Annotated in this window: 52 protein-coding genes and 2 pseudogenes (2 of these 54 running past the window's edge); 36 read left to right on the top strand and 18 right to left on the bottom strand. The window is 50.5% G+C overall.

Annotated elements, in window-relative coordinates; translation table 11 throughout:
• The 3 genes from hemL to gmk all read right to left on the bottom strand — a co-directional run.
• Nucleotides 1-507 carry the beginning of a glutamate-1-semialdehyde 2,1-aminomutase gene (hemL, locus tag ACH50O_RS18535; RefSeq protein WP_446809227.1) on the bottom strand. Its footprint begins 774 nt before the window's first position, so the window shows 507 of its 1,281 coding nt (coding positions 1-507); the start codon lies at nt 505-507; its stop codon lies beyond the left edge, outside the window.
• Between the two features lie 112 nt (nt 508-619).
• Nucleotides 620-1,057, bottom strand: coding sequence for a hypothetical protein (locus ACH50O_RS18530; RefSeq protein WP_446809226.1), 438 nt, complete (start codon nt 1,055-1,057; stop codon nt 620-622).
• 14 nt (nt 1,058-1,071) lie between these two features.
• Nucleotides 1,072-1,686 carry a guanylate kinase gene (gene gmk, locus ACH50O_RS18525; protein ID WP_446809225.1) on the bottom strand — a complete coding sequence of 205 codons (615 nt, stop codon included), beginning with the start codon at nt 1,684-1,686 and terminating at the stop codon, nt 1,072-1,074.
• Between the two features lie 121 nt (nt 1,687-1,807).
• On the opposite strand from gmk, the gene dnaA reads away from it, so the two are divergent.
• The 8 genes from dnaA (at nt 1,808) to ACH50O_RS18485 (ending at nt 11,493) form a co-directional block, all read left to right on the top strand.
• A complete protein-coding gene (gene dnaA, locus ACH50O_RS18520; RefSeq protein WP_446809224.1) occupies nt 1,808-3,124 on the top strand; it encodes a chromosomal replication initiator protein DnaA in 1,317 nt (438 codons plus the stop codon).
• 189 nt (nt 3,125-3,313) lie between these two features.
• Complete coding sequence (dnaN, locus tag ACH50O_RS18515) at nt 3,314-4,417, top strand: DNA polymerase III subunit beta (RefSeq protein WP_446809223.1); 1,104 nt, start codon at nt 3,314-3,316, stop codon at nt 4,415-4,417.
• Between the two features lie 14 nt (nt 4,418-4,431).
• Nucleotides 4,432-5,505, top strand: a complete 1,074-nt coding sequence (recF, locus tag ACH50O_RS18510; protein ID WP_446809222.1) for a DNA replication/repair protein RecF — start codon at nt 4,432-4,434, stop codon at nt 5,503-5,505.
• Between the two features lie 120 nt (nt 5,506-5,625).
• Nucleotides 5,626-8,031: a DNA topoisomerase (ATP-hydrolyzing) subunit B gene (gene gyrB, locus ACH50O_RS18505; protein WP_446809221.1), complete on the top strand. Its 2,406-nt coding sequence runs from the start codon at nt 5,626-5,628 to the stop codon at nt 8,029-8,031.
• Complete coding sequence (locus ACH50O_RS18500; RefSeq protein WP_446809220.1) at nt 8,009-8,914, top strand: SIR2 family protein; 906 nt, start codon at nt 8,009-8,011, stop codon at nt 8,912-8,914. The genes gyrB and ACH50O_RS18500 overlap by 23 nt, the downstream gene beginning before the upstream one ends.
• Before the next feature lie 60 nt (nt 8,915-8,974).
• Nucleotides 8,975-9,790 carry a hypothetical protein gene (locus tag ACH50O_RS18495; RefSeq protein WP_446809219.1) on the top strand — a complete coding sequence of 272 codons (816 nt, stop codon included), beginning with the start codon at nt 8,975-8,977 and terminating at the stop codon, nt 9,788-9,790.
• Nucleotides 9,790-11,238: an argonaute/piwi family protein gene (locus tag ACH50O_RS18490; protein WP_446809218.1), complete on the top strand. Its 1,449-nt coding sequence runs from the start codon at nt 9,790-9,792 to the stop codon at nt 11,236-11,238. Before ACH50O_RS18495 ends, ACH50O_RS18490 begins: the two co-directional genes overlap by 1 nt.
• Before the next feature lie 45 nt (nt 11,239-11,283).
• Complete coding sequence (locus ACH50O_RS18485; RefSeq protein ID WP_446809217.1) at nt 11,284-11,493, top strand: hypothetical protein; 210 nt, start codon at nt 11,284-11,286, stop codon at nt 11,491-11,493.
• A gap of 43 nt (nt 11,494-11,536) precedes the next feature.
• Here the strand turns inward: ACH50O_RS18485 and ACH50O_RS18480 are convergent, their stop codons facing one another.
• Together ACH50O_RS18480 and ACH50O_RS18475 are read right to left on the bottom strand one after the other, a co-directional pair.
• Nucleotides 11,537-11,842: a BrnA antitoxin family protein gene (locus tag ACH50O_RS18480; protein ID WP_446809216.1), complete on the bottom strand. Its 306-nt coding sequence runs from the start codon at nt 11,840-11,842 to the stop codon at nt 11,537-11,539.
• On the bottom strand, nt 11,826-12,095 hold the full coding sequence (locus ACH50O_RS18475) for a BrnT family toxin (RefSeq protein WP_446809215.1): 270 nt from the start codon (nt 12,093-12,095) through the stop codon (nt 11,826-11,828). The genes ACH50O_RS18480 and ACH50O_RS18475 overlap by 17 nt, the downstream gene beginning before the upstream one ends.
• A 973-nt stretch (nt 12,096-13,068) precedes the next feature.
• Between ACH50O_RS18475 and ACH50O_RS18470 the strand changes: the two genes are divergently transcribed.
• From ACH50O_RS18470 to yfbR, 3 genes are all read left to right on the top strand, one after another.
• Nucleotides 13,069-13,689, top strand: a complete 621-nt coding sequence (locus ACH50O_RS18470) for a hypothetical protein (RefSeq protein WP_446809214.1) — start codon at nt 13,069-13,071, stop codon at nt 13,687-13,689.
• Between the two features lie 163 nt (nt 13,690-13,852).
• Nucleotides 13,853-14,644 carry a retropepsin-like aspartic protease family protein gene (locus ACH50O_RS18465; protein WP_446809213.1) on the top strand — a complete coding sequence of 264 codons (792 nt, stop codon included), beginning with the start codon at nt 13,853-13,855 and terminating at the stop codon, nt 14,642-14,644.
• On the top strand, nt 14,631-15,239 hold the full coding sequence (yfbR, locus tag ACH50O_RS18460; protein WP_446809212.1) for a 5'-deoxynucleotidase: 609 nt from the start codon (nt 14,631-14,633) through the stop codon (nt 15,237-15,239). Before ACH50O_RS18465 ends, yfbR begins: the two co-directional genes overlap by 14 nt.
• Nucleotides 15,240-15,341: 102 nt before the next feature.
• Here yfbR and ACH50O_RS18455 read toward each other — a convergent pair whose 3' ends face one another.
• From ACH50O_RS18455 to ACH50O_RS18435, 5 genes are all read right to left on the bottom strand, one after another.
• Nucleotides 15,342-17,777, bottom strand: a complete 2,436-nt coding sequence (locus tag ACH50O_RS18455; protein WP_446809211.1) for a sensor domain-containing protein — start codon at nt 17,775-17,777, stop codon at nt 15,342-15,344.
• Nucleotides 17,778-17,815: 38 nt separating this feature from the next.
• On the bottom strand, nt 17,816-19,042 hold the full coding sequence (locus ACH50O_RS18450; RefSeq protein WP_446809210.1) for an IS256 family transposase: 1,227 nt from the start codon (nt 19,040-19,042) through the stop codon (nt 17,816-17,818).
• A gap of 57 nt (nt 19,043-19,099) precedes the next feature.
• Entirely contained in the window at nt 19,100-19,351 is a 252-nt protein-coding gene (locus tag ACH50O_RS18445; RefSeq protein ID WP_446809209.1) for a hypothetical protein, read from the bottom strand.
• Between the two features lie 389 nt (nt 19,352-19,740).
• Nucleotides 19,741-20,151, bottom strand: coding sequence for a hypothetical protein (locus ACH50O_RS18440; RefSeq protein WP_446809208.1), 411 nt, complete (start codon nt 20,149-20,151; stop codon nt 19,741-19,743).
• Nucleotides 20,152-20,295: 144 nt separating this feature from the next.
• Nucleotides 20,296-20,499, bottom strand: coding sequence for a DUF2934 domain-containing protein (locus tag ACH50O_RS18435; protein ID WP_446809207.1), 204 nt, complete (start codon nt 20,497-20,499; stop codon nt 20,296-20,298).
• Between the two features lie 422 nt (nt 20,500-20,921).
• Between ACH50O_RS18435 and ACH50O_RS18430 the strand changes: the two genes are divergently transcribed.
• From ACH50O_RS18430 to ACH50O_RS18395, 8 genes are all read left to right on the top strand, one after another.
• Nucleotides 20,922-21,551, top strand: coding sequence for a Crp/Fnr family transcriptional regulator (locus ACH50O_RS18430; RefSeq protein ID WP_446809206.1), 630 nt, complete (start codon nt 20,922-20,924; stop codon nt 21,549-21,551).
• A gap of 38 nt (nt 21,552-21,589) precedes the next feature.
• The gene (locus ACH50O_RS18425; RefSeq protein ID WP_446812171.1) at nt 21,590-21,667 is read left to right on the top strand and encodes a hypothetical protein; all 78 of its coding nucleotides are present in this window, start codon (nt 21,590-21,592) and stop codon (nt 21,665-21,667) included.
• A 388-nt stretch (nt 21,668-22,055) separates the two neighbouring features.
• The gene (locus ACH50O_RS18420; RefSeq protein WP_446809205.1) at nt 22,056-22,688 is read left to right on the top strand and encodes a PAS domain S-box protein; all 633 of its coding nucleotides are present in this window, start codon (nt 22,056-22,058) and stop codon (nt 22,686-22,688) included.
• Between the two features lie 93 nt (nt 22,689-22,781).
• The gene (locus ACH50O_RS18415) at nt 22,782-23,291 is read left to right on the top strand and encodes an aspartate carbamoyltransferase (RefSeq protein ID WP_446809204.1); all 510 of its coding nucleotides are present in this window, start codon (nt 22,782-22,784) and stop codon (nt 23,289-23,291) included.
• Nucleotides 23,292-23,376: 85 nt separating this feature from the next.
• A complete protein-coding gene (locus ACH50O_RS18410) occupies nt 23,377-24,789 on the top strand; it encodes a carbohydrate porin (RefSeq protein WP_446809203.1) in 1,413 nt (470 codons plus the stop codon).
• 28 nt (nt 24,790-24,817) lie between these two features.
• Entirely contained in the window at nt 24,818-26,215 is a 1,398-nt protein-coding gene (locus ACH50O_RS18405) for a sugar MFS transporter (RefSeq protein ID WP_446809202.1), read from the top strand.
• 4 nt (nt 26,216-26,219) lie between these two features.
• Nucleotides 26,220-26,795 carry a cupin domain-containing protein gene (locus ACH50O_RS18400; protein WP_446809201.1) on the top strand — a complete coding sequence of 192 codons (576 nt, stop codon included), beginning with the start codon at nt 26,220-26,222 and terminating at the stop codon, nt 26,793-26,795.
• Complete coding sequence (locus ACH50O_RS18395; protein WP_446809200.1) at nt 26,792-27,733, top strand: carbohydrate kinase family protein; 942 nt, start codon at nt 26,792-26,794, stop codon at nt 27,731-27,733. Before ACH50O_RS18400 ends, ACH50O_RS18395 begins: the two co-directional genes overlap by 4 nt.
• Nucleotides 27,734-27,807: 74 nt before the next feature.
• On the opposite strand, the gene ACH50O_RS18390 is transcribed toward ACH50O_RS18395, so the two are convergent.
• From ACH50O_RS18390 to ACH50O_RS18375, 4 genes and pseudogenes are all read right to left on the bottom strand, one after another.
• Nucleotides 27,808-30,489, bottom strand: a complete 2,682-nt coding sequence (locus ACH50O_RS18390; RefSeq protein WP_446809199.1) for an MGH1-like glycoside hydrolase domain-containing protein — start codon at nt 30,487-30,489, stop codon at nt 27,808-27,810.
• A gap of 54 nt (nt 30,490-30,543) precedes the next feature.
• A pseudogene (locus tag ACH50O_RS18385) lies at nt 30,544-31,279 on the bottom strand (IS5 family transposase).
• Between the two features lie 42 nt (nt 31,280-31,321).
• Nucleotides 31,322-31,864 carry a response regulator transcription factor gene (locus ACH50O_RS18380; protein ID WP_446809198.1) on the bottom strand — a complete coding sequence of 181 codons (543 nt, stop codon included), beginning with the start codon at nt 31,862-31,864 and terminating at the stop codon, nt 31,322-31,324.
• A 65-nt stretch (nt 31,865-31,929) separates the two neighbouring features.
• Entirely contained in the window at nt 31,930-35,631 is a 3,702-nt protein-coding gene (locus ACH50O_RS18375) for a PAS domain-containing protein (RefSeq protein WP_446809197.1), read from the bottom strand.
• 365 nt (nt 35,632-35,996) lie between these two features.
• On the opposite strand from ACH50O_RS18375, the gene ACH50O_RS18370 reads away from it, so the two are divergent.
• Nucleotides 35,997-36,539: a nucleoside triphosphate pyrophosphohydrolase family protein gene (locus ACH50O_RS18370; protein WP_446809196.1), complete on the top strand. Its 543-nt coding sequence runs from the start codon at nt 35,997-35,999 to the stop codon at nt 36,537-36,539.
• A 9-nt stretch (nt 36,540-36,548) separates the two neighbouring features.
• Here the strand turns inward: ACH50O_RS18370 and ACH50O_RS18365 are convergent, their stop codons facing one another.
• Genes ACH50O_RS18365 through ACH50O_RS18355 form a run of 3 tightly spaced genes read right to left on the bottom strand, consistent with a single transcriptional unit; the run spans nt 36,549 to nt 41,100 of the window.
• Complete coding sequence (locus tag ACH50O_RS18365; RefSeq protein WP_446809195.1) at nt 36,549-36,749, bottom strand: hypothetical protein; 201 nt, start codon at nt 36,747-36,749, stop codon at nt 36,549-36,551.
• 52 nt (nt 36,750-36,801) lie between these two features.
• Nucleotides 36,802-39,288 carry an EAL domain-containing protein gene (locus ACH50O_RS18360; RefSeq protein WP_446809194.1) on the bottom strand — a complete coding sequence of 829 codons (2,487 nt, stop codon included), beginning with the start codon at nt 39,286-39,288 and terminating at the stop codon, nt 36,802-36,804.
• 15 nt (nt 39,289-39,303) lie between these two features.
• Nucleotides 39,304-41,100, bottom strand: coding sequence for a PAS domain-containing sensor histidine kinase (locus ACH50O_RS18355; protein WP_446809193.1), 1,797 nt, complete (start codon nt 41,098-41,100; stop codon nt 39,304-39,306).
• A 474-nt stretch (nt 41,101-41,574) separates the two neighbouring features.
• Between ACH50O_RS18355 and ACH50O_RS18350 the strand changes: the two genes are divergently transcribed.
• Together ACH50O_RS18350 and ACH50O_RS18345 are read left to right on the top strand one after the other, a co-directional pair.
• A complete protein-coding gene (locus ACH50O_RS18350; RefSeq protein WP_446809192.1) occupies nt 41,575-43,092 on the top strand; it encodes a PAS domain S-box protein in 1,518 nt (505 codons plus the stop codon).
• A pseudogene (locus tag ACH50O_RS18345) lies at nt 43,061-43,258 on the top strand (IS1595 family transposase); the annotation flags it as partial. The gene ACH50O_RS18350 and the pseudogene ACH50O_RS18345, both read left to right, overlap by 32 nt.
• A gap of 49 nt (nt 43,259-43,307) precedes the next feature.
• On the opposite strand, the gene ACH50O_RS18340 reads toward ACH50O_RS18345, so the two are convergent.
• Nucleotides 43,308-44,672, bottom strand: coding sequence for a sigma-54 interaction domain-containing protein (locus ACH50O_RS18340; RefSeq protein ID WP_446809191.1), 1,365 nt, complete (start codon nt 44,670-44,672; stop codon nt 43,308-43,310).
• Nucleotides 44,673-44,868: 196 nt separating this feature from the next.
• Between ACH50O_RS18340 and ACH50O_RS18335 the strand changes: the two genes are divergently transcribed.
• From ACH50O_RS18335 to ACH50O_RS18270, 14 genes are all read left to right on the top strand, one after another.
• Entirely contained in the window at nt 44,869-45,561 is a 693-nt protein-coding gene (locus ACH50O_RS18335) for an MBL fold metallo-hydrolase (protein ID WP_446809190.1), read from the top strand.
• Nucleotides 45,562-45,575: 14 nt separating this feature from the next.
• On the top strand, nt 45,576-46,487 hold the full coding sequence (locus ACH50O_RS18330; protein WP_446809189.1) for a sulfite exporter TauE/SafE family protein: 912 nt from the start codon (nt 45,576-45,578) through the stop codon (nt 46,485-46,487).
• A 20-nt stretch (nt 46,488-46,507) separates the two neighbouring features.
• Complete coding sequence (locus ACH50O_RS18325) at nt 46,508-46,936, top strand: phosphate-starvation-inducible protein PsiE (protein WP_446809188.1); 429 nt, start codon at nt 46,508-46,510, stop codon at nt 46,934-46,936.
• 163 nt (nt 46,937-47,099) lie between these two features.
• Nucleotides 47,100-48,995 (top strand): multicopper oxidase family protein, encoded by a 1,896-nt coding sequence (locus ACH50O_RS18320; RefSeq protein WP_446809187.1) that lies wholly within the window; start codon nt 47,100-47,102, stop codon nt 48,993-48,995.
• 109 nt (nt 48,996-49,104) lie between these two features.
• On the top strand, nt 49,105-50,145 hold the full coding sequence (locus tag ACH50O_RS18315) for an urease accessory protein UreH domain-containing protein (RefSeq protein WP_446809186.1): 1,041 nt from the start codon (nt 49,105-49,107) through the stop codon (nt 50,143-50,145).
• 33 nt (nt 50,146-50,178) lie between these two features.
• Complete coding sequence (locus ACH50O_RS18310) at nt 50,179-50,421, top strand: hypothetical protein (protein WP_446809185.1); 243 nt, start codon at nt 50,179-50,181, stop codon at nt 50,419-50,421.
• Nucleotides 50,411-51,967 (top strand): cytochrome ubiquinol oxidase subunit I, encoded by a 1,557-nt coding sequence (locus ACH50O_RS18305; RefSeq protein ID WP_446809184.1) that lies wholly within the window; start codon nt 50,411-50,413, stop codon nt 51,965-51,967. The genes ACH50O_RS18310 and ACH50O_RS18305 overlap by 11 nt, the downstream gene beginning before the upstream one ends.
• A gap of 23 nt (nt 51,968-51,990) precedes the next feature.
• Nucleotides 51,991-53,130: a cytochrome d ubiquinol oxidase subunit II gene (gene cydB / locus ACH50O_RS18300; protein WP_446809183.1), complete on the top strand. Its 1,140-nt coding sequence runs from the start codon at nt 51,991-51,993 to the stop codon at nt 53,128-53,130.
• Between the two features lie 11 nt (nt 53,131-53,141).
• Nucleotides 53,142-53,297: a cytochrome bd-I oxidase subunit CydX gene (cydX, locus tag ACH50O_RS18295; protein ID WP_446809182.1), complete on the top strand. Its 156-nt coding sequence runs from the start codon at nt 53,142-53,144 to the stop codon at nt 53,295-53,297.
• The gene (locus tag ACH50O_RS18290; protein WP_446809181.1) at nt 53,294-53,506 is read left to right on the top strand and encodes a YgaP family membrane protein; all 213 of its coding nucleotides are present in this window, start codon (nt 53,294-53,296) and stop codon (nt 53,504-53,506) included. Before cydX ends, ACH50O_RS18290 begins: the two co-directional genes overlap by 4 nt.
• A 40-nt stretch (nt 53,507-53,546) precedes the next feature.
• Complete coding sequence (locus ACH50O_RS18285; protein WP_446809180.1) at nt 53,547-54,818, top strand: NAD(P)/FAD-dependent oxidoreductase; 1,272 nt, start codon at nt 53,547-53,549, stop codon at nt 54,816-54,818.
• A gap of 123 nt (nt 54,819-54,941) precedes the next feature.
• Complete coding sequence (locus ACH50O_RS18280; RefSeq protein ID WP_446809179.1) at nt 54,942-56,279, top strand: TolC family protein; 1,338 nt, start codon at nt 54,942-54,944, stop codon at nt 56,277-56,279.
• Nucleotides 56,280-56,289: 10 nt separating this feature from the next.
• Nucleotides 56,290-57,387, top strand: a complete 1,098-nt coding sequence (locus tag ACH50O_RS18275) for an efflux RND transporter periplasmic adaptor subunit (protein WP_446809178.1) — start codon at nt 56,290-56,292, stop codon at nt 57,385-57,387.
• Nucleotides 57,384-57,671, top strand: the start of a protein-coding gene (locus tag ACH50O_RS18270) for an efflux RND transporter permease subunit (protein WP_446809177.1). 2,985 nt of this gene lie beyond the right edge of the window; the window shows 288 of its 3,273 coding nt (coding positions 1-288); its start codon is at nt 57,384-57,386; the stop codon falls past the right edge of the window. The genes ACH50O_RS18275 and ACH50O_RS18270 overlap by 4 nt, the downstream gene beginning before the upstream one ends.

The raw sequence follows: 57,671 nt of genomic DNA, 5'->3' as shown, positions 1-57,671 counted from the left end.
GGGTACGCCGGGCGAGCTGGGGACACCGAAAGTCAAGGCGCCGGAACCGGCCTTGACCAGTAAGGAATCGGAATGGCCGTGGTAACAACCTTCGAATTTAACGATCTTGTCGCGGCTGGTGTAACCGCGCGCCAGACGTAGCGCGCTCATGGTAGCTTCGGTGCCCGAGCTGACCATGCGCACCATTTCTATCGACGGCAGCAGTTCGCAGACTGTTTGTGCCATCAATGTTTCGATCTCGGTGGGCGCACCAAAGCTCAAGCCTTTTTCGGCGCTGAGCTTAACCGCGTCGATCACGGCCGGATGCGCGTGGCCCAAAATCATCGGCCCCCAGGAGCCGACATAATCGATGTAGCGCTTGCCTTCGCTATCGTAAACGTAAGCGCCGGCTGCGCGGTCGAAATACACCGGCGTACCGCCGACGCCGCTAAAGGAACGTACCGGCGAATTGACGCCGCCGGGAATGTATTGCTTGGCTTGAGAAAATAATTCGGAAGATTGGGTCATGGGGGATGAAAGATTGGGTAAATCGGTAGGTTGGGTTAGGCGCTAGCCGTAACCCAACACGTCGGCTTTGAATGTTGGGTTGTACGTTATCGAGCTAACCCAACCTACGTTGTTATTGCGGTTTGCCGAACAAATGTGGTCCTTTCGGTTGCGGTTTGTTTTGCAAACAGAAAAAAGCAGCGGCATCGAATTTGATCTGTAAAGTGTGGGTATCTTCGTGATCTTCCAGATATTTCTCGGCATCGATTTCCGACAGATCTTTCATGATATGTTCAGCAATGCAGTCGCAAGTTTCTTCGAAGCGCTTTTGATCGACGTCTTTGTTATTCGAATTTTTCAGTTCCCGCGCTACGCATTTTGCGGAGAATTCTTTTTCGAACTGGCGTTTCTCGGGTTCGGTAGCTTCGCCGCTATCGACTCTGTGTACCGCTTTTTTGGGGGTGCCGGCGCTGGTTTTTGGGGTTTCCGCTTCGTCGCTGGAGCAGCCGACAATAGTCAACGTTGAAATAATCAACGTCGCCAGGAGATAAGAAGTTTTTCTGGTTTTCATAGGTGTTGTTAGTTTTAGTTAAGTAAATTCTGCAGCAATGGCGCCAAGGTGTTTTGCTGTTGACTTTGGGTTAAGCGGTTTGCGGTAACAATGCTTTTTAATTGGCGCAAAGCCAGACTGAAATCGTCGTTAACGATCAAATAATCGTACTCCGGGTAGTGGCTCATTTCCGTCACCGCATCGCGCATGCGCCGGGCAATCACCTCTGGATTATCCTGGCCGCGATTTTGCAAACGCTGGCTCAATACCTCGATAGACGGCGGCAGGATGAAGATGGACAGACTTTCCGGCAACATCCTTCTCACCTGCTGGGCGCCTTGCCAATCGATTTCCAAAATCACATCCAAGCCTTTGGCCAAATTGTCTTCCACGGTCTGTTGCGCGGTGCCATAGAAATTATCGAACACTTGCGCATGCTCTAAAAAGGCTTGCCGCTCGATCATGGCTTTAAAAGCCTCGACCGAGACGAAAAAATAATCGACGCCATCCTGTTCGCCGCTGCGCATTGCCCGCGTAGTGTGGGACACCGACACGGCCAGATCGTCCATCTCGACAATCAGTTGTTTAACCAAGCTGGTTTTGCCTGCCCCGGACGGTGCGGAAATAATATAAAGTTTGCCCGAAATCATGTGTATTAATGAGGGTGATCCATGCGGCCGTCATTCTTTTCTGATAACGTCCATAGAGTCAAGCCCTAAGCGGTCACTGTGGTATCATGCAAGGCCTTTCTAAGCCCCTTCTTGAATGCCGATGAGTGTGATTTGGAACAACTGCCTGGCCAAGCTTGAACATGAAATTCCCAGTACCGATTTCAGCACCTGGATTAGGCCGCTGCAAGCAGTGGAAACCGACAGCCAGTTAAAATTGCTCGCTCCCAACCGGTTTATTATCGACCATATTAAACAGCATTTTTTCGCGGTTATCGAAGACGCGGTCAACGAGTTTTCCAATGCAACCTTGGCGGTGCAGTTTGAAATCGGCAGTAAAAAGGCGCCGGCTATCAAAGCGCCAACGCTAAGTAAAAGCCCAACCCAAAAGAAGAATCAGCCCAACTTTTTAAACAAGGCTTTCACTTTCGAGAGCTTTGTCGAAGGTAAATCCAATCAACTGGCCAGAGCCGCCTCGATGACGGTGTCCGACAATATCGGCAAGGTCTACAATCCGCTTTTCATTTACGGCAGTTCCGGTCTGGGTAAAACCCATTTGATGCATGCTATCGGCAACGCGGTTTTGTTGAAAAAACCCGATGCCAATATCGTCTATCTGCATTCCGAGAAATTCGTACAGGACATGGTGAAGGCGCTGCAACAAAACAGTATCAACCAATTTAAAGAGTACTACCGCAGCATCGATATTTTATTGATGGACGACATCCAGTTTCTGGCGGGTAAGGAACGTTCCCAGGAAGAGTTTTTCCACACCTTTAACAATCTGCTGGATAACAAACATCAGGTGGTTTTAACCTGCGATAAATACCCCAAAGAAATCGATGGTCTGGAAGACCGTTTGAAATCGCGCTTTGGTTGGGGTTTGCCGGTGGCGATCGAGCCGCCGGATCTGGAAACCCGCGCCGCAATTTTAATCAAAAAGGCGCAACAGGTTGGCGTCGATCTGGATCAAGACATCGCATTCTTCATTGCCAAACGCATACCTTCAAACGTTAGAGATTTGGAAGGAGCGTTGCGGCGAGTAGTCGCCAACTCGCAATTTACCGGCCGCGACATCACCTTGGAATTTACCAAGGAAGCGCTGCACGATTTGATCAGCCTGCAAGACAAGTTGATCAGTATCGATAACATCCAGAAAACCGTGGCTGAATATTTCAAGATCCGAATAGCCGATTTGTCCTCAAAGAACCGCAAACAGTCTATTACCCGCCCCAGACAGGTAGCGATGTGTTTAGCCCGGGAATTGACTTCCCATAGCTATCCGGAAATTGGCGATGCTTTTGGCGGACGCGATCACACTACGGTGATCAATGCCTGCAAACGGATAGCCGAATTGAAGGAAGAAGACGTGAAAATGGCCGAGGACTATAAAAACCTGTTGAGAACTCTGTCGCATTAGAGGCTTATAAGCTGTGGATAAATTGTAGCGAAAGTTACTGACTCTAGTTATCCACAAATGCCAAACAACTTAAATTTGTATCGAACAACAATGTTTAATACATGCTAAGATTTTGATTTGAATTATATAAAACAACTTTTCCACAGCTTTTTGGTTACATAGTAGTAACAATATATAAAAAATATTTATATGAAATTTATTATTAGCAAAGATCAAATTTTGGCGCCGCTACAGCAAATCGTCAGCGTGATTGAAAAGCGCCAGACGATGCCGATTCTTTCCAATGTGTTGTTGCAAGCCAGCGACGATCAATTGGTCATGACCGGTACGGATACTGAAATTCAGATTGTTGCCAAATTAAATATCGAATCAATATCGCACTCCGGGGAAATCACGGTTCCTGCTAGAAAGTTTCTGGATATTTGCCGATTGTTGCCGAATGGCGCGGAAATTCATTTCGAGCTACAAGAAGATAAAGTCAAAATGGTGTCCGGTCGCAGCCGATTTTCCTTAAGTACTTTACCGGCCGAGCATTATCCGGAGTTCAATGAATCCGAATTTGAGCATAGCTTCTTGCTGAATGCCGGCAAATTCAAGAAGGCGCTGGATAAAACTGTGTTTTGCATGGCCAATCAGGATGTGCGCTATTACTTGAACGGTTTATTGCTGAACATCAGTAATTCCAAGCTGAAGTTGGTGGCTTCCGACGGCCATCGTTTATCGATTTATGAAGACGATATCGGTCAAGCAACCGGTTATGAATCCCGCATCATCATGCCGAGAAAAGCGGTGCAGGAACTTAGCCGCTTGTTGGATGATGCCGATGCGGAATTGAACATCCAGTTTTCCAGCAACAACATCAGAATTTATTACAAGGATGTGGTGTTTTCTTCCAAATTGATCGACGCCAAGTTTCCGGATTTCAGTAAAGTGTTCAATCAGAGCTTTATGAGTCCGTTGCTGATTCAAAAACAGCTATTGCGAGAAGCATTAACCCGGGTGGCTATTTTGTCGAACGAAAAGTACAAGGGTGTCACCTTCGATATTTCCGGCGATTTGCTGAGACTCAGTACGCACAATCCGGAACATGACGAGGCCGAGGAAGAATTGATCATCGATTATCAAGGCGAGCCGTTAAGCATTTCGTTTAATTCGCAATATATGTTGGATGCGGTATCCAATCTCGATTCTGAATTGGCGGTGTTGACCATAGCCGGTAATGCCAGCAGTTGTTTCATCGAAGAACCCGAGCAGCCTTTATTTAAGTTTATTGTTATGCCGATGCGGATGTAGGTTGTCCAGGGATTATGACCTTGTTGAAACTGGATGTGCTGTCTGTCAGAAACATCCATGCGGCGAGTATTTCACCATCGCCCGCCATTAATTTGATCACCGGTGCCAATGCCAGCGGCAAGAGTTCGCTACTGGAGGCTATTTTTATTTTGGGTAGATCGCGTTCCTTTAGAACTACCCACATTAAGCAGGCAATTTCTTTCGATCAACCGCAGTTGACCGTTTCCGCGCAAAACCGGCAACAGTCCGGTTCCGTCAGCACGCTTGGGATACAAATCGATAATAAGCAATCCCAGATCCGTATCGATCAGGAAGACAGGCAAAAAGCCGATCTGGCTTATGCCTTGCCGGTACAACTGATTCATCCCAAGAGTTATCGCTTGCTCGACTCCGGTCCGCAGAACCGGCGAGAGTATTTGGACTGGGGGATTTTTAATCAGAACAGAAATTTTCTGCCATGCTGGCGTAAATTTAATAAAGCCTTGCAGCAACGCAATGCCTTATTGAAAAGCCGGCAGATTAAACAAATCTCGGCTTGGGACAAGGAACTTGTCGAATACGGGCAGGTGATTAACGATTTGCGTTTGACCTACTTGGCGAGCTTGCAACCGGTGTTCTTGGAAATGGCTCGGCATTTCTTAAGTCAGGAAGAGGTCGATTTGCGCTTTTTAGCCGGTTGGGACGATAGGCAGGCGCTGGATTTGATTTTGAAGCACGATTTGGATCGAGACATGCGTTACGGGTTTACCCATAGCGGCCCGCACCGAGCCGATTTTCAAACTTATCTAAACAAAAGATCGGCGAAAGATTTTTTGTCGCGAGGGCAACAAAAACTGTTGGTATTGGCTTTGCTGTTAGCGCAAGTGACATTATTGAATCAGGAAAGCCCGAACGCTTGCTGTATTCTGATTGACGATCTGGCGTCCGAATTGGATGCAGAAAACAGGGCAAAATTGATAAAATACCTCGTTGGATTGAGTTGCCAGGTTTTTATCAGCAGTACGGATATAGCCGACTTTGGTGACTTAAGTGAAATAGAAAACTATAAATGGTTTCACGTGGAACAAGGCGACGTTAAACAGCTTTGAGGTTTCACGTGAAACAAATAATAAAAATTAACAACTCCCATCACACGCGATGCGACAGGTGCTTTAGTGAAATAAGGGCCAGCCATCGTTGCGGTAAAACACAACACAATGGATATACCCATGAGTGAACAATACGATAGTTCGAATATCACAGTACTAAAAGGATTGGATGCAGTCAGAAAACGCCCCGGTATGTATATCGGCGATACCGACGACGGTTCCGGCTTGCATCACATGGTATTCGAAGTCGTCGATAACTCGATTGACGAAGCTTTAGCAGGTTATTGCAAAGGCGTCGATGTCGTAATTCATGAAAATGGCTCCATATCCGTTTACGACGACGGACGCGGCATTCCTGTGGATATTCACAAAGAAGAAGGCCGTTCCGCCGCGGAAGTCATTATGACTATCCTGCATGCCGGCGGTAAGTTTGACGACAACGCTTACAAAGTCTCAGGCGGCTTGCACGGCGTCGGCGTCTCGGTGGTAAATGCCTTGTCCGAAGAGCTAACGCTGAAGATTCGCAAGAACGGCAAGCTGCACATGCAAAAATACATCCTGGGCGAGCCTGTAGCGCCATTAGCGGTGATCGGCGATTGCGAAGGCAGCGGCACCTACATAAACTTCAAGCCTAGCCCCACCATCTTCACCAATATCGAATTTCACTACGACATCCTCGCCAAGCGCTTACGCGAACTGTCGTTTTTAAATTCCGGCGTGCGAATCTCCCTGCGCGACGAAAGAACAGGCAAGGAAGACGTATTCGAGTTCGAAGGCGGCATCAGCGCTTTTGTGCAGCATCTGAACAAAAACAAAACTCCGCTGTTCGAAAAAGTCTTCCACTTTATCGCCGAAAAAGAAGGCGTAACGGTGGAAGTAGCGATGCAATGGAACGACTCCTACCAGGAGAACGTGTTCTGCTACACCAACAATATCCCGCAGCGTGACGGTGGTACCCATTTGGCCGGTTTTAGAGGCGCATTGACCAGGACCATCAACCAATACATCGAAACCAACGGTTTGGCTAAAAAAGAGAAAGTGGCTACCACCGGCGACGATGCCCGCGAAGGTTTAACCGCTGTGTTATCGGTAAAAGTCCCCGATCCTAAGTTCTCCTCGCAAACCAAAGACAAATTGGTTTCATCGGAAGTGAAGCCATTGGTCGAATCGACCATGAACGAAAAACTACAGGAATTTTTACTGGAACAGCCGCAAGTCGCCAAAGCCATTGCTGCCAAAATCATCGACGCCGCCAGAGCCCGCGAGGCCGCCAGAAAAGCCCGCGAAATGACCCGCCGCAAAACCACGCTGGATATCGCCGGCTTGCCCGGCAAACTCGCGGATTGCCAGGAAAAAGACCCGGCCTTGTCCGAACTGTTCATAGTGGAAGGGGACTCGGCGGGCGGCTCCGCCAAACAGGGCCGCGATCGCCGCACCCAAGCTATCCTGCCGTTGAAAGGTAAAATCCTTAACGTGGAACGCGCCCGCTTCGACAGAATGATTTCATCGGAAGAAGTCGGCACCCTGATTACCGCGCTGGGTTGCGGCATCGGTAAAGACGAATACAACATCGACAAACTGCGCTATCACCGCATCATCATCATGACCGACGCGGACGTCGACGGCTCGCACATTCGTACCCTGTTATTGACCTTCTTCTACCGGCAATTGCCGGAACTGGTCGAGCGCGGCCACATCTACATCGCGCAGCCGCCGTTGTACAAAGTCAAAAAAGGCAAACAAGAGCATTACGTCAAAGACGACAACGCCTTAAACCAATACTTGATCCAACTGGCCCTGGACAAGGCGCAATTGCAAACCGATGCCGACACCCCGGTGATACAAGGTCAGGGCCTGGAAAAGCTGGCGACCGAATTTGCCGACGTGATGAGCATCATCAACCGCCTGTCCAGACGCTACGACGACCTGTATTTGGAGCAAATGACCTATATGCAGGTGTTAAGCGAAGAAATCAAAGCCGATCAGCAAAAGCTGCAAGCTTGGTTGGATTTGCTGCAAAAAAATCTGAACGAGGGCGGCCATAAAGCCATATTCAGCACCCAGCTAAAATACCGCGGCAGCGACGACTTTGATGTAGAAGTCAGCAAACGCCTGCACGGCATTACCAAAAGTTTTGTCTTGCATGCGCCGTTCTTCGCCGGTAACGATTATCAAAAAATAGCCCGCTACGTGGAAAAAACTCTTAGCATGTTCGGCGAAACCTCCGTCATGCGCATGGGGGAGCGCGAACAGCAAGTGGATACCTTCAAACAAGCTTTCGAATGGATGATGAAAGAAGTCAAAAAAGGCCAGCATATCCAGCGCTACAAAGGTTTGGGCGAAATGAACCCGGAACAGCTCTGGGAAACCACCCTGGATGCCAACAGCCGCCGCATGCTGCAAGTGACTATCAACGACGTAGTCGCCGCCGACGAGATCTTCACCACCCTGATGGGCGACGTCGTGGAACCGCGCCGGGATTTCATAGTTAAGAACGCCTTGGATGTGGCGAATTTGGACGTATAGCTGTCGTGTTTTCAAGGCCCACATCTTCTGCCGCGAGAACAACCTCTCTAAGCGCGAAATCGACACCGGCGATCAGGTATGGATTGATCGGATCGATGCCTTTTTCAGGCATACCTCGCTCCTCCCGCCCGACGGAGACCCCACCGAGTACGCCGCGGCGTTCGAAGCGGTTTACCCCGAGCCCCGGCATCGGCGGCAGTACATCGACGACGCCATATCCAAAGGCACGCCCTGTTTTGGACACAGGGTCCTTGGAAGCCTGATTGCAGCCCGTAAGGTGGATTGCGTATTCACAACCAATTTCGACCCCCTAGTCGAGGAATCAGCAGGCAGTGCCAACGCGTTACTGCCCACAGCTAATCAAGCCCGGCCGACAGTTGCGGCCATCGACTCGGGGGAACGCGCGATGCGTTGCCTCAACGAATCGGACTGGCCCCTAGTGGCCAAGCTCCATGGCGATTACCAATCCATTGCCATCAAAAATACGGGGGCTGAGCTCGAGAGGCAAGACGAGCGCATGCGGCATGTGCTCGTCGAGGCCAGCAAACGCTTCGGAATGGTGTTCGTCGGCTACAGCGGGCGGGACGCTTCGGTCATGGAGGCGTTGACCGAAGTTTTGCGGGAACCCGCACCGTTTCCGAATGGCCTGTATTGGGTGACATCGTCTGCCTCCCGTCTCCTACCTGCGGTCACTGAGTTCCTGGAACACGCTCATCTTGCTGGCGTCGACGTTGCAGTGGTCGAGTGCAAGACGTTCGACGAACTGGCTGGGGATGTCATCAAGCAAGTCGACTTGCCGCAGGTGCTGATGGAGCATGTGATGCAAGGCAGGGCTGCTCCCCGTCTGGTGCCCGTCAATCTGCCGAACAGCGAGGCCCGGTAGTTTCCGGTGCTCCGGTACTCCGCGCTCCTCATCGAATCGTTGCCGCCCGTTGCACGGCGAATGACCCTGGCGCAGGCTACTACGTCGCCCACGGTCAGAGCACTGCTGAAAGAACAGCACTGCAGGGCAGTCGTCGCTGCAAACGTCCGCGAACTGGCGGTGTTCGGGAAAGACGAGGAAGTCTTGGCAGCGCTGGCGCCCCTTGGCGCGCAGATCGCAGGGACAGTGGACCTGGATGCGGCCAGGGACAGCTGGGCGCTGGGGCTTCTGTACGACGCACTGGTCAAAGCCCTGTCACGGTATCGCCCACTCATTCCTCGGTTCAAGCGTTCTGGGCATTCACTCGTCGTCGCCAGCCCGCGGGAAGGCGAGAACCAGGAATTCGCTCTCAAGCGTTCACAGGACCTCGCCCCGCTACGCACGGCGTATGAGAGCGCCCTCACGGGCAACGTCCCGAAGCTCAACTTCCCGTTCAATGAAGGCGTCTTCTTGAAGCTGGAACAGATAGAGGACCGTTGGTGGTGCGGCTTCGAACCGTACACGTTCGTGGACATTCCCCGGCCGGAGCAATCTGAGCAGGCCGTTCAGCCAGAGTCAGGCAGTACCGAAAACGACGCGTTGGGCATGCCGTTCGAACGCCGCGGCGGTGATCCGGCGGGAGACTGGCGAAGAGAGCGTTGGGCTCCGAAGTACAACAAGCAGTGGGCGGCAATCATCCACGCGTGGGCAACGCTGCTCACGTCGGCCAAAGATGGCAAGGTGCTCGCTTTCGGCCTGGAGGATGGAGCAGGCGTCGACGCCGTGTTCACCGTCTCGCGGTTCACCGGCTGGAGCCGGCCAGGCCACCATCACGCCTACTTCGATAGGACCAAGTGATGGCCAGCTCTTCCCAAGCATCGAAGCTGCCGCCATTTACGCTCCTGGACGAGCCGCTGCTCTCTTTCTCACCGTCGGACGATGCGCAGGTGGACGTCCATCCCCTGAGAGGACTCCTCAATTTCGGGCCGTATTCCAAGGGCTCATTTGGTGGATACACGTCGCAGATTCGAATCGCCACCGTGGGTCCCGAGAGTGCGTTCAAGCGCCGAGGCGAACTGATGGCATCCCTGCGCGGCGCGTACCAGCCCAGCGACCGCTCCGAGTACGTGCCACCGTACCCAGGCTTTGATCGGCTGTTCGGTGTGCAGTTGGAAGCTGCGCGCGGCGCGCACATCAAATGGCCGGACTCCCTGGGTCAACTTCCCGGTGACGGCGATCCACAGGCTCGGCTGTTCCAGGCAATGGATGCTGCCCTTCGTCGGCTTGATACGGTACGGAACGAGTTCGATGTCGTGCTGGTGCACTTCCCAGATTCGTGGGCTCCGGCAACGCGTAGCAAGTTCTTCGATGCGCACGACGCACTCAAGGCACTGGGGGCGAAATACAACATCCCCACCCAGGTACTCAACGACCGAGTCTTCACCTTCAACTACAAGGCATCGCTGGCTTGGCGCCTTGCAACTGCGCTGTACGTGAAGGCGGCGGGTACGCCTTGGAAGCTGTCACCGCTGAAGGGTGTGCCTGATGACACCGCCTACATCGGCCTTGCCTACGCACTGCGCGGCGATCAGCGCGACGCCCACTATGTGACCTGCTGCTCGCAGGTTTTCGACATGGACGGTGGAGGCATGCAGTTCGTTGCGTTCGAGGCGCGCGATCCCGTGGCGGATGTCGCGGAGGCCCGCAGGAACCCGTTCCTGACCCGGGATGACATGCGCGCAGTGCTCGCTCGAAGCTTGGAGCTCTACCAGGGCCGCAATGGCGGCAACCTGCCCAAGCGGCTGGTCATCCACAAGACCACCGCATTTAAGCAAGAGGAAATCGAGGGTGCGTTCGACGCGTTGTCGGGTGTTCCGGAAATTGAATGCGTCGAGGTCGGCGCAGCGTCGTGCTGGAGAGGGGGCTGGCTGATTGAGTCTGGTCAGCAGAAGCCGCCGACCAAGCCGTCGGGCTATCCGGTTCCACGAGGGACGATGGTCGGCCGCTCGGGCAACTCGGCCCTCGTATGGGTGGCAGGCAACGCGCCGGAAGCATCCAACAAGGGCGACTACTACCAGGGCAAGAAGAGCATTCCCAAGCCCTTGCAGCTAATACGCCATGCGGGCCGTGGCTCGCTCGAGCTGATTGCTCACGAGGCACTGGCACTGACCAAGATGGACTGGAACAACGATGCTCTATACGACCCGGTACCGGTGAGCATTCGGTATTCGCAGCGGTTGGCACGGACCATTGCGAATGTGCCAGACCTACCCGGTAACGTCTATCCGTACCGCTTATTCATGTAGAGAACAACATCAAAAAATCGGCTACCTGACCTAGGGAGACTAAAAATGACCATCCTCAGCGAAATCCAGAAGTGGGCCGAGACGCTGCCGGTTTGGCAGCAGCATGCCGTCGCCATGCTCTATGAGTGGAAAACGGCGACTAAGTTTTATCAAATTTACAGCAAAAAGCGTTTAAATGTTCCTGCAGTTAACGACTATGTTGTTGATATTATTGCACACGCTAATTTTCTTGCTGGAAGTCTAGGCGCTCATTAATGGCAAATATTGGAAGCCGTTTTCCACGGAACGAGCCAAATCTTCAGCCCGTTCTATTTTCCGGGTGTTCTTTCAACCATGTTTTAAGGGCGTCATTGATGCGGGTCTGCCAGCCACTCCCGGTTGCCTTGAAAGCCTCGACAATATCGGCATCCAAACGAATGGCGGTAAACACTTTGGGATTAGCCTTGCGTGGCCTGCCGCCTTTGGGCTTTAGCATTTCGGTCGCCATTTCCGCACCGAAAAGTTCCTGCAATATTTCTGATGCTGGGCGAGCACGGGCAAAGTCTTGTTCTGTCCATTCCGGGTTATCCTCGTCGAGCGAAGCGGGGTTAATTCGATTGGCCATAGCGTTTTTCCTCTCGTTTATTCGCTTTTCTAAAACTGATGATATGCAGGGCATCGTCACGGGTGGTAAACACCACGGCAAAAAGACGGTCTTCAATTCTGCCGAATGCTCTGAAGCGCCGTTCGCCATAATCCTGGCGGGTGTCTTCCATGATCAAGGCATGTTGCCAATCGAAGTTTTCGACCATAGTGAAAGGCAAACCGCGTTCCTGGATATTTCGGGCGTTTTTGGCGGGATCAAAAGTCAGTCTCATGAGGTTATTGTATAGACAAAATCATGATAAGCCCATCATGACTCACCCCACCATTATGAATTTACGATGCTAACCTTAGAAAGGCTAACAACAATATGCCATCGATACTATGGGCAAGTTTTTTTCTCTGGCTCGTGACAGACAAAATGCCATGGAGGTTTAGGCCGAAGCGTTGCAAGTCCAAGGTCTAGTCGCTCTGAGCGTAGTAGACGACAGGCATTATGCGTCACACATTAGAGCGGTATTTAACCCTGGGATTAGGACAGCAAGTTTTAGTCAAGACGGAATAGGATCGGTGCACTTTCCCAGCTCCGGTCATTTGGCTCAAAATTGGTTCTATCTGGCAAGCTTGAGCCAAACGACTGCGCCAAGTGGTCGCTATATAAAAATAAGCTATTGTAATAAAAGGTGTTTTCTTGTGGCTCACGATTAATTTATGAGCCGAGCTTACCAGTCAAAATCGGCGAGACCCCCGGAAATTGCGGCATAAAATCGGCTAGAACGCACTCCCTTTGGCCGTGACTGCATATAAACCCAAGCCGACGGCGTATAAAAATCCCTCGGCGGCATCCCCAATAAGTCCGGCGATGCCTTCGCGTTTCTTGGCTGTGCCTTCGAGCCTGGCGAAGATACCTTCCAGGTTTGCGCAGCTGCGTTCCAGACATTGGAATATGCCTTCCGGGGATTTTTATATGCCGCCGGGACTGTTTGGAATGCCTTCGCGGTGGCCGGCAACCCGCACGGATGCTTCGGAAGTGACATTCAAGCCAATGGCTATGCCCTCAGCCGGATTTTATATCCCAACGCGCGACATTTAGCCGCACTTGCGTAAGTTGATAGCTTATCTATACTCTTTGGCGACATAGTTTTAGCGCTAGTCATTCCCTTCGATTTAATCCAATACTTATGCCGGCGATTCGGCCTGTTGGCCGCTGCCTGGCTTGCTTATCGTTGATATATTAGGAGCACACTGATGGCTAAATCAGATTATTTCCCCCGCCCCGATGGTGAGTTATTGATATGGCATGACCGGTTTATCCTCAATCTTGCCGCTTTGAAAACCCAGCTGGGTTTATCCGACGAGGACATTGCCGCCTGCAACACCGAGAATCAAGAACTGCATGGCAAAGTATCGGCCGCCAATATCGCCGCTGCAGCCGCGCATCATGCGACCGCCGATAAGCAGGCTTATCGCGGCCAGTTCGAAAACAAGGTAAGAGCATTGACACGGCGCATCAAGGCCCACCCCGGTTATACGGAGGCATTGGGTACTCTGCTGGGTATCGTCGGTGCGGAAATCAGTACGGATTTAACCGACGCCAAGCCGGTGCTGAAGGCTGCCGATCAGACCGGCGGTAATGTGGTGTTGAGTTTTCAAAAATTCAAAAGCGACGGCATCAATATCTATTCTCAGCGCGAGAATGAAAGCGAATTTGTGTTTCTGGCGCGCGATACTCAAACCCGCTATGTCGATAACCGTCCGCTATTGGTGGCCGGTAAACCTGAGTTGCGCCGTTATACGGCGGTTTATGTGGTAAAAGATATGGAGGTGGGTCAATACAGTGATGAACTGGTCGTTAGCTGTGCGCCGTAGGCTTGCGTCGATTCCAAGCGCGTTCGTTATTACGAGTTGTTTGAGCTAGCCTACGCAAGTTTCGCATTTGCGTTAACCGGAATGATTTGACTTGGGCGATAATCGGTATATAGCTTAGGTTGTGACGCGCTTTTTCGCTGAACGCAGATTATCGGAACAGAATATGGGTATACACGACCGCGACTACTACTGGGAAAAACATAAACAGGCGTCGCAGGGCGGTCGTGATATTGGTTATCAGACTAATCCGCGTCGCCTTGGAAAATCCAGTCTCAGCGGCATTCGTTACCTTTTGTTCCCCGTCTTAACCATCGCCGCGTTATGGTACGGCGCGGATGCCTTTTTGCGCTTCGAAAAGTCCAAAAGACAAACAGATATACCGTTACCGGTGGCAATTGCCCCGCAAGCACAACCACAATCTAATCTGATATCCCCCAAAGCCGGCGGCGTTGTCTTGAAAACCGATCCGCAAGGTCATTTTCGCGGTACGGTGTTAGTCAATAACGTTCCCATGCCTTTTCTGATCGATACCGGGGCAACCAAAACCGTGATTCCGAGTAGTATGGCAATGCAAGCCGGTTTGCCCTTCGGCGGGGTGGTGCAATCCAATACCGCCGGCGGCAAGGTTTCGGATCGTGCGACCCAAATCACGAGTCTGGTCCTGGGTAGCGCCGTCATCAAAAATCTCGATGCGCAAATCAACGATCATCTGGATGAAGTGTTGATTGGCATGAATACCTTAAAGTACTTCCAGATGACGCAAACCGGCAATACGCTGACCTTGGTAGCCCATAATCAAGCCGGCACCAGGCCCGCGAATCAGCCCACGACCAGCCTGGAAACTTTGGCAGCTAATCAGCCGGTTAAAAAGCCGACGACTATCAAAAAGACCGTGCATTGTGATGAACATAAGGTCTGCCCACAACTTACAGCGATCATTGATGCCAGCCATTAGCAGCAGCTTTTATGCTTATCTATCGCGCTTACGTTGGATCAAGCGCTGGGGCTTGAAGCGCAACGCCCATGAGGAAAACGTCATGGAGCATAGCTGGGAGGTGGCGGTGATTGCTCATACTCTGGCGTTGATCAAAAATCGCTATTTTGATGGTCAGGTGGACGCCAATGCGGTGGCTACCGCCGCGCTGTATCATGATGTGACCGAGGTGATTACCGGCGATTTGCCGACCCCGATCAAATACCACTCGCCCGCTATTCTGGGTGCCTACAAGCAAATCGAGCAGCAGGCCGAAACCGAGTTGCTGAATTTATTGCCCGACGCTTTGCGCGACGATTTCCGGTCGTTGATTCAACATGAAACATTGCCGGAGGCGCATCAGCAAATCATCAAAGCGGCCGACAAGATTTCAGCCTACCTAAAATGTCAGGCCGAGCTTAAGGCCGGCAACACCGAGTTTGAAATGGCCGCCGAGCAACTTGCAAGAAATATTCACGAACTGCAACAGCCGGAAGTGGTGTTTTTCATGCAGGCATTTGCGCCGAGTTGCGGTTTGACGCTGGATGGCTTGATGCAAACAAAGGATTCCGGATAAGGTGCAGCAATGCCCTGGAGCGGCAGTTTGTGTTTAGACCGTGGTGAACGGCTTAAAATAGGCAGTCTATTTTCGATGGTTAATTATTGCTTGATAGCGTAACTACGTGCTCACCAATAATCTCTCAAACTCATCGAGAGGCATCGGTCTGCCAAACAAATAACCCTGTATAGCATGGCAGCCGTGTAGCGCCAGAAATGCGCGTTGTTCTTCCGTTTCGACACCCTCTGCAATCACCTCCATACCCAAGCTCATTGCCATAGCGATGATGGTCTGAACGATGACAGCGTCATCCGGATCAGTCGTAATATCACGAACAAAACTTTGATCGATCTTTAGCTGATATAGAGGTAGTTTCCTCAGGCTGGATAATGAAGAGTAGCCCGTTCCAAAGTCATCCATAGAAAAGCGGATGCCAATTTCACGTAGACTATGCATCTTGAGTATGGTGTTATCGATGTCGTCAAGCACCAGGCTTTCGGTCAATTCCAGTTTAAGATTGCATGGGTTAATGGCAGTACGGTTTAATATGTGACTGACTTGTGCGACGAAGTTGGCTTGGTGAAATTGACGTGCGCTGATGTTGATGGCGATTTGTAAATGTCGTGTATGTTCATTGCTTTCCCAATTTTTTAGCTGGGCACAAGCGGTTTCCAGTACCCACTGGCCTATCGGCAATATCATGCCACTTTCCTCGGCTAGCGGTATAAACTCAATGGGAGAAATCATTCCCCGTTGTGGATGTTGCCAACGGATTAATGCTTCGGCGCCGATGATCTTTTGATTGTATTGAACTTGCGGCTGGTAGTGAACCGTAAACTGGTTTTCAGCCAGCGCTAACTTCATATCCCTCTCCAGTTCCATGCGATTTGTAATCCTGGTCTGCATCTTTGGATCGAAGAAACACAAAGTATTGCGGCCCGCTGATTTGGCTTGATACATGGCAATATCCGCATGTTTCAATAGCTCATCTATCGGTTTTTCCTGGCCCTTAAACATAGTTACGCCAAGGCTGGCGGTGGATTGGTAGTTGTGCGCGGCAAGTTGGTATGGCTGGCGAAAAGTAGTTAGAATTTTATTGCCGACAACCTCAACTTGCACCAACGCTTCATCGGTAGATCCGCCTAAATCCTCCAGCATCACCACAAATTCATCGCCGCCAAAACGGGCAATCGTATCGCTATCACGGACACAGTCTTTTAAGCGTTCGGCTAGCTGTCGCAACAGCAAGTCGCCCATATCATGGCCCAGTGTGTCGTTGAGCATTTTGAAGTTATCCAAATCGATAAACAGCAATGCGCCATATTGACCATTGCGTTGGCTTGAGGCCAATGCCGACATTAATCGATCGCGAAGCAACAGCCGATTTGCTAGGTCGGTGAGCGGATCATAGAATGCAAGATGTTTGATTTTATCGGCGGCCTCACTACTCATGGTGATGTCAGTCAATGTGCCAACAAAATTAGTAATGACGCCGTTTACGTCTTTCACTGTGGAAATGAGGAGATGTTCTAAATAAGAATCACCATTCTTGCGTCGATTCCAAATTTCGCCGTCCCATGCACCGGTGGTACTAATGCTGTTCCACATGGCTTCATAAAAGTCTGCATCATGACGCCCCGATTTGAGTATTCGCGTATTTTTGCCAATGACTTCGTCGGCAGTGTAGCCGGTAATTTTGGTGAATGCGCTATTCACCCGAAGAATATTACGATCCGCATCAGTGATAATAATCCCTTCCTGAACTTCAAAAGCTGTAGCAGCAATACGTTGTTGAAGCTCAGCCTGTTTACGTTCAGTTATATCTTGAATGAATCCGGTAAGCTTTTCCGGTACTCCCTGGTTGTTTAGTATCGCTTTGCCCCGGCATGCTATCCAGCGTTCTTCACCGGTATCATGACGCTGAATTCTATATTCGATTTGATGATTAGCGCCGGTAGCGAAGCTGTGTTCCAGGGAATCTGTGACTACCCGACTGTCATCAGCATGAATAAGTTGGTAGGGTTTATCCGGGGTAGGCTGAAAGTCTTCCAGTAACCCCATCAGCTTACAAATCTGGTTCGACCAGACTGCGGTATCTTTACCTTTAGCCAATTCCCAACCGGCTATGCAGGCATGATTCATGGCTTCTTGTAGACGGGATTCACTCTCAAGCAGTTTAGTTTCCGCCTTAATAAGTTCATCAATATTATTCAGAGCAATATGCAATATCGGTATACAGTCAACATCCTTGACGGCAATGGCTTGCGCGTCCACCCAGCATTGCGCGCCGTTATGATTGAGCGTCTTCAACTTGATCGTCCGCTGTTTGTTAGACTCAAAGACCTTTATGCAGAAATGGTAAAAACTATCTTGATACTGATTGTCGATAAAGCTGGATAACGGGATATTTACCAGTTCTCGCCTAGGCAAACCCAGTAAAGTAGCTGCGGCGAGGTTAGCTTGGATAATTAAGCCTTTGTCACTAACGGCAAGAAAAGCCACTGGAGCAAAATCATATAGTTCTAAATAGCGTTCTTTTTCAGCATACAGTTCCAATTGGAGGGTGTCCTGAATTTTGTGTAAACGGGATTTAATTATCGATTGTGCATCCTGTCTTCAAACTGAATGCTAAACCGATTCAACGCGGCTTTCCAGTCATGCAAAGGCATGGTCCATTTTTTACTGATATTCATCAGGGCCAAATAGAACAATTTCGACAAGGCTTCATCACTGGGAAATGAACCGCGATTCTTGGTGATTTTCCGCAAACTCATGTTGACCGACTCAATGGCATTGGTGGTGTAAATGATGCGGCGTATCTCCGGCGGATAGTCGAAAAAGGGGATGATCCGATCCCAATGACGTCGCCAAATTTGGGCAATGGGAGGGTAGGCCTCGTTCCACTGCACCTCGAACTCAGCCAGCTTCTGCTCCGCCTTGGCGACGGTGGCTGACTGGTAAATCTGCTTGAGATCGGCGGCGATCTGTTTGCGCATTTTCCAGCCGACATAGTTGAGGCTGTTGCGGACCAAATGCACGATGCACAGTTGAACGGCTGTGTGTGGATAGACGGTTTCAATCGCTTCGGGAAAGCCTTTCAAGCCATCGACACAGGCGATGAAGATGTCTTGGACGCCGCGATTTTTCAGGTCTGTCACCACCTGTAACCAGAACTTGGCACCTTCGGTTTGGGCAATCCATAAGCCCAGCACTTCCTTTTCCCCGCTTAGGTTAATTCCAATCGCCAGATAAACGGCCTTGACCCGCACCGCACCGGTATCGCGCACTTTGACGTGGATGCAATCGAGATAAACGATGGGGTAAACCGGGTCGAGCGGTCGCGTTTGCCAGGCTTTCACTTCCTCAATCACGGCGTCCGTCACTGAGGAAATCAAGCTAGACGACACTTCAGTGCCATACAGCTCTTCCAGATGGCTCTGGATTTCCCTGACCGTCAGCCCTCGGGCATAAAGCGAAATAATCTTGTCGTCAAAGCCCGTCCAACGGGATTGGTGTTTGCCAATGATTTGCGGCTCGAACTGACCATGACGATCACGTGGAATCTCAATCGGCAATGCGCCAAAATCACCTTTCAGCGTTTTACGGCTTTTGCCGTTGCGCGTATTCCCCGTAGCATTACTGACAGACTCATGCTTGCCATGCCCCAGATGTTCGGTCATTTCAGCTTCTAAAGCCCGCTCCACCAGCGCCTTGGTGAGTTGTTTCAGCAGGCCATTTTCGCCCAGCAGGTCTTCCGGTTTTTGATAGCCGGACAATAAGGTATCGATTAGGTCGGTTGGGATCGATTTGGGTAAGGTCATAGTTACTCCTCAAAGTAAGGGCAGTTTCCTGCCTAATGACCGTTTACACAAAAATTCTTACACCCTCTCCAATTGCGCTTGATGTAGTTCCTGATTTTGTAATTCCAGCTCGATCTGATGCACCTGCAGCTCATGAACGAGCTGTTCGGGCGACTTGGTTATGCATTGACCTGGTGATTGCTCAACTTTGCACCTAGCAATATCTTCGGCCTGTTGACGTATCCTTGTTTTCGGGACAATTGGCAATAAACCGGTATCATTTGCCGGAAGGCTGGCATTTGATGGCTGTTTATCTTTTGGATCGGTCATTGGATTCCAGAGTTGATGTTGCTATGGCTATTCATAACACATATACCCTAAAGACTAATGGGATTTATTAGGCGCCTGATCACACTACTCGTTGTTCTTCAATAGCTGCTGCAGAAAATGACTATCTTTGCCGCTGCTACTTTCCGGCACTGAATTATGATTAATCCGTGTCCCAAATCGGCCGACCTTGCTCCGTCATAATTGACGGAGTAATACGATCCCTTCCCGTCGGTCGCATTTCGGCCCAAGCAGGGCCAGTCAATCAATCCACATTCAGCGAACTAGTGACCTACAAACCAGTCTTTGGCGGTTTTGGGCTTTTCTCGGCTCATAGGATTCACACTTCTTTTTAACAATTGTAAAAGTGTGTCTAACAAAGTGTAACCACACTAGTCATAGTGAGCAGCGTGATGCTCTAATGTTATTCTTGGTAGTTTTTTTGAAGAAGCAATGCGAACTGCTCGGCCGGCACCGCAGGACTTTTGTAATAGCCTTGATAATAATCGCAGCCCCTTTCGGTTAAAAATTTTAGCTGCTCCTGGGTTTCCCCCTTCGGCAAGCACCTTTAGCCTCAAGGTATGACCCATACCGATGATCGCAGCAGCAATTTCCATGTCATCCTCAAGTTGAAGCAGTTCTTCATTCTGGAGTTCCAGCTCTATTTGATGGAGTTGGAGTTCATGTAAGAGCTTGTAGTCGTGTGCTAGATGGTCTAAGGCTATTCCAGATTTGGTGGTAAGTCGGTTTTCTGCAATTTTGCGCCAGTCTTCGGTGCTCTTCGTCTCAGTGTGTTTGTCCATAGTGCTATGCTCCCATTTAATATGAGCAGCAGAGCGGCATAAAATATAATCGGACTGGGAGTTGATACAAATTAAACATATATCAGCCCCCAATTTGACTAATTTGCAAGCCGAATTATCACGACATGGATAAAGCCAGGGAGCTTATGTAAGACTTACTTCCTTTTCTGCCTCAAGCCAATCGCCCAGTTCGTAGCCTGGCAAAAACCCTCTTTTTTCGGCCTTGAAATATGCAACCTCTGCAATTTCCTGGCAAGACAGTTGTTTTTGGTATTCTGCTTTTGCTTCGATATCTTGCTGAGAAGTTTTCTCGTTCGTTAGTTCATTTGGTTTGGTTAATAGCGACATTTTTTGCTCCTGAAGTGTATTTACAAAGTTTGCAATCACATTGATTCGGCCTAAATAGGCTACAAATTTGCCAGGTAGTTATCTGTACGCTATTCAACATTGAAAATTGTTCAATGCGCGGAATCGGGAGTGCAGCGCTACTTGGACAACACATTCATCGCCGGTAAGGTCGCATCGTCAGTCCTGATTGATTCGCTATAGGTATTAGCCCTTATTACTGGCAAAAGCTGCTCATGTTAAAAAGTCGCCAAGTATTTTCTCGTTGTAATTTCTTGTATTAGTTAAGCGAAAATTTTTTGGCCGATTGTACAACTCCAGGAAAAACCTATGATCAAGCCCGAGAGTGCCAGGCACAACATGATATTGGGAGCACTTCCGACAAACACGTATGTACGCTATCGCCCTACCTGGAATTAGTTCAGATGCCCTATGGTAAAGTTCTTTACGAATCTGGCTGCGAATTGCGTTATGTTTATTTTCCTACAACATGCATCGTGTCTAAGGTTTACTGGATTGAAGATGGTTTATCGAGTGAGTTGGCCCTGGTGGGTAGTGAAGGCTTTGTAGGCCTCGCTCTTTTCATGGGGGGCGGAACCATGACACATCAAGCTGTTGTCAGTCGCGCGGGCAGCAGTTACCGACTGCGGCGGTCGCTATTCTTACAAGCAATCAATTGCCATTCTGGTGGAGATGTCGACCAGACACTGTTCCTATTATTGCTGCGCTACACACAAGCAATGATGACCCAAATAACCCAGACAGCTGCTTGCAATCGGCATCATTCAATTTACCAGCAGCTATCTAGATGGATACTTTTAAATATTGATCGACAATCCTCAAACGAATTGATCCTGACTCAGGATTGCATAGCCAATAGGCTAGGCGTCCGCAGAGAAAGCATCACAGCCGCTGCAGGGAAATTGCAACAAAAAGGCTTTATAAGTTATACCAGAGGCCATCTTAGCGTCTTGAATCGTCCGGGCTTGGAAAGCCAAGTTTGCGAGTGCTACAAAGTGGTTAAAACAGAATTTGATCGATTATTGCCTCAGTGAGCTAAAGTTGTGCAGCACTTACTGAGTTTGAACGGGAGCTGATCTCAGAACGAACGGTAGCCGGATTGGCTTCGGCTCGTGCGCGCGGACGAAAGGGAGGGAGAACTTTTAAATGACAGTCGCCAAACTGCGGTTGGCTATGGCGGGCTATTGGGCAGCCTGAGACCGTGATAGAAATCTATGTAAAGAATTGGGTATTGCCAGGCAAACTTTATATAGACATGTGTCGCCCAAGGGGGAACGGCGACCAGACGGCGTGAAACTATCTAATGGTTAGAGACAGGGTGGTGCGTACCCGACCCCATCGAAATGTAAGAAATAAACTCGTTAAGTTACGTGTGTTATCGCACAGACCGCGCCACTTTATATTCAGTACGCTCAGTCCATTAGCCTCATTTGAATCTAATTTATTAGATTGGTCAGGAGGGACTAACCGTAGCGATTGATTGGAGTAGCGGCGGCAGTTTTCAAAAACTTTAACCTTCCTTGATCCTGGATATAAGCATGAATCCTCAAGATATTTTAAAAACTTTCTTAACAGAACTGAAACGCTGCGGCATCAGCTTGATATTTATCGCAATAGGTGTATTTCTGGCAACTGCAAATGCACCGGCAGCGCCTGGAAGAATTGGTGTGGAAGCGCCTGAGCCGTTGGAAAAACAATGCGTGATCCTCAAGTCTGCCAATGCAAGCCTCGTTATGGCATTGGTCGAGCTTAAGCGTGCAAATTCGCATGTGCGGAACAGTGAACGGCGTTTTCGCTTGTTGTTTGATGCGGCTGGCAAAGGCATTTTCGGTCTGGATAGCAACGGACGTTATAGCTTTTTTAACCGCGCCGTACTCGCAACGCTGGGTTATGCCGAGAACGACGTTCTAGGACACGACATTTGCAAATCAAATATAGACGATTTAGTACTGCCGTTAGAAGCATTAGTAAGCTCCAACTTAATGCAAGGCCTCGTTACTCAACGTTGCCTCACAAACTTTAAGCGCAAGGATGACCACTCTTTTCCCATCGAGCTAGACGGACAGGCCGACAGCGCATGTTACGGAGCCGAGGAAAAAGGCCGGAACCAGGTCGTCTTCATACCAAACAATGTCGAGCGGCTTAATCAATTTGCCCGATGGCACTCTTAAAGATCATGCGAAACCGAATTTTGTGTACAGCAGGACTTAGGCTAAGAAGCGCTATACAAACCAACAGGGGCAAAGCCAATGCAGAGTATCGCCATGAAAAATTTTCTATTGATAGTATTAGGCTTGTTGCAGTGCGTTATCGCCGTGCAGGCCATTGAACAGACACAAGCCGTTCCCATTAATGCCGAGCGCTTGCAGGAAGTGGTACCTTTTGCGGTGAAGGGGACGGTACAAACCTTTACTAAAACTGTGCACGGTGGCGTCCAGCATGTTTTGATCAAATCGGCGGATAACGCCTCGCAAATAAAATTGATTCAAGCTTATTTGCTCAAAAGGGCGGAACAATATAAAGCCGGCGATTATTCGGTTACAGAACGTCTGCACGGTGTTGAAATACCGGGGCTTTCCCAATTAAAAAAGGCAAAAGCCGACGATATTAAAGTTGAATATCAAGCCTTGGATAATGGTGGACAGATTCATTTTTCAAGTGAATATCCGCTGTTTGTGCAGGCGCTGCACGAGTGGTTCGACGCACAGGCGGCGGCGCACGGCAATGCGGAAATTCCCGAACATAGTCGCCATCATTCGTCCTCTGCCGAATAACGTCAATGCTATCGCTTAGCGGTCTTGGAGACGGATCATAATTGGCTCCGTCAATGGTCTTTATTCCGCGAAAGTGGAATCCAGTATGACAACCGAGCTCTCGTCTCACCAGCGTGGGAGCGATATCAGAACAGCTTTAAATGAAGTTTATCTGTGTCTTATCTGGGTTTTTTCTTTTATTTGCGACGCAGTTGCGCACGACTCAGTGCCACTTTCCACCTCGTATCAATCAATCCTTCAGGCGCGTGAAGAAGCTACGCTGCAGGCTAGCGCCTTCGACAAAGCGGATCACCTGACTGGAAATTGGTGGGGAGTTCGCGACCGCTTGTTAGACTCCGGCGTCGAAGCATTCGCGTTCTACAACAGTATTTTCAATGGCAACGTCAGCGGTGGGACTCATCCGCAGAACTCGACTTATGTGGATGACGCATTTTTTGGCTTGAAATTCGATCTCGAAAAACTTTTCGACTGGCGGGACGGCTTGTTCGTTATCAGTGGAATCAATCGAAGCGGCGTCAGTCTCACCACAGATTACGTCGGGAGCATTTATTCGGTACAACAAATGGTCGGCGGTCAGCACCCATTTCTCTATCAGGTCTATCTTCAGCAAAAACTGCTCGAGAATAAACTCAGGTTGAAACTCGGACGTTTTGGCGCATCGGACGACTTTAATGCCTCTCCCTTCTATGGTTACTCGCTGAATAATGGTATCAACGGCGACATCCGGAATGTTCTCTTCAATACGCGTTTTTCGGCTTATCCATTCGCGGTTTGGGCCGGGGCGTTGTTTTACGATCCGTCGCCCGATTACAACGTTAAGCTTGGGATCTTCCAAACGTCAGAAGATCAATTTAATGCTAACGACAACGGTCTGAATTGGGGTATCTCCGGCAATGATGGTTATACCGCGATTGCACAGATTGGCTGGTCGCCATTGCTTTTTACCAACAATGATAACGCCACCGGCGACAAAAAATCGATGCCTGCGCTGCTAAAGGAAGGATTGCCGGGGCACTATTGGGTCGGGCTTACCTATTCGGGGTGGGATTTGTATAAGCGATTTGAAGGCGGCTTCGAAGATCACTCATACGGCTTCTATGCGCATGCCGATCAAATGATTTATCAGGAAACGCCGACCGACGGCCAGGGATTATTCGCATTTCTGGCCGCCGGCTACTATCCCCAAACAGCAATATCAATCGTACCGTTCCAGATAAACTTGGGCTTAAACTACAAAGGCTTGTTTCCTACGCGGGATAAAGACCGCACGATGTTACATTTCATCTACGGCGATATTAGCAGGGCTTACGCGCGTAGCGTGCATGTTCCTGGACAGGGCAGTGCGCGGTCCGAGAAGGTGTTGGAATTCGCGCACCGTTTTCAGCTTACGCCTTGGGGTTATTTTCAACCCGACCTACAATATGTTATCGATCCCGGCGGTACTGGAGACATTCCTGATGCGGTTGTCATTGGTGCGCAGATGGGCGTGACTTTCTAAAAACTTTTTCCTTGCGGAGATCACGATTATGGTCACACCCGAGCATCTACCAACGTTGCTGGACCCACGACTTGCACCAAACAAAGGCATGTTTGTTTTGGAGGATGGCAGAAACACCTTCTTCACCTTTGTCCTCCTTATCCTGCTATTCGCCCTTTGGGGTTTCTGCAACGGGATGATCGACGTAATGGACAAGCATTTTCAGGAAGAACTACATCTGACACTTGCCCAATCGGCCTGGGTACAATTTGCGCATTATCTCGGTTACTTTTTAATGGCGTTACCAGCGGGTTGGTTGGCAACAAAGCTCGGCTATAAGGGCGGCATAATTACCGGACTGTTGATAACGGCAATCGGCGGGTTTTGGTTCATCCCGGCTACGCAAATAGGCTCATTTTGGGCGTTTCTGCTTGGCGTATGCATTATTGCTGCTGGACTCACATTTCTGGAGACGATCGCAAACCCTTACACAACAGTCTTGGGGCCAGTGTCGTTCGCAGCCACCCGCATCAATCTCGCGCAATCCACCAACGGCATAGGATTACTGCTTGGGCCGATTGTCGGTGGAATGTTTTTTTATTCCAAAAACGCTGCAGGTGAAAGCACAGGTAGTGAAAACCTCTGGATTCCCTACGCAGCGATTGGCGTGCTTACCCTCATCCTCGCGATCATCTTTTACTTCGCGCCTATGCCGGATATTGAGATGGAGGACGACTATCACCTTGATGACTCCATGCCCAATATCTCCCATTCCATCTGGTCGCATCCACACTTCTGGATGGCTGTTATTGCACAATTTCTATACGTTGCAGCGCAGGCCGGCATTTTTAGTTTTTTCATCAACTACATGACATCACAGGTTCCGCCAGTTCCTGCCTCATGGAATGTTTTGGGCGAATCGGGCTGGTTTGGCGGGTGGTTTGAAATACACCCGGACGGCGATTTAGGCTTCAGCAATAAAGGCGCGTCGAATCTGGCCTCGTTTGGTTTTCTCTGTTTTCTTATTGGTCGCTTCACAGGCAGTGCTATATTAAAGAAGTTCGCTGCGCACAAGGTGCTCGGGTTTTACTCCGCTGCCTGCGTTGTACTTTGCCTGCTGGTTTTCGCGAAGCTGGGCTGGGTCTCCGTGGTTTCTGTCTTCGTCATTTACTTTTTTATGTCCATTATGTTCCCGACCATATTTGCTTTGGGCATTTTTGGCCTTGGTCAACGCGCCAAAAAAGCGTCTTCATTCATCGTGATGGCGATCATGGGTGGGGCTATTTTGCCGAAACTAATGGGGCATGTGGCCGACAATTACGATCTTTCGCGAGGATTCATCGTCCCGATGTTCTGTTTTGCCGTTGTTGCTGTGTACGGGTTTATGTGGCCGAGACTGAGCGGTTCGGCGGGAATGCACGGTGTGTCCACTTCACAGGGGCACTGACCTAATGAACAAGGTTTTAGAGCTGAACCACGAGAAGCTGACCGCCGATCCGCAGTTTGCAATGTTCGCCACTGAGCTAACAACGTTTTCATCGATCGATTCTACCGAGAGTTTTAACCGTTATTGTCGCGAGGCATGTCGGTTATGGCGTCACTATTTTAGCGTTCCGGTCGGTGAAACCACATCACGGTTTACTGAATTAATGGCACAAATAGAACACTGCAACCAACACGTTATCAAAACGGGCTGGGGTGGGGTTGTCATTACTCGGCATGCCCATCCGAATGTGGATAAATTTCTGGTGATCCGAGAAGGCGGATACCTTGCACTCGAAATGCATGAGGAAAAAAATGAAAGCCTGGAGGTACTGGAAGGCGCCGGGCTGATTCTTTGGCGGCGCGCTAAGGATCAAGCAATGACAGTCGAATTGCTAAGGCCAGGAGCGGCGTTTCATTTTGAGCCTGGCATGGAGCATTGCTTGATTGGCACGGAAAACCTGCTGATATTCGAATCCGCCATCGATCCAAAGGGAATGGATCAAGACCTTATCTTCATTTACGAACCGGACGTAAACTTATGAACACTGACTTCTACTCCTTTGGCGAAATTCTCTGGGACTGTCTGCCATCAGGGAGGCACGCCGGTGGCGCTCCGTTTAACGTGAGTGCGCATCTGGCGCAATTGGGCGTATCCGTTTCGCTCATCTCGGCCGTCGGACAGGACACTCTCGGTGACGAGATTCTGGAGGTAGCGAAAGACAAAGGGGTCAACGTGGAATTCATTAGCCGTGTTCGGCTAGGTCTTCAAACCGGTATCGTATTGGTCACTGTGGACGAAAACGGGAACGCGACCTACGAACTTGTACAGCCAGCGGCATGGGATGAAATCAGCGTTCCTGACCAAGCTCTAAAAGCCGTCGCGAAAGCCCGCGGCTTTGCGTTCGGATCGCTCGCCGGCCGTTCGCCCTATAATCTGGCACAATTGGATCGACTTCTTGCGGTGAAGGGCCCTTTGAAGTTCTTCGATGTGAATCTGCGTCCGCCTTTCGCGGAACCGCCTCTTATCATTGAACTGGCAAAACGCGCTGACGTTCTGAAATTGAACGATGGCGAAGTCGGCCAGCTTGCCTCCTGGCTAAAGACGGGAGAAGGGACGACTGACACGCCACAAGATGAGGAGGCAATCACAGAAGCCTGTTCAATGCTTGCCGAAGTGACCAATGCATCACTTATCTGTGTCACAAGGGCCGAAAAAGGCGCCGCCTTGTGGGAACGTGGTAAAACACTTGTAACCGCGCCTGCCCCACAGGTAGTTGTGAAAGACACGGTTGGGGCAGGAGATGCCTTCATGGCAGGTCTTATCGTTGGCCTGACTCGAGGAACCGACACGCGTACCGTTCTCGAACACGCCTGCCAACTTGGGGCCTTCGTTGCGTCACATAATGGTGCCACGCCTTTGCTTCCAGCGGAACTCGTTCAAGAGTTCAACAAAACAACGGCAGACAGATACGGATGTTAGATAAATTCTCTGCATTGCTTTCGGAATATCCTAACCTAATCCTCTCCGGAGGTATGGTTTTGACCCGGCCACATTCAACACAGCCATTCGTCGATTAAGGTCGCAACTAAACTTGTCCAAGTTTGATGAGAGGCGCCGAGGCCTTGACCGGTTTCGGCATGAAAATATTCGTGAAATAGCAGATGGTCTCGCCAGTTCGGCAGTTGTTGAAAATTCGGGTTATCGCCGTAAATAGGCCGATGTTGGTTTGCATCCGGTAAAAACAGACTGATCATCCGTTTAGCAAGTTCCTCGGCCAAGCTGCCCAAGCTCATCGAAACCGGCGTGAGGTTATCGTCAAAATGCACTTCAATTAGAAAATCCTCCCCCAGAGCCTTATTCAGTTTACGTAGTGCTTCTATCATCAAAAAACCGGTTGGAAACCAGATTGGGCCACGCCAATTGGAGTTTCCGCCCTTTAGCTTCGACTCCGCTTCGGCCGGTTCATAACCCACTTCGCCTGTCCCGTATCGAAAGGGCTGTTGCTGATGGATTTTGGAAAGGCTACGGATGCCGAATTGTGACAGGAATTCGTTCCGGTCGAAAACCCGGGCCAGGATACGTTTGATTTGGTTTTGATCGGGGATACTTAAAACGTAAGTGGTTTGTCCATGGGGCGAGCTAATGTGATGAGTAAATTGGGCAAAAAAGCTGCGATTCTCTAAAAACCAATCGAAATTGGCCCGGAAGTTGGGAAAGGGTTGAATCCAGTCTGTTTCCAGACGTTCCACCGCAAATAACGGTATTAGGCCGACTAATGATCTGACCCGGAATTTATGAAAGCTGTCGTCGGCGTGGCGCAATACGTCGTAAAAAAAACCATCTTCGTCATCCCAGAGTTGGTAGTTGCGGCCGCCCATTTGTTTCATCGCGGCGCCAATGTAAACATAATGCTCCAGAAACTTGGTCGCCAGCCCTTCGTAAGTCTTGTTTTCTTCCGCCAATTCCAACGCGATGCGCATCATGTTTAAACAGTACATCGCCATCCAGCCGGTGGCATCGGATTGCTCCAGCACTTCGCCGGCGGGCAACGGTTGGCTGCGGTCGAGCACGGTTATGTTATCCAGCCCCAAAAAACCGCCTTCAAACACATTATTGCCGCGGCTGTCGACTTTATTAATCCACCAGGCAAAGTTGATTAATAATTTATGAAAACACCGCTCTAAAAATGCCCGATCAGGAGTGTGATGCCCGCGCTTTTCCATATTGTAAACTCGCCAAACTACCCAGGCATGCACGGGAGGATTCAAATCCGAAAACTCCCATTCATAGGCGGGGATCTGCCCGTTAGGATGCTGGAATTGCTCGAATAACATTAATCGGAGCTGCTCTTTGGCAAATGCAGGATCGATTAACGCCATCGGAATACAGGCAAATGCTAAATCCCAGGCCGCGAACCAGGGATACTCCCATTTGTCCGGCATAATCAGCACCCGCATGGAATTCAGGTGTATCCAGTGGCGATTGCGAATGCCGAGTCTTGAAGCGGGCGGTGGGGCTTGCGGACTATCGCCCTTGAACCATTTGTTTACATCGAACAGATAAATCTGTTTATTCCATAATAAATTGGCAAAAGCTTGCCGTTGGACGTGACGTAGTTCCGGGCTGGCGGTAGCCGGATGAATCTTTGCATAAAAGGCATCCGCTTCCGCCTTACGTTGACTGAAAATCGATGCGAAGTCAGTGAAGGGTATTTCTGTTGCCTCGGGCGTTAAGCGTAAGATCAATTGTACGGATTCGCCGGCCGGAATGACCATCTGAAAATGCAGGCCGGCTTTGGTGCCTGACTGAGCCGGATTGATGCAGTCTTCCCCGTCGATAAGGTGGCGATGAAACGCGTCTTTGGTATAGTCAGGCGTATCGGGTGACGTCGCGCCATAAACCCGTTGGCGGTTGGTCTCATTGTTGGTAAACAACGCAGTACAGTCGCCATCGGTATAAAGATAATAGTTCGGTAACTGATACGGAAATAACAGACCCGGCAACGGTCCGCGTCCCGAACTGTCAGCGAATAAACACGTCGTGTTAGAAGAGCTGCTGTCTCTCAGCAATTTAATGATCGGTTCCTCCCCGCGCGGTTCGCTCCACGCCCAGGTATTACGGAACCAAAGTTGCGGCAAAATATGCAACGGCGCCCGTTCAGGTCCGCGATTGAACGCGGTGATCCTAATGCAAATATCGTCCGGCGACGCTTTGGCATATTCCACTTCGATATCGAAATAGCGCTCGTCGTTAAAGATGCCGGTGTCCAGGAGTTCGTATTCAGGGCCTTTACCGGCTCGGCGGCGATTTTCGTCAATCAGTTCTTGGTAGGGGAAACGACCTTGCGGATACTTATACAGATAACGCATATAGCTATGCGTCGGGGTATTATCCAGATAAAAGTAATAGTCCTTAACATCTTCGCCGTGATTGCCTTCCCAGGCGTTCAGACCGAATGCTCGTTCTTTCAGGATAGCATCGCGGCCATTCCACAGCGCCAAGCTAAAAACCAATAATTGGTAACGATCACAAATACCCGCTAAACCGTCCTCACCCCAGCGATAAGCCTTGCTACGTGCCAGATCGTGCGGTAAATAACGCCAGGCATCGCCATCCGGACTGTAATCCTCGCGTACCGTTCCCCACGATCTTTCGCTGACATAGGGGCCCCATCGCCACCAAGGCGGCAGGTCCCCGGTATTCTGACTAATACGCAGATGCTCTTGAGTGGTCATGACAAGATTTTAAAGGTTGGCCGCCAAAAAGATTGGTATAGCTAGATAGTATCGTCACAAGATAGCAGCCCAAAGAGCAATGCAACGGATTTGTACTGCGGCTAAGAATGAAGCCGAGTTTTTAGCGTAACGCGTGGCAATGCCTGGCCATCGTTTTAAATGCAAAAACACGTTTTCGACCAAATGCCGAAGACGGTAAAGTGCTTTGTCGTAGGCCCTTGGATTAACGCGATTCTTTTTGGGCGGGATGACCACGGCCATTTGCTGAGATTCCGCTTTAGCAACGATGGCATCAGTGTCTTAGCCTCGGTCGGCAAGCAAATGCTCGGCACTGAAGCCATCAATCAAGCTTGAAGCCTACGTGCAATCTGCAACGGTACCTGCTGTAATAAATACTCTGACTGGCATACCATGCGCATCCACGGCCAGAGGTATCTTGCTGTTGAATCCCCTTTTGTGACCGCCATGTCTTGGTTACTGCCTTTGGCACCTGAGGCATGGGGATGCACTTTGATATGGCTGGCATCTATCATCAACCACTCGTAGTCAGGCTCTATCGCCAATTGTTCCAATAAGCCTTCCCATGTCTCGCCATCGGCAAAACCGACGTCGGGTGTTTTTCCAATCACCGTAATCAGGCGGCAAGTCCCGCTAGGGCGAACCGGTGAGCAAAATCCAGAAAACTGCATTGATAAACAATCGGTTATCGCGCGCTTTTCCGCCCCCAGGCTCCGGCGCGCCCAGGTAGTCGTGGCGCCAATAACTCCCAAACTCGGTTTTCCTGTAAGATACAAGAAGTATCTCATAATCTTCTGACGACAGTATCTAATGCTTATTGGGCAGGTTTACATGGAATTTGGCATTCGCTACAAAAGCGAACTAAATCCAAAAGATTACTTGCGCCGGTTTTCTCCATAACGCGCGCTCTGTGTATCTCTACGGTACGGTAGCTGATGCCCAATTGCCGAGCAATTTGTTTATTGGAATGACCCGCAATCACCAAGCGCATGACATCCAATTCGCGTCTAGTCAGCGTTGTAATGCGGTTACATTTACTTTGTTCCAGTAGTAAAGATTGTTGCTGTAGTACAGTTTCCACCCGTTCGACCAATTGCTTACTGACAATAGGCTTGGTGAGAAAATCGATCGCTCCTGCTTTAATAACGCGTACCGTCGTCGGTATGTCACCAAATGCAGTTAAAAAAATGATGGGTAACTGAATGTTTAAACGGATCAACTCAGTTTGTAACTCGTCGCCGGTCATATTCGGCATATTTAAATCAAGTAATAAGCACCCCGGGTGTCCGGGGTTATAAACTTCCAGAAAATGTTCGGCACTTTCAAAGAGCAGGTAAGGCAAACCCGCGGCTTCCATGACTTGTCCGAGACTATCGCGTACCGCATAATCATCGTCGACAATGAAAACACAGGGTTGGAGATTCATGCGGCAAACGGCAAGGTAAAGTGAAGCGAAAGGCCTTGGTCCGGATTTTTTTCCGCCCACATCTTCCCTCCATGCGCCGCAATCAAGGAACGGCTAATCGCTAGACCCATGCCCAAGCCTTTCGACTTTGTGGTGTAGAAAGGCCGAAAAAGTTTGCGCAACGTCGCATCATCCTCAACCCCTTTGCCGCTATCCCGCACGGTCACTTGAACCATGGACGAATCAAGGGCCGAACGACGACTGATAACCGCAATTTTGTTGGCGCTTTCGCCATAGTCTTGCATCGACTCCAAACCATTGCGTATTAAATTGATCAGCACTTTCTGGACTTGCAGTGCATTGGTTATGACTGGCGGCAAATCGGCGGCAAGGTCGGTTTCGACGATAAACGCGTGGCTAAACTCATCGACATTCACCAAGTCTATTGCCTCCTGGACGGCTAAATTGATATCCAACGCTTCGCTAGGTATTTCTTCTTTTTGTAACAGGGCCAACAATTGCCGTATCACATCCCCCGCGCGTTGCGCCTGGGTCGAACAGTTTTCCAATAATTGAGAAAGTTTTTGCTGATTCGAGCTATCAGTCTTTAATAGATGCAGGGCAACATCGGCGTAAGACGAAATGGCTGTTAGCGGCTGATTCAATTCGTGGGCGATGGCGGAAGCCGTCTGCACAGCGATGTATAATCGAAAAGCGTGTTCGATCTTTTCCCGTCGTCCGCTCAGCTGTTTTTGGCGAATGTATTCGGTTACGTCCAGATTGATACCCAGCACACGATAGGGGTTATTATCCAAATCCCGTAACAACACGCCACGAGAGTGGAACCAGCGGTAACTACCGTCTTTGTGCCGAAAGCGGCATTCAACATCATAATGAGGTCGTAAACCAGCAATGCAATCTTCCGCCAATTTCAACACGAACGGGCGGTCGTCAGGATGCAGGCGCTCCTCCCAGGATTCCCGCCCGGAGGGTATGTCACAATCATCAAAGCCGATTTGCTGTTTTGCTTCCGGCGATAAGAATAATTGGCGAGCTATCAAATCCCAATCCCAGTAACCGGCTTTTACCTGATCGACAATCAAAGCGAGCCGAGCTTGATACTCTCGCAACGCAGTTTCAGCAAGCTTATGTTCGGTAATATCGACATGGGTGATAATTATCGCTTTATCGCCATGAACGAATCGTTTGGCGTGCATTAAAAACCAGAGAGTACGTTTCTCAGTCGGACAAGCATACTCCATGACAAAACTGCTCTGTACTCCAGCAAACAAAGCCTCCAGTCCTTCTAAGACTTTGGTGGCCTCCGGATCGCCCATACTGGACGAGCGTCGGCACACATCCAGATAGTTCGTCCCCACCGACAATTCGGAAGCAGAGCTACCATTCACTATTGCGAATCGCTCCCATGGCTCGTTTACAGCAACTATCAAACCATTCTCATCCAGTACAGCGACGTGCTCCGGTAGCGAGTTAAGTACATCGCGCACAAATGCCTCACTTTCGCGAACCGATTCCTCGGCTTGCTTGAGTGCGGTAATATCCATAAATGCCCCGACAGCCCCGCGTGGTACGCCGTCCTCGTTCAGTAACGGCGAGGTATTACACAAAACTGTGACAATTTTATGACCGGGACGAATAACTTCAATAACTTGATTAGAGACCAATTCGCCTCGAATCGCGCGTTCCATCGGTAAGTCTTCGTCCGCCAATTCGGTACCATTTTGCTTAACACTAATCTTGGTAGCAAAACTTAGCCGTATCGAAACCTCACTTTTAGGTGGCAAGCCCAGCATACGCTCAAGTACTGCATTACCGCGGATATGCTTGCCATCCGCACTGTCGGCAATACTTAAACCGATGGGTACTGTGTTGAAAATAACTTGCATTTCCTGTACCCGGCGTTGCAAACGTTGGTTCAATAAAGTGATTTTTTGCTCAGATACCACCCGTTCTCCAATGTCAAATACATGCACAACTATTCCTAAGACAATACCGTTAGCATCGATATTGGGTAGATACGTCGCATGCACCCAACGTGCAGCACCGACCCCATAGGGAATTTTCTGGTCGAAACTGACAGGTTCTCCGTCGCAAGCACGCTGCAGAAAGCGACTTACCAGCAGCCAAGCCTCGCGGCCGATAATCTCCTCGACTTTCCGCCCTAAAATCTGTTCGACCGAAAGCCCGAACCACTTTTCATAGGTGGCGTTGACACGTAAATAATGAAAATCCAGATCCAGATACGCTATCAGCGCCGGTGTCGCATCCATGATTAACCGCAGTTGTGTTTCCCGATCGCGCAAAGCATTTTCGGCAATCTTACGTTCTGTAATATCGCTTTCCGAACCAGCCATGCGAATCACTATACCGTTGCCGTCTCGACGCGCGAGCCCCCGGTCCAGAACCCATTTCCAGGTTCCATCTTTACAACGTATCCGATATTCCTCACAAAACACCGGTGTTTCACCAGCAAAATGACGCTGAACCGACGCTAATATCCTTTCAAGGTCATCGGGATGGATATTGTTGCTCCATTCTTCTTCATCAATCCCGATTTCATGTTCCGCATAACCGCGAAGCGCTTTCCATCGAGAAGAATAATTGACTCGCCGGTTAGGAACGTCCCAGTCCCAAATAGCGTCCTGGGCCCCGTTGAGGACCAACTCATAACGGTCGATTCGTTCCTGAAGCACTTTTTCTGCGAAAATGTGTTCGGTAACGTCGTGCACGTAGCCATGCCAAAGAATACTACCATCGGCTTCCTGCGTCGGCAGCGAATGGCCTTCGTGCCAAACTTCACCCTTTGTCGGGTGGCTATAGCGATACTTGTCGTGCCAGGGTTGCTGACTGCGAGCCGATTCGGCGATAGATGCGTGAATACAGCCAATATCATCGGGGTGGATGCGCGCAAATACCGGGTTAAAATCTTGGGAGACCACCTCTATACCCATCCCATAGATAGAATCGATGACCGGGCTGGCATAAGGCATGCAGGCACTACCATCCGGACGCAGCCGAAAGGAACAAATCAGACCGGGTACCGCCGCGGCGACTTTGGTTAACTGATCCTGCAAATCGATCCGTCGGGTCACATCCTGGGTAATTCCGAAGCCGCCGAGCAAATTGCCTTTGTTATCGAATTCCAAAACGGCTTTTTCTCTTACCCATTTGACTTTACCGTCCACGACTAACCGGTGCTCAATATCGTAGGGTTCTCCACGCAAACCGGCTTGCCACATGCGATCGACATATTCCCGGTCATCGGGATGCACAATCGCGAGAAACGTTTCATAGGTCATCGGTGTGGTTTTGGAGATACCGAAAATGCGATGATTCTCGTCGGACCAAATCAATTCGTTTCGGGCGACATTCAATCGCCAACTGCCCATTTGGCCGAGGGTTTGCGCATGTAGAAAATCTTGACGGCTTTCCCAAAGTGCCTCGGCTAATTGCCTGTGAAAACTTGTCGTAACAATCATCACGGCTGAAACAAAACCAAATCCGGCATTCAGTAACACTACATCGCCGACTTCTATTGTTAAAGGCAGCAATATAAACAGATTGACCGAAGCCAAGGATAGAATGGCTGCAACAATACCGGGATATAAACCCAGCCAAAATGAAACCTGAATAACTCCGAAGAAAAAAAGTAAAAATGCAGCCCGTTCGCCGATTACCTGAACATAAATTGTTACCAAACTGGTTGCAACAACGATAAGCGTTGCTAAGCCATAGCGGCATAATGCCGATTGAGAACCTAATAAAAGGAAAATGGATTGGATACTAAATTTCGTCACTCTTATATTGTCGGCTAATTAAAGACATGAAATCCGCGCCCCGATCTTGGCCATGAGCCATAAAAGCCGGTTGATTATGGTGAGAAGACGGTAATTTGCTAAAGCGACCATTGGAAACTGAAAACCACGGCCAAAAGAATACGTAGTGGTACTTACTTGAACAAGCTGACAACAACGCCTAAGCTGGCGGCCGCGCCACCAGCGCCATTATCCTCACTTCCACCACTTCATGCTGTCATTCATTGACATTTGTTCGGGAGAATCCCATGAACAAGTACCTGCAATTGGTCCGCGACTTTCATGATCGCGTTGGTATTAAGCAGCCCGATTACCCGGAAACAGCCCATTTGTCCGATATGGACATTGTCATGTACCAAGCCTTGCTGATGGATTACGGCAGTGCCACTTTCAAGGCGATTACCTCGGGCGATTTAGCCAATATATTGGCTGGTTTGGTCGATTTGGCCTATAGCGCGCTTGCGCCTATCGCCTGCCGTGGCGACGATGTCGTCGCTACGTCGGTTGCCTGGCGCCAGGACGGCTCGGTACTGTCCGTAATGAAAGTACTATGCGACAAAATAAGCCTCTGTAGTACCGGCGAAACCATTCGCTACTCGGCGCTCTTCAATATTTGCGAGCAACTGGCGCGGGGATTCATTAATGCCGATTTCGATAAGGCGTTTCAAACGGTACATCTGCATCTGATGCTGCAACCGCCTCACGCCGCACCGGGTCAAAATTACGCGGCCCGCATTGTTCGGGCCAGCCTGCCTTCCCCTCCAGATCTAAGCGACGCCCTTTACGAATGAGGCATCCAATCATGTTTCCGTATGCTTGCGGATGACTTGATCGAATTCCCATTGACAAAACAGCGGCATTTCGTGGCCAAATGAGGCATCGTGACTCAATGTCCAAATATTGGGAACGCACCAGCGATCGAACACCCGTACTCCCGCTTCGGATAGATCAAGCTGGTGTGTCTTATTGTCATAGACCAGCCATAAATACGCTTTTCCCATGGTCAGCCTCTTGATCGCTATGGAAAATACCGGATCGCGGTGTCGGGCCATCTCACTGGTAACGATCCAATTGCGACTTAAACTGCGTCACTTTAAAGTCATTTTCCAGCGATGCCGATGTTTCCGGTCTGCTGAACATAAAGCCCTGCAACGAGTCGCAACCATGTCTGCCAAGAAATGACAATTGTTCTTCGGTTTCCACGCCTTCGGCAACGACATTAAGTTTTAGCTCGTGCGTCAGCGCAATAATTGCGCTGACCAGCGTCCGACAGCCTTCGTCGCTCGGAATATCGGCCACGAAGGACTGGTCGATCTTGACGCTTTGTACCGGAAACTGCCTGAGATACGTTAGGCTGGAATAGCCGGTGCCGAAATCGTCGATGCTCAATTTGACGCCCAGCTTGCGCAGTTGCCACAACACCGTCAAAGTGTGTTCGGGGTCCTGCATCACCGCAGACTCGGTGATTTCCAGTTCTAATGCGGCCGGGTTAAGCCCGGTTTCCGCTAGCGTCTGTTTAACGGTATGGTAGAGATTGTTTTCCAAAAACTGGCGCGGCGATAAATTGACCGCCACGGCACTAAACGGCCCGTCGTTATCACGCCATTCCTTGACCTGCAGGCAGGCGCTTCGCAACACCCAGGCGCCAATCGGCACGATCAATCCGGTCTCTTCGGCAACCCCGATAAATCGGTCCGGATATACCAATCCCCATTGAGGGTGCTGCCAACGAACCAGGGCTTCGACACTGGTTGCCAGGCCGCTGGCTAAATCGATCTGTGGCTGGTAATACACCCGTAATTCGTTATTAGCCAGCGCGTGCCGCAGACCCCGCTCAATGGTCATGCGTTCCAGCGATCTTTCGGTCATCGCTTGCGTATAGAATTGATAGTTATTTTTCCCTCGTTCCTTGGCCAAATACATCGCCGCATCGGCATTCATCAGTAAGGCATGGCTATCCTTGCCATCGTCCGGGTAGACGCTGATGCCGATGCTGGCCGTGACCACAATATCGTTACCTTCGAGCGCGAACGGTTGAGCCAACAATTGGATAGTCTTTTCGGCAACTCTGGCTGCATCCTCGATTTGCACGACGTCGCTGAGCAGGATGATAAACTCATCGCCGCCCAGTCGGGCCAGAATATCTTGCGCACGAACCGCCCCTCGCAACCGGTCGCTGACGGCCTGCAGCAGCAAATCACCCAGCCGATGGCCCAAGGTATCGTTGATCAATTTAAAACGATCCAAATCCAAAAACATCAAGGCCAATTTTGTATCGTGACGCTGAACGGCGGCTAATGCTTGTGTCAGACTACTCTGGAATTGCTCGCGATTCAGCAGACCGGTCAGGGGATCGTGATTGGCTAAATAAAGCAATTGCTGTTCGGCGAATTTGCGGCTGGTAATATCTTGAATCTGAACAATAAAATACTGCGGATCACCATTCGCGTCACGAACCAGGGATGCGCTCAGCAGGGTCCAGACTATCTTGCCGACGATTTTGTGAAAGCACTCCATCTCGATTTGAAACGACGGTAAGTCGTCGGCCAATAACTGCCGCAAGCGCAGTGCAAGCGCATTGTCCGAGTTATTTGCGTGCGTCAGCATTTGCAGATTAGCCTGCAATAATTCGGGCTTGGAATAGCCGAATATGTCCGTGAGCGATTTGTTGACTTGCAAGAATCCACCATCGACGGCAATTAATGCCATCCCGATCGAAGCCAGATCAAAGGCGCTGTGAAAGCGCTCCTCGCTCTCGCGCAGCAATTTCTCCATACGCCGTCGTTCGCTAATGTCTCGAAACACCATCACCGCCCCCAGCAGGCTACCGTCTTCGTCCAGAATGGGCGCCGCGCCGTCTTCCACCGGAAATTCGCGACCTGATTGGCTCACCAGCAGCGTGGCACCTCCCATGCTGGTGACTTGGCGGCTCTTCAGCGTTTGCGGTACGGGGTTTTCGATAATCGACCGATTGTTCTCATTCAGCAGCGTCATCAGCTGCTCCACGCCGGTGCCTTTGGCCTGTTCCAGGCGTAATCCGGTTGCAGTCTCTGCCACCGGGTTCATGAAGCGGATATTGCCTTCACCATCAGTTGCGATCACGGCGTCGCTAATACAATGCAGGGTCTTGGCAAACCACTGTTCGCTATCCTTAAGCTTTTGTTCCAATTGATGCTTGTAAAGGGCTACCTCGATTGACGCATGCAATTCATCGGGGCGGAATGGCTTGATCAAATACCCGTAAGCGCCGGTGGCCTGGGCGCGCCGAAGGGTGGCCGGATCGCTGTAAGCGGTCAGGAAAATGACTGGGATGTGTAGGGATTCGCTGATGGCATGCGCCGCGCTAATGCCGTCCATATCGCCTTTCAGTACGATGTCCATCAGCACCAGATTGGGGTTGTGTTCTTCGGCCAGGGTAATCGCTTGCCCACCGGAAAATGCGGTGGCGACCACGTCGTAACCGAAATCTTCCAACTGGCGGCGGATATCCATCGCGATGATACCTTCGTCCTCGACAATCAGAATCTTATTGTTCGGCATGGCAAGGTCTCCCGGTTAAACAACTTCGGCAAAACGCAGGATAAAGGCGCTGCCACGGCTACGCTCAACGGTCATTTTGCCCATCAATTGGTTGGTCAAGGTGTTGACCAGTTGCAAACCCAAGGACGCACTCTTATTGATATCGAGTTGGTCCGGAAGGCCGATACCATTATCGGCAATCCTTAGCACCAGTTCGCCCGGGCCACTCGCAAAATCGATATCGATCTCCCCTTGCCTATCACCGGGAAATGCGTGTTTCAATGCATTGGACAGCAATTCATTGATGATTAAACCGCAGGGAATCGCAGTGTCGACATTCAGATAGACTTCTTCGACCCGAAGATCGACTGCGATCTTGCTGGCATGGGTCCCATAGCCGAAAAGTAGATGGTCGACCAAACTGCGGATGTAGCCTTTAAAATCGATTTTCGCCAAATCCTTGGATTGGTACAGTTTTTCGTGCAGCAAGGCCATGGCCTTAATTCGATCGGCGCTTTGCCTCAGCAAATCGCCAACCGCCTCATTCTTGACGTTGCTGGCTTGCAGGTTGATCAAGCTGGACACCACCTGTAGATTGTTCTTAACCCGGTGGTAGACTTCCTTTAGTAATAGTTCCTTCTCACTGAGGGCTTGCTTGAGTTTGTCACTGGCGCTCCTCCTTTCGGTAATGTCGATGATGGAGCTCAAAACAATAATCCCGTCTTCGTCGTCGATCAGTCCCAAACCGATTTCTATCGGAAATTCGCTGCCATCCTTGCGGAGACCGAACAGCTCACGGCCCTCGCCCATGGGCCTGGTTACCGGTGCGGCCAGATAAGCCTGGCGAAAGCCAATATGCGAAGCGCGAAACCGCGCTGGCACCAAAACCTCAACAGCCTGTCCGATCAGTTCAGTACGCGAATAGCCGAACGATTTCTCGGTTTGGGCATTGACCATCATTATGGTTCCTGACTCGTTCACCATGACAATGGCACTGGGTGCCGATTCGATAGCCTTACGAAACCGGTGTTCAAGCTTTTTATGCTCGGTAATATTTTCGTGAATGACGATGGCCTTACCCATGGCTTGATCGGAAAATGGCAGGACTTTACCTTCGAACCAGCGCCGTCCGTTCGGCGATGGATACGAGTATTCCAATGCAAAGGCTGCTTGCGTGCCGTTCAATACCGAACGCACGCCCTGAATAAAACCTTCGGCGCCAAAATGTCGTGCAAGTCCGCCTTCCAGCAATCGCAAGTAGTTTTGGCCGATTGGCAAAGTCTGTGGCGCAAAGCTATTTACACCTTCAAGTTCGGCCCAGGGTTTGTTACCGGCCAAAATAGTGCCGGATGCGTCAAGTAAGCAAAATTGAATTGGGAGCGCACTAACGACAGCCTGTATAAACCGTTCGGACGTTTCGGGTGGATAAGACGGCCTTTTTATGGCACTGGCTACGAGCAGATAACCCGGGGTGGCGCCAGGATATTCCGCCAATGAGAATACGGAAAGTGTCACCGGAATGCGGCTATTACGCTTATCGATATATGTCCATTCACAATGTTCGCCACAACTTGAGATCAAGGCTTGCAGGCTTTCATTCGCTGGCGTTTCATGTAATGCGACGTCTTTTTCCGCAAGATCCGCAGCATCGAAGAAAAACAAAGGGGTGAGGATGCCAACCACTTCCATTTGGCTATAACCCAATAGGCGTTCTGCCGCCGGATTGAACATCTGAATGATGCCCCGGCTGTCGGTGGAGATTATGCAGATATCTTGTGCATTCAATACCGCCAGAAGCAGTGAAGCCGATGCGGTTTGCAGTAAGTCCGACATTTCAATCCCCTTGGCCCTGCACCGGTAGTCGGGGGATTTCTACCCTCTGAACTACCCACCAGAATCATATCTGTATCGTGTCACTTTGCGAGCATAAGCCTCCAAGGTCTAATCATCAAGTAAGTACGCATACTTATAGATACGCCATTTGCCAGTCATCGCCAACCAGCTGATCCGGAATCTGTCGAACACGCCTGTAATTGGGCCAACTACGTAGTCACCCTTATATTTACTCGAAATACTCCATGTTTAAATTCCACTAGCAACCCTGCAATTCTCGGTGTTATTAGCCGGCTTACAAAAACAATAAAGTAAGGAGGAATGCCGAAGCTCCCCAACAACACTATCGTGAAGCAGCAAGTTGTCCGGACAAAATTAGGCCGCTGACAAACGTGCAGATCGAAACGCGCTCGACTACTGCTCTGCGAAGAACGATTGCCATACACATTGATATTCACAACCCAGAGGTGGTCCATGGATAGTTCGCCCGCAAAATCGAATATCCGCCTGCTATTGTTGGCGGATAACGAAGCCAGTCGTCTGGCCTGCAAATATGCCTTAAGCCAAAATCAGGATTACGCTTTTGAGATATTTGAGGCCGAATCCGGCTGTCAAGGTTTAAAAATGGCCCGCACCCTCCAACCGGACTGCATTTTGTTGGGGCGCCATTTACCCGATATGCAAAGCGCGGAATTTCTTTCCGAACTGCCAGAGTTTTCTCCAGAACGAACCCTGCCGGTTGTTATGCTGGCCGCGCCGGATACCCGTGCCGCCCACGAATCTCACACGGGTAGTTTTTTAGTCAAAATCTCGGACAATAGTCAAATGAAAGAGTTATCGGCCGAGGTTTTATGGGCAATGCGCGAACGGCAAGTGATGCAGGATACGTCGAACGCACAGGATAAATTGCGGGAATCCGAGGCCAAATATCGCAACTTGGTGCAGTATCTACCTGTGATCACCTATATCGCCTCATTGGAAACGCCGGGAAAGCTGTTATATGTCAGCCCGCAGATTAGCCAACTAGGATATCCCTCCGAGGACTGGCTGGAAAACCCGGATGGATTGCTCAAACGAGTACATCAGGATGATCTGGCGATTACGATAGAGGCTTATGCCCATACTTACGAGCATCATGCGCCGTTGCGTTGTGAATATCGTCTCATAGACAACAATGGAAAACCCTGCTGGTTTTTGGACGAAGCCAATGTGGTACGCGACGAAACCGGCGAAAGTCTGTTTTTGCAAGGGGTGCTGGTTGACATCAGCAAAGATAAGGAAACAGAGCTGGAATTATTCTATTACCGGCAACGCCTCGAGGAATTGGTTGTTAAACGTACCCAACAATTGGAAAAACAATGCGATATCCTTAGGTCGGCAAACGCCAATTTGGATGAAGCACTGATTGCGCTTAAGGAGAGTCATTCCAAGCTGCGCATTAGCGAAACGCGCTTTCGCTTGTTACTGGAATCGGTGGGCGAAGGCATCATCGGTCTGGACGGTGGGGGAAGCTGTACCTTTGCCAATCACTCGGCACTAGCCATGTTAGGCTACACCGAGGATGAAGTTTTGAGCCGGGATGTCCAAGCCATGCTGGGCAGCATGATCTCTCTGGAACTAATTCACTCCAAGGAGGAGCCCTGGATCGAGAATTCATTTGGCTATAGTTCCAATTCGAACAATATCCAAATTTTCCACCGTAAAGACGGCAGCCGTTTTCTGGTCGAATGTGCGTCTTATCCTATTGAATGTAATGGAGTAATTGACAGTTCGGTATTGGTATTCAGGGACGTCACCGAATCCCAGGCACAATTTCGAAAGTTGGCCTACCGAGCCAGTCACGACCCGCTGACCGGACTGATCAATCGCAGCGAATTTGAGCGGCGTCTAGTCCTAGTTCTGGCCGGCATGCATTCCGGCGAAAATGAACACGTGCTGTGTTTCCTGGATCCGGGGCGATACCCTGATAGTCAACGTGACGCGCTCGATTAACGGCATGTACCATGCCATTGCCCCCCAAATATTTGCCGCATTATCTGGCCGTGTTTTGTTATGGCTTTAACCGCCGATTCGATCTGCAAGCCATGATATCCAGGTTTATCGTCGCGGCGGCCAATACGCTTGGCGTTTACTTAAATTGGCCGAGGCTTATGGGTAATCAGGAGTTCTTCTGATCGTAATAATTATTTAGCTAATTACCTGGCCAATTACGAATCAATGTTATATTTTTTTCGCTTGCGCCAGAATGTTGCGCGGCTCATGCCGGCATAGCTCGCCGCTGCCTCCATATTGCCACCTGTCATTTGTAATGCTTCCCGGACTATATCTGCTTCGTTTTGATATTTTTTATGTTTGGGCGGTGACAGCTGTTCGCTAATAGTCTGCGGCTTGGATTCACGAAATTCCGGCGGTAAATCTTCGAGACACAATTCGTTCCCCCGGCCTACGGCAAAGGCGTATTCGACGACATTAATCAGTTCCCTGACATTGCCCGGCCAACGGTAATCGAGCAAACGCCGCATGGCTTCCGGGGCGATGCTGTCGACATGGCGTCTACCATGAAGATTATGTAGATCAATGTTATGCCAGAGTAATAAGTTGACATCCAGTCGTCGCTCTCTTAAGGGCGGCAAAAATACGGGCACCACCCGTAATCGATACATCAAATCCTCGCGGAACCGTCCAGCTTTTACTTCTTCGCGTAACGAGCGGTGGGTGGCGGCAATGATACGCACGTCAACACTGATTGCCGCATCGCCTCCAACCGGGATGAAGCTTTGTTCTTGCAAGACCCTCAGTAGTTTGGCCTGTAATTCCAAGGGTAATTCAGCGACTTCGTCCAGAAATAAAGTGCCGCCATGCGCACGTTGAAACAAACCGGCATGCGTTCGCACCGCTCCCGTAAAAGCCCCCTTGACATGGCCGAATAGTTCACTTTCCAACAAGCTGGGTGTGAGCGCGGCACAGTTGATAGCTAAAAAAGGTTGTTGATGGCGCGGGCTTTCTTGATGTAGGGCGCGAGCCACCAATTCCTTCCCAGTACCCGACTCCCCTCGAATTAATACAGTGGCTTCGGTTTCGGCGACGTTGCGGATAATTTTGATTGCCTCCAGCATGGCTGGATCACGGGACAAAATGCCATGGAAGCTTTCACTATTTCCTTGTTTGCCTAAAGCCGTTTCGTTTGAGGCTTGGGGTTGGAGAAATTCCAGCGCACCGGCAAATTGGCCCTCGGCGCCGAAGAATGCGCGAGCAGTACGATAGCAGGTGACGCGTTGACCATTAGCGCGTTTAGGATTCACGATTTGCGCTTTGATTGAGCCTAGCTCCGCCAGACCGCACGGATCTTGTCCTTCCTCGCAACCCAGCGTTTGGGCGCACGGTTTACCCAGAACCGATTCCGCCGGTAGGCCAAACAGTTTCTCTGCCCCCTTACTCCAGAAGAGTACTTTACCGCTAGCGTCAACCGCAAAGACAGCGCCGGCATCTACTAAATCGGTGAGTACCGCTATGACTTGATCGGGCCCCATCTGGCTGAGCCAGCGATTAAAGAAAGGGGAAGATTGGCTCATGGAATAAGTAGGTTTGTTTCAAATTTGTTTCAAAAGTAGCATAAATGTATCAATGATTCAAATTGAAACAATATCAATCATTTGATCTGTTGCTATGTCTTGAATTTACTGACTTACATAGGTTCAGCGAGTTGGCACGATACTTGATATAAGTTTATTAGGCTATACTGAATAATATCTTTTTTGGAGTATCGTTATGATTTTTCGTCAATTGTTTGAGAACGAAACCTCGACCTACAGCTATTTATTGGGCTGTGAACGTACCCGTCGGGCTGTGTTGATCGATCCGGTCGCTTCGGAAATAGATGACTATGTCGAACTGCTGCAAGCATTGAATCTGAAGTTGATTTACACACTGGAGACTCACGTCCACGCCGATCACATCACCGCGTCCGGCTTGCTGCGGGAAAAACTCGGCAGCAAAAGTATCGTGCACCGTGATGCCGGGGCTATGTGTGCCGACTTGCTGGTCACCGATGGCGTGCTGTTACAAATCGGTGAGCTGGAGTTCGAGGTACGCCACACCCCGGGTCATACCAGTGGCTGCGTCAGTTATGTAATGTCTGATCGAGTGTTTACCGGTGATGCCTTATTGATCGGCGGCAGTGGCCGCACCGATTTTCAGCAAGGCGATGCGGGTCAGTTGTACGACAGCATCATCAACAAGCTGTTCAGCCTGCCGCCGGATGCCTTGGTTTATCCCGGCCATGATTATCACGGTAACACCGTTTCGACCATCAAACAGGAAATGGCTAAAAACGCCCGTCTGGGTAGCGGCAAGTCGCGTGAAGACTTCATCGCCATCATGCAGGATCTCAAATTGGCCTATCCACGCTTTATCGACAAAGCTTTGCCGGCTAACCAGTCCTGCGGACTGGCTGTGGAATAAGCGAGGACTCGACCATGTTATTAACCCTAAGTTTAGCGGTGATCATCGGTTTGCTGCTGGGCTTACTCGGTGGCGGCGGATCGATACTGACTGTGCCAATGTTGGTGTATGTACTTCACATAGAACCAAAACTAGCCATCGTCACCTCGTTCGTAGTGGTCGGTATTTCCAGCCTGATGGCCTTAATTTCTCATGCCAGACGTGGTTCGGTTTGCTGGAAAAGCGGCTTGTTCTTTGGACTGGCCGGCATGGCCGGTGCATTCGGTGGAGGTCGTCTAGCGGGGCATTTTTCCGGCGATGTGCTGATGACACTATTTGGATTAGTTAGCTTATCAACCGGCTTTTTGATGTTGCGCGGTAAACGTGACGATGTCAAACCCAACGCAGTCGTCCGCATAACCTCGGTTTGTCCGATACGGGTGCCAATTCTCCGTGTGTTGTTCGACGGCTTTTTCGTCGGTGGCTTAACCGGCATGGTGGGAGTGGGCGGCGGTTTTTTGATCGTACCGGCTTTGACTCTGCTGGTCGGCTTACCGATGCAAGGGGCGGTCGGCACCTCATTATTGATCATCGTGATGAATGCGTTAGCCGGATTGAGTGGCTATAGCCAGCACGTCGCGCTGGATTGGGAGTTGACCGGACTGGTCACTACCGGTGCCATTTTCGGCAGTGCTGTTGGCGCTTGGCTATCGGCCTACATTAAACCCGCGGCGTTGCGCAAAGTATTTGGAATTATGGTGGTAGGGGTTGCGGGCTATGTGTTGTCACAAGCGATGAGCCTGGAGATGCTCAGCTCGGTAGAGCTGTGGCTAAGCGATTCTAAAGACGCAGGACGGGTAGTGGTCGGCTTATTGCTGATGTTATTGGTGCTACGCATCGGCCGCTGGATTCACAAGGCAGACGCCATTGTGTTCACCTTGCATTGAATCTCAAACGGGGAGACAAGATGGACAGCAAACGGTTTGAACAAGTGCATCAGCGTTGGAAATGCCGAGTCGATACCATCGGTAACTTGTTGATCGAGATTTTTCATTACCTGGCCTTATTCGTGATTGGCGCCAGTGTGGTCTGGTCGGGCGTCATTGCCTACGGCGGCATGATGCTGCAAGGCCATGCCACGATCGGCGACATTTTGTTGTTATTCATCTATCTGGAATTGGGCGCCATGGTAGGGATTTATTTCAAGACCAACGCGATGCCGGTGCGTTGCTTGATTTATATCGCCATCACCGCTCTGGCGCGCTTGGTGATTGCCGATGTACAGGCTCATCATGAGGCCGGTTTGGGCATGTTGTGGGTTTCCGTAGCAATTTTGCTGTTGGCGATTGCCACGCGGGTTATCCGCAAACCGCCTTCGGAATCGGAATATAACTGAACCGAAACGAACCAATTTAGCCGTCGCAGGGAGGTAGCGGTCTGCACCAGGCTAACAAGTCTGACGGTCATCAAGGAGCTTTAGTGTTGGGGGAAGAAAATGCCGCACAGACGGGATTTTCAAAATGATTACAAAAAGAACCTACCAAGGTCGAGGAGACACCATGAAATCTTCAATCAACCCTTCCCGTCGGCGCTTTTTCGCGCAAACCGGCGTCGGATTATTGGCCTACGCAGGGATGCCGGCTTGGTTACGTGCCATGGAAGGGATGGGCGAGATGCCGAAAATGACACCGAAAAAAGCGTCCGCCAATTTCCACCCGGATGTCGAGCTCGACTTGATTTGTAAGCCGTCGACGGTCGCTATATTGCCGGGTCAACAGACCCGCGTTCAACAGTATTTTGCCAAACTGATCAAAGGTCCCGCCCACACCCTGACTGAAACTCCCGGTTCTTACCTCGGACCTATCATGCGTTTCGACAAAGGCCAAAAAATTCGCATCAATTTGCGTAACGAATTGGACGAATCGACAATTACCCATTGGCATGGCCTGCACGTGCCAGCCGACGTCGATGGTCATCCGCTGTACTCGATCGACAAGGGCCAGACCTTTGTCTACGAGTTTGAAATGCTCAATCGGGCCAGCATGAATATTTACCATCCGCATCCGCATAACACTACCGCTAAGCAGGTCTATCACGGTCTGGCGGGCGCGATTTTGGTTAACGATGACGAAGAACGTCGTCTGGAATTGCCGAGCGGCGAATACGAAGTACCGATCGTGATTCAGGATCGGCTGTTTGACGCCAACAATCAATTGCAATACGTGCGGAACATGCATGATCGAATGATGGGCTTTTATGGCGACCGTATTCTGGTCAACGGCCGCCCCGATTTTCAGCTCGACGTAGCCAGTCGAGCCTATCGCTTCCGCGTCCTCAACGGCTCAACGGCGCGCATTTACAAGCTGGCCTGGGACGACAATTCGCCGATAACCGTCATTGGTACCGACGGCGGTTTACTGGATGTACCCGTCAACAAACCCTACGTAATGCTGGCCCCCGGCGAGCGTTTGGATGTGTGGGCGGATTTCAGCGGGCGTAAAGTCGGCTCACAGCTGGTATTGCGTAGCCGTTCTTTTTCCGGCGTATTGCCGGGAATGGCCGAACGCATGATGACGGGCAGACACGGTGGCGATGACCAACCGCATGGTGGAGGCGGCCATCGCATGGGCATGGGTGGCATGCACGGTAACGCCTTGCCGGTCGGTAGCGATTATCCGATATTTACAGTGCGCGTGATTAAAAGCGTTAGTGAAAGTCCGACGCTGCCGAATAAACTGTCTACGATTAAACACTACACACCCGGCGACACCGCTAATCCCAACAAACCGGTGCCGATCGGCATATCCGAAGGGCCGATGAAAATGGTGCTAAATGGCCGGCCCTATGCCTATAACGACATCCTGCCCAGCGAACGCATCCCGTTCAATACCGTGCAGTTGATGGAGATTTTTCATGCGCATGGCGGTAGTGGCAGACACGGTGGTGACCAGGCTAAAGCGCAATCCATGCAAGGTATGCAGCATGGCGGCGATAAAGCGTCCGAATCCGGCGGTCACAAAATGGGTGGTATGGGCATGATGGGTGGTATGAAACACGATGGCGACGACAAAGCCCAAGACCAAGGCGGTCAGCGAATGGGTATGGGTATGGGTATGGGAATGGGTATGCGCCATGGCAACGACAGTGGCGAGGGTAGCCACAAAATGGGCGGCGGCGGTATGGGCATGATGATGTCGATGGCCCACCCGATTCATCTTCACGGCCAATATTTCCAAATTCTCAGCCGTACCATCGGCATGGGTACTGGCGACGATTACGCCACGGTTAAGGACGGTTTCATCGAAGGCGGCTGGAAAGATACTGTACTGGTGATGCCTGGTGAAAGCGTCAAGATCATCAAACCGTTTCAGGACTTTAAAGGCTTATTCATGTACCACTGCCACAATCTCGAGCATGAAGACATGGGCATGATGCGGGATTTTTCGGTGGAATAAAGCTTAGAACAGGATCGATCCGGATTGGCGACAACAGACAAACTGATCTCCCCAAGGGCAGGATTGTTTTAAGCGCGCCGCTCCGGATCAACCACTTAGGAGGAAAGTGATGCCGACTAAAATGGAAAAAATTGAAATTGAAGGCATGCATTGCCTGGGGTGCGAGGACATTCTCAAGCAGGCGGTCGCCGGGATAGCGGGTGTCGAGCGTGTGGATGCCAGTTATAGCGCACAAACTTTGGAAGCGGCGTACGACGATGCCAAAACCCAGCGTGCGGCTATTGAACAGGCGATTGTTGCCAAAGGCTATGGTATTAAAAAAAACCAGGCATCGGGCGGTGTCTGGCGGCGGATAAAACACTTTGCTTTGTTCTTACTGTTATTGGTGGTCGTGGGCGGCGTCGCTTTTTGGGGCAAAAGCCAAATGCCGGCTGTGATGCAACAAATCAAGCCGCAGATGAGTTACGCCGTATTGCTGGGTATTAGTTTTCTTACCGGCTTTCACTGTATAGGCATGTGCGGCGGTTTTGTGGTCGCTTATACCGATCCCGCTAAGACTAAGGCCCGACAGTTACTGGCACATTTGAGTTATGCCTTTGGCAAAACCCTGTCTTACACCGTACTCGGTTCGGGTTTTGGTTTGCTGGGCGCAAGCATTGCCATTACCCCGCAAATCCGCGGTGCGGTGGCCTTGGCCGCGAGTGTATTTTTACTGATTTACGGCCTGAAAATGCTCAATGTGTTTGCCTTTCTAAGGCGATTTACCTTGCGTATGCCCAAGACCGTTAATCGGGCGGTTGCCGACGAATTGCGCAAACCACGGCGCAGTGCATTGCGCACCGGATTATTGACCGGATTACTGTTGGGTTGTGGCCCTCTGCAAGCCATGTATGTGATGGCGGCTGGCAGTGGTGATCCGTTCCAGGGTGGCATGATTCTGATGATGTTTGGTTTGGGTACGTTGTTGCCGCTCTTGGGTTTCGGTGTGTTCGCCAGTTTGTTATCACAGACAGCCATGCGACAAATGGTTCACGTATCAGGCATTTTGGTGATTGCGATGGGTGTGATGATGGCGCAACGCGGCATGATGATGCTCAAAGGTGGTCATAGCCCAACAATGACCAAGCAAACCCTGCAGCAACCTCAGTAAATCCGTTTTTATTAAGCAAAGGGAGATTCAACTATGCCTCAAATGCCTTTAGAGCCAGTGATACCCAAATCCAGCCAGCTACGATGGGAAATAGGGTTTGCCTTGCTAATTAAAATCCTGTTGTTGATAGGCCTGTGGTTTTTGATATTTCGCTGGATGGATAAACCAGCCACCAAACCGAATATCGCTGAGCATTTTGCATTGCCTGCCGCACAGCAACCCGGTAACCCCGATTTTTCTTCGCAACTCAACCAGGAGTCTCGCCATGTTCGGTGATGATATTGTCATGCTATCCCGCATGCAGTTCGGGCTAACCGCGCTGTATCACTTTCTATTCGTGCCGCTCACATTAGGCATGACCTTTATCCTCGGCATCATGGAGTCGGTGTATGTCATGACCGGCAAGGAAGTCTATAAGGACATGGTCAAGTTCTGGGGCAAACTGTTTGGCATAAACTTCGCGATGGGCGTTACCACGGGTTTGACACTGGAGTTTCAATTCGGTACCAACTGGGCGTACTACTCGCATTATGTCGGCGATATCTTTGGGCCATTGCTGGCCGCAGAAGGTTGGATGGCGTTCTTTTTGGAATCGACCTTTGTGGGTTTGTTCTTTTTCGGTTGGGATAGGCTCAGCAAGGTCCAGCATCTTACCGTTACTTGGCTGCTAGCGGTTGGAACCAGTCTATCGGCATTATGGATTCTGATTGCTAACGGCTGGATGCAACACCCGGTCGGCGCTGCGTTTAACTATGAAACCTTGCGCATGGAAATGACCAGCTTTGCGGATGTGTTCTTTAACCCGGTTGCCCAGGTCAAATTTGTACACACCGTGGCGGCAGGTTATGTCACCGGCTCGATGTTCGTGTTAGGTATTAGCTCCTGGTATTTGCTGAACAAGCGCGACATCGGCTTTGCCCGCCGCTCGTTCTCGATCGCTTCAGCCTTTGGCTTGGCCTCGGTCTTATCGGTGATCGTACTGGGTGACGAAAGCGGTTACACCTCCGGCGAAACTCAAAAGTTAAAACTGGCGGCGATTGAATCGGAATGGGAAACCCATCCGGCACCGGCCAGTTTTACCGTATTCGGCTTTCCGGATCAGGCTAATGAAAAAACCGACTACGCCATCAAAATCCCGTACGTATTGGGCCTGATTGCCACCCGCTCCATAGACGAAGACGTTAAAGGCTTGAAAGACTTGCGCGAGGACAGCGTTGTGCGGATTAAAAGCGGCATGGTGGCTTACGACAATCTGCAAAAACTGCGTTCGGGCAATAAAACGCCGACAGTTATGCAAGCTTTCGAACAACACAAAGCCGATCTCGGTTATGGCTTATTACTGAAAAAATATACTGAAAAAGTGGTCGATGCCGATGCCGCGACCATCCAAAAAGCCGCCAACGATACGATCCCCAAAGTCGCACCGCTATTCTGGACTTTCCGCATCATGGTGGCCTGCGGCTTTACCATGTTGTTCATCTTTGCAATGACTTTTTACTACTGTGCCACCCGCGTCGCCGACCAAAAACGCTGGTTACTGCGGATGGCGGTGTGGTGTATCCCGCTGCCGTGGATAGCTGCCGAAACCGGCTGGTTCGTGGCCGAAGTCGGCCGCCAACCTTGGACCATCTCCGGCATCTTGCCGACCCATATGAGCGTCTCCAGTCTTAGTGCCGACCAGCTCTGGTTCAGTATCGCCGGCTTTGCGATCTTTTACACGGTACTGCTGATCATCGAGATGTATCTGATGTTGAAGTATGTGCGCCTTGGGCCCAGCAGTTTGCATACCGGGCGCTATTGTTTCGAACAGCAACACGCCTAATCCACTGTCATAAGGAGTTCATCATGTTTGATTATGAAACCATCCGCCTGATCTGGTGGGTATTTATCGGTGTCGTCGGTATCGCCTTTGCGCTAACCGAAGGTTTTGATTTTGGCGTGGGTACTTTGCTGCCATTTATTGGTAAAAACGATGTCGAGCGTCGCGTCATCATCAACACGGTGGGCGCCACCTGGGAAGGCAACCAAGTCTGGTTGATACTCTTGGGCGGCGCTATTTTCGCCATCTGGCCGGCCGTGTATGCCACCTTGTTTTCGGGCTTGTACGTAGCGATGCTGTTGGTGTTGTTCTCGCTGTTCTTTCGGCCGTCGGCTTTTGATTACCGTAGCAAGATCGAGGATCCACGCTGGCGCAATAGCTGGGACTGGGCTTTGTTTATTGGTAGCAGCTTGCCACCGGTACTGTTCGGTGTGTTGGTCGGCAATTTGATTTTGGGTCTGCCGTTTCATTTCGACAACGATCTACGTTCATTTTATGACGGTTCTTTCTGGGCCTTATTGAGTCCGTTCGCCTTGCTATGTGGCGTGACCGGACTGTTACTGACCACCTTTCATGGCGCCTTATTTCTGAAATGGCGAAGTGAAGGTGTCATCCATCTGCGCGCGGTGGTCGCTATTAACGGACTTGGGCCCATGCTCTTGCTTGCCTTGGCCGCGACCACACTGTGGGTGTTCGTGGGCATTGATCGTCCCGAAATCACGCAAATGGCGGCTACCGATGCGCCATCCAATCCCTTGAATAAAACCGTGATTGCTCAGGGTGCTAGTTGGCTACAACATTTCATGGCTTACCCTTGGATGTGGTTGGCTCCCATCATTGGCTTTATGGGTATTGCACTGGCTTGGCTGTTAGGCAAAGGCGATTCGCGAATGGGTGCCTTTCTTTCAAGCAGCCTGGGCATTGTTGGCATTGCCTTGACCGTCGGTTTTGGCCTGTTTCCATTCTTATTGATTTCCGCGACCGACCCACGTTCCAGTTTAACGCTGTGGGATGGCAGTTCCAGTCATAACACCATGCTGTTAGCGTTCTGGATCACCGTCGTATTCCTACCTATCGTGCTGCTGTACACCCGCTTCGTTTACCGGGTGATTTGGGGCAGCGTTACCGAAGACACTGTTTTGAAAGACAGTCACACACTTTATTGAGGAGTAATATTATGTGGTATTTCGCTTGGATACTCGGCGTTGGTTTCGCGGCATCTTTTGCCATCATTAATGCCATGTGGCTGGAGTCGGTGTGCGAGATCGACAACCATGGTATCGATCAATCCTGTGAAAGTCTGTCAAAGCGCAGTCAAGATAGACTGTCATGACCACCGAACGCATCGTCCGGATTATCGCCGGCTTTTTCATTCTGCTGTCTCTGAGTCTGGGAGTTGAAGCAAGTCCCTTGTTTCAGTCCGGCAATTGGCTTTGGTTTACCGTCTTTGTCGGGGCCAACTTGTTTCAAAGCGGTTTTACCCGATTCTGCCCGCTGGAAATGATCCTGAAAAAATTGGGCATAAAAGAAACGTGTCACTAAAGCTGACAAAAACTAACGACCTAACAATAGGAGTTGCATCATGGCAAAAATCGTAATCGTAGGCGCAGGGATCGGTGGTATCCCGATGGCACTGGAAATGAAAGAAAACGCTCGCAAAGAAGACGAGGTAGTGGTTATCGCCGATACGCCGACGTTTCACTTTGTGCCGTCCAATCCTTGGGTGGCGGTCAACTGGCGCAAGCCGGAAGACATCAAGGTGGAATTGGCACCCATGTTCAAGAAAAAGAAAATTGGCTTTATCCAACAAAAAGTCACGCGTTTTCATCCGGAAAACAATCAAGTTGAATTAGCCGATGGAGCCATGGTCGATTACGATTTCTTGATCATTGCCACCGGTCCTAAATTGGCGTTTGACGAAGTGCCCGGATTGGGACCTAATGGCCATACCCAATCGGTTTGCCATGTCGATCATGCCGGCGAATCAGGTGAATTCTGGAACAACTTTGTGGAAGATCCAGGTCCGATCATCATCGGTGCAGCACAAGGCGCTTCCTGCTTCGGTCCGGCGTATGAGTACATGTTCATCGCTGAAACCGACTTGCGTCAACGCAAAATTCGCGACAAAGTCAAAATGACGTACGTCACGTCCGAACCTTATGTTGGCCATTTGGGTTTGGGCGGCGTTGGCGACACCAAAGGTATGCTCGAAGCCGAAATGCGTAGTAAGCACATCAACTGGATCTGCAATGCCAAAATCGACAAGATCGAAGCCGGCATGATGTATGTGACCGAAGTCGACGAAAACGGTCAGGAAAAAAAGAAACACGAATTACCGTTCAAACACAGCATGATTCTGCCGGCCTTCAAAGGTGTGGATGCATTGATCGGTATCGATAAGTTAGTGAATCCGCGCGGTTTCGTCATCGTCGATGAGCATCAGCGTAACCCGACCTTCAAAAATATCTATTCGATTGGCGTCTGTATTGCCATTCCCCCGCTGGAACAAACGCCGGTGCCAACCGGTACACCGAAAACCGGTTACATGATCGAATCGATGGTGACGGCGACCGCGCACAACATTCGTGCCGAACTCGACGGCAAGCAACCCAAGGAAAAAGGCACCTGGAATGCACTGTGTCTGGCGGACTTCGGTGACTCGGGTGTGGCGTTCCTGGCCATGCCGCAAATTCCACCCCGCAACGTCCAATGGGCATCCAGCGGTAAATGGGTGCATTTAGCCAAAATTGGGTATGAAAAATACTTCATGCGCAAAGTTCGCAAAGGTATCAGCGAGCCTTACTATGAAAAACTGACCTTGAAAATGTTTGGCATCATGCGTCTGAAAGGCTAAGACAGGCTTGAACAGCGGTGTTGTTGATTCTGCGCACCGCTGTAACTTTGGTCAATGAATGGAGTTTCTGATTCTGTTCGTTGTTTATCGTCCCATCCGTTCTAACTGACTGCAGATTACTCAATGAGACATAGACATTTTTGGTGGATATCGTCCACGCTAATGCTGGTGTTAAATCCCGCCTATGCCGACGCAGAACGCGGCCAATACACCCTTGAGCAAGCCATCGATACGGCTTTGTCCAATAACCCCGAGCTCGGCATCATGCAAGCCCGCATCGAACAGGCCAATGCGCAATTGGGTGAGTCTTTGGCCAGTTTTTACCCGCAAATAAAAGCCAGTTTGTCTTATCAGCACAGCGACAATCCGGCTCAGGCCTTTTCGATGATTATTGCACAACGCCGGCTTAGTTTTGCCGGCAACGACTTCAATCATCCCGGCGGTGTTGATAACTATCGACCGCAAGTGACAGCGACGTACTCGTTGTTTCGCGGTGGTCAGGATTATTACCGCAAACAGGCCGCGGAACTGGGTATCGAGACCTCTGAACTGGAAAAAGCCGCGACCCGTAATCAGTTGGTTAATCACGTCACGGCGGCCTATTACGGCGAATTGGCCGCGATGGAAGCACACGAAGTCAGTCAACGATCCATTACGGCGGTACAAAGCGAACTCGATCAATCGCGCATTCGCTTTGATGCCGGCACAGTTCTGAAATCCGATGTCTTGTCGCTGGAAGTGCAATTGGCCGAAGCCAAGGATGCCGAAATTCAAACGGCCAACGCCATTGAACTGGCTCAGAGCATGCTGAAAACCTTGTTGGGCTTATCGACCAACGAAGCATTTGCGATTAATTCCACGCAGCAAGCCGCATTACCGGAGGCACCCGCGGTTTTTGACGAATTGCTCAATCAAGCGCTCAGCAGCCATCCCGAACTCAAGGCGGCCGAAAAACGGGTCGCTATCGCCGAACAGCAACTCAAAGTCGCCCAGGCTGCTCATCTGCCCAGAGCCGACGCCTTTGTCAGCTATGGCTCGGACAGCAAAGATCTGGCCTTCAGCAGCAATCGCGACAATGTCAGCGCCGGTGTGATGCTGGAAGTCGATGTGTTTTCCGGCTTTGCCACGCAGGAAAGAATCAAGAAAGCCGAGCACGAATTGACGGCTACCCAGGAAACCGTCCGGCAAACCCGTTTACGCATTGAAAACCAGCTCAAATCCGCGCAGCTCAAATTACAGGAAGCACTCAGCAGTGCAGAGGTTAGCCGCGTTGCAGTGCAGTCCGCGGAGGAAGCTTTACGTCTGGTCAATGAGCAGCGCCAAGCCGGCGTAGTAACCGTAACGCGTTATATCGAGGCGGAAGTCGCGCGTGACAAGGCGCACGCCCGCCAAATCAACGCCCGTTTCGATGCCTTGCGCGCCGAAGCGGAACTCAAACAAGCCACCGGTTTCTGGCAATAAAGGAGTTACGATGACCGAACATTTATCCGAATCAAACACCCCGAAGTGGCTAATTCCCGCAGCTGCGATCACGGCGTTGCTGCTGGTGATTTTATTTGCGCTGGGGATTTTAGGCGGCGATGAAAAAACCGAACCCGGCACCACTGCCGGGAGTGGGGAGGCCTTACCCAGCGGTGCGCAAACTTTAAAAGTAGGCAAACAAACGGCCGATAATGGCTTGTCCTGGCAAGGAGTGGTCAGATCGCGGGTAGCGGCAAAGATAGCGCCAAAATTGAATGCCCGCATTGTTGAAATCACCGTACACCCTGGCGACAAGGTGAAAAAAGGCGATGTCATTGCCCGTCTGGATGATAGGGATTTGCGGGCTGCTTACAATGCGGCCAGCGCTGCACAGACTGCCGCGCAAGCCCAGGCGGCGCAAGCCAGTGCCGATGAAAAACGCATGGTTGATCTGTACGAAAAACAGGCGGCGACCCGGCAAAATTACGATGCCACATTAGCACAAGCCAAAGCGGCGCGAGCCATGGCCAGCCAGGCCGCCAGTGCTGCCCAACAAAGCCAGGTGATGTTGGGTGAGAACGTGTTGTACGCGCCGTTTGACGGTATTGTCGGCGAACGCTTACAAGAGCCTGGGGATATGGGTTTACCCAATCAACCTATAGTGACCTTGCATAAACCTGACGATTTGCGTCTTGAAGCTTCGATTGCGAGCCATTGTGCCGCGTCGATCAAATTAGGCATGGCAGTCAAAGTACGCTTCGACACATTACAGCAAAGTGTGACGGGAACGATTGATGAAATGGCCCCGGAAATCGACCCGCAAACCCGTACCCAAGACATCAAAGTCAAATTACCGAAAATCGAAGGTTTACAGCACGGTCAGTTCGGTTGGTTGGAATTGGGTTGTGAAACTGCGCAACAAGCGTTAATGATTCCTGCGGCGGCTATTTTGCATTATGGCCAATTAGAAGCCGTTAAAGTCATCGATGGTGAAAGGCTCTCGACGCGTCACATTCGCACCGGCAAAACCTATGGCGAGCAAGTCGAAGTACTGTCCGGGCTGCATGAAGGTGAAACCATCCTAAGTAACGGTGGGCAGTTGCCATGAAAGGTGCCATGAAACCGGTTGGAACTCAAAAAGACAGCCTGACGGTCGCCATCGTCCGGCTGTTCACTACCTCGCACCTATCGTTATTATTTTTGCTGATCTCATTGCTGGCCGGTGCGGCGGCATTGATGTTGACACCACGTGAGGAAGATCCGCAAATCATCGTACCGGTGATGGATGTGTTTGTGCATTATCCGGGGGCGACTGCGGAGGAAGTCGAGAAGCGCGTCACCACGCCGTTGGAAGTGCTGCTCAAGCAGATTCAAGGGGTGGAGTATGTCTAC

This window comes from Methylomonas sp. 2BW1-5-20, from assembly GCF_052474515.1.
The sequence above is the reverse complement of the archived record's forward strand: the minus strand, read 5'-3'. Positions and strand labels throughout refer to the sequence as shown.

Coding starts and splice junctions, on each gene's coding strand:
- ACH50O_RS18360 (WP_446809194.1), bottom strand. CDS start 39,288: ATGCCGAACAATAAGATTCTGATTGTCGAGGACGAAGGTATCATCGCG.
- ACH50O_RS18410 (WP_446809203.1), top strand. CDS start 23,377: ATGACAACCGAGCTCTCGTCTCACCAGCGTGGGAGCGATATCAGAACA.
- ACH50O_RS18285 (WP_446809180.1), top strand. CDS start 53,547: ATGGCAAAAATCGTAATCGTAGGCGCAGGGATCGGTGGTATCCCGATG.
- ACH50O_RS18340 (WP_446809191.1), bottom strand. CDS start 44,672: ATGAGCCAATCTTCCCCTTTCTTTAATCGCTGGCTCAGCCAGATGGGG.
- ACH50O_RS18350 (WP_446809192.1), top strand. CDS start 41,575: ATGGATAGTTCGCCCGCAAAATCGAATATCCGCCTGCTATTGTTGGCG.
- gmk (WP_446809225.1), bottom strand. CDS start 1,686: ATGATTTCGGGCAAACTTTATATTATTTCCGCACCGTCCGGGGCAGGC.
- ACH50O_RS18275 (WP_446809178.1), top strand. CDS start 56,290: ATGACCGAACATTTATCCGAATCAAACACCCCGAAGTGGCTAATTCCC.
- ACH50O_RS18290 (WP_446809181.1), top strand. CDS start 53,294: ATGACCACCGAACGCATCGTCCGGATTATCGCCGGCTTTTTCATTCTG.
- ACH50O_RS18280 (WP_446809179.1), top strand. CDS start 54,942: ATGAGACATAGACATTTTTGGTGGATATCGTCCACGCTAATGCTGGTG.
- ACH50O_RS18325 (WP_446809188.1), top strand. CDS start 46,508: ATGGACAGCAAACGGTTTGAACAAGTGCATCAGCGTTGGAAATGCCGA.
- ACH50O_RS18320 (WP_446809187.1), top strand. CDS start 47,100: ATGAAATCTTCAATCAACCCTTCCCGTCGGCGCTTTTTCGCGCAAACC.
- ACH50O_RS18485 (WP_446809217.1), top strand. CDS start 11,284: ATGACCATCCTCAGCGAAATCCAGAAGTGGGCCGAGACGCTGCCGGTT.
- cydB (WP_446809183.1), top strand. CDS start 51,991: ATGTTTGATTATGAAACCATCCGCCTGATCTGGTGGGTATTTATCGGT.
- ACH50O_RS18495 (WP_446809219.1), top strand. CDS start 8,975: ATGACCCTGGCGCAGGCTACTACGTCGCCCACGGTCAGAGCACTGCTG.
- ACH50O_RS18405 (WP_446809202.1), top strand. CDS start 24,818: ATGGTCACACCCGAGCATCTACCAACGTTGCTGGACCCACGACTTGCA.
- ACH50O_RS18380 (WP_446809198.1), bottom strand. CDS start 31,864: ATGGAAGCCGCGGGTTTGCCTTACCTGCTCTTTGAAAGTGCCGAACAT.
- ACH50O_RS18390 (WP_446809199.1), bottom strand. CDS start 30,489: ATGACCACTCAAGAGCATCTGCGTATTAGTCAGAATACCGGGGACCTG.
- ACH50O_RS18365 (WP_446809195.1), bottom strand. CDS start 36,749: ATGGGAAAAGCGTATTTATGGCTGGTCTATGACAATAAGACACACCAG.
- gyrB (WP_446809221.1), top strand. CDS start 5,626: ATGAGTGAACAATACGATAGTTCGAATATCACAGTACTAAAAGGATTG.
- yfbR (WP_446809212.1), top strand. CDS start 14,631: ATGCCAGCCATTAGCAGCAGCTTTTATGCTTATCTATCGCGCTTACGT.
- ACH50O_RS18395 (WP_446809200.1), top strand. CDS start 26,792: ATGAACACTGACTTCTACTCCTTTGGCGAAATTCTCTGGGACTGTCTG.
- ACH50O_RS18430 (WP_446809206.1), top strand. CDS start 20,922: ATGCCCTATGGTAAAGTTCTTTACGAATCTGGCTGCGAATTGCGTTAT.
- recF (WP_446809222.1), top strand. CDS start 4,432: ATGACCTTGTTGAAACTGGATGTGCTGTCTGTCAGAAACATCCATGCG.
- ACH50O_RS18450 (WP_446809210.1), bottom strand. CDS start 19,042: ATGACCTTACCCAAATCGATCCCAACCGACCTAATCGATACCTTATTG.
- ACH50O_RS18400 (WP_446809201.1), top strand. CDS start 26,220: ATGAACAAGGTTTTAGAGCTGAACCACGAGAAGCTGACCGCCGATCCG.
- ACH50O_RS18415 (WP_446809204.1), top strand. CDS start 22,782: ATGAAAAATTTTCTATTGATAGTATTAGGCTTGTTGCAGTGCGTTATC.
- dnaN (WP_446809223.1), top strand. CDS start 3,314: ATGAAATTTATTATTAGCAAAGATCAAATTTTGGCGCCGCTACAGCAA.
- ACH50O_RS18315 (WP_446809186.1), top strand. CDS start 49,105: ATGCCGACTAAAATGGAAAAAATTGAAATTGAAGGCATGCATTGCCTG.
- ACH50O_RS18530 (WP_446809226.1), bottom strand. CDS start 1,057: ATGAAAACCAGAAAAACTTCTTATCTCCTGGCGACGTTGATTATTTCA.
- ACH50O_RS18490 (WP_446809218.1), top strand. CDS start 9,790: ATGGCCAGCTCTTCCCAAGCATCGAAGCTGCCGCCATTTACGCTCCTG.
- ACH50O_RS18420 (WP_446809205.1), top strand. CDS start 22,056: ATGAATCCTCAAGATATTTTAAAAACTTTCTTAACAGAACTGAAACGC.
- ACH50O_RS18305 (WP_446809184.1), top strand. CDS start 50,411: ATGTTCGGTGATGATATTGTCATGCTATCCCGCATGCAGTTCGGGCTA.
- ACH50O_RS18475 (WP_446809215.1), bottom strand. CDS start 12,095: ATGAGACTGACTTTTGATCCCGCCAAAAACGCCCGAAATATCCAGGAA.
- ACH50O_RS18480 (WP_446809216.1), bottom strand. CDS start 11,842: ATGGCCAATCGAATTAACCCCGCTTCGCTCGACGAGGATAACCCGGAA.
- ACH50O_RS18310 (WP_446809185.1), top strand. CDS start 50,179: ATGCCTCAAATGCCTTTAGAGCCAGTGATACCCAAATCCAGCCAGCTA.
- ACH50O_RS18440 (WP_446809208.1), bottom strand. CDS start 20,151: ATGGACAAACACACTGAGACGAAGAGCACCGAAGACTGGCGCAAAATT.
- ACH50O_RS18370 (WP_446809196.1), top strand. CDS start 35,997: ATGAACAAGTACCTGCAATTGGTCCGCGACTTTCATGATCGCGTTGGT.
- ACH50O_RS18500 (WP_446809220.1), top strand. CDS start 8,009: ATGTGGCGAATTTGGACGTATAGCTGTCGTGTTTTCAAGGCCCACATC.
- dnaA (WP_446809224.1), top strand. CDS start 1,808: ATGAGTGTGATTTGGAACAACTGCCTGGCCAAGCTTGAACATGAAATT.
- ACH50O_RS18470 (WP_446809214.1), top strand. CDS start 13,069: ATGGCTAAATCAGATTATTTCCCCCGCCCCGATGGTGAGTTATTGATA.
- cydX (WP_446809182.1), top strand. CDS start 53,142: ATGTGGTATTTCGCTTGGATACTCGGCGTTGGTTTCGCGGCATCTTTT.
- ACH50O_RS18435 (WP_446809207.1), bottom strand. CDS start 20,499: ATGTCGCTATTAACCAAACCAAATGAACTAACGAACGAGAAAACTTCT.
- ACH50O_RS18330 (WP_446809189.1), top strand. CDS start 45,576: ATGTTATTAACCCTAAGTTTAGCGGTGATCATCGGTTTGCTGCTGGGC.
- ACH50O_RS18335 (WP_446809190.1), top strand. CDS start 44,869: ATGATTTTTCGTCAATTGTTTGAGAACGAAACCTCGACCTACAGCTAT.
- ACH50O_RS18355 (WP_446809193.1), bottom strand. CDS start 41,100: ATGTCGGACTTACTGCAAACCGCATCGGCTTCACTGCTTCTGGCGGTA.
- ACH50O_RS18465 (WP_446809213.1), top strand. CDS start 13,853: ATGGGTATACACGACCGCGACTACTACTGGGAAAAACATAAACAGGCG.
- ACH50O_RS18445 (WP_446809209.1), bottom strand. CDS start 19,351: ATGACCGATCCAAAAGATAAACAGCCATCAAATGCCAGCCTTCCGGCA.